This window comes from Humibacter antri (genome assembly GCF_054777235.1).
In genome coordinates this window covers 1-56,946 of sequence record NZ_BAAHAW010000017.1, presented here as the reverse complement: position 1 = coordinate 56,946, position 56,946 = coordinate 1, and the positions used below count along the sequence as shown (strand labels likewise).

Here is a 56,946-nt window from a genome sequence, read left to right as displayed (position 1 = left end):
TCTCGGGTCTCGAGCTGGTGCGCACGCTGCACGCCGTGTGGACCGATGCCGCGTCGCTCCACCCCGCTGCGGCCGATCTGGTCGCCATCGCCCGGCGCCACGCCGCGCCGTAAGCCTCGCCATGAGGCGGGGCGGCACTGGCCGCACGGCGGAGGCGCACGCCCTGGTGTCTCGCGACGCTGGATGCATGACCACAGACACGAAAGAACGAACTGCACCACACATCCCGGGCCTCGGGGGCCCAACCGCGACGTCGGCGGCGATCGAGGCGAACGCGCTGCGCAAGTCGTTCGGCAGGGAGCCGGCCGTGGCCGACGTCACCTTCCGGGTCGAACCAGGACGGATCGTGGGCCTGCTGGGACCCAACGGCGCCGGCAAGACCACGACGATGCGCATGCTCCTCGGGCTCGTGCAACCGGATGCGGGATCTTCGACGATCGCCGGCGTACCGTTCCAGCAGCTCCCGTCTCCGTCGCGAACCGTCGGCGCGATGCTCGACGCGAGCGGACTGCATCCTTCCCGCACGGGGCGTCAGCACCTGCGCATCGCCTCCGCTCTCGCCGGTGTCTCCGCCGACCGGGTCGAGGCCGTGCTGCACGAGACCGGCATGGCTCAGGCCGCCGATCGCCGCATCTCGGGTTACTCGCTCGGCATGCGGCAGCGTCTCGCCCTGGCTTCGGCGCTCGTCGGCGAGCCGGGAGTGCTCGTGCTCGACGAGCCCGCGAACGGGCTGGATCCTGGCGGCGTGCACTGGCTGCGCGAGTGGTTGCGGAAGTTCGCGGACCGCGGAGGCACCGCCCTGGTCTCGTCGCACGGGTTGGCCGAGGTGGCCAAGGTGTGCGACGACGTCATCGTGATCGCGCATGGCCGGGTGCTGGCGAGCGGGACGCTGCAGCATCTGACCTCGCGCCACGACGGCAGCCTCGAATCGTTCTACCTCGACATCACCCGGTCCGCAGAGGAGGTGCGCTGATGCTTCGCGCAGAGATGATCAAGCTCACGACGATCGGCTCGACGAAAGTCGCCTTCGCCGTCGCACTCGGAGGCCTACTGCTCACCCAGCTGATCTTCGTGACCCTGCTCCCGGCGATCGCCCACGGCACGATCTCGCTCGGGGACGGGGGGCAAGCGGCGCGCGAGCTGAGCGCGATGAGCCTTCAGTCCGCATCGTTCCAGTATTCATCCCTGAATGTGCTCGGCGGGAACGGCAGCGGTTCGATCGGTGTCGCCATCATCGGCATCGTGGCGCTCGGGCTGCTCGTGGCCACCACCGACTACCGGTTCGGCGGCATGGTCATGACCATCGCTGCGCGACCGAGGCGGATTCCCGTGCTGCTGGCGAAGACGGCCGCAACGGCGATCGCGGCGGCACTGCTCTCCGTCGGCATGGTCGTGGTCGACTTCGCGATACTCGCCGGCTCTCTCGGAATCAGCCGCTCGCCCTGGCTGGTCTCCCCGCTCGATGCACTGAGCACATCCCTGCGCGGCACGACAGTCGTGGTGCTGCTGGCGCTTCTCGGGCTTGCGATCGGGATGCTCGTGCGCAGTCAGCTCGCTGCCTTCCTGATCGCTATCGCCGCGCTCGTGATCGAGCCCGTGGCATCCGCGACGCTGGGCATTCTCGGCACACCTGCACTCGTGGCGCAGCTGCTGCCGCTGGGCCTCGCCCAGACGGCGCTGGCGCCGCTCGGGGCAGCCGGTCCGCTCGACCCCATCGCCGCCCTGTGCCTGCTCGCAGGCTTGGCTGCCGTGCTGCTCACGTTCGCCGGACTCGCACTGCACCGACGCGACGTGTGAGGCTGAACGCGAGAGGAGGGCGCACCATGGAGCCGACGCCGCCTGCACGGCGCACGGGGTCGAGCGTGTTGCGCTCCGTGCTCGACCCGGGCGCCCTGCTCGTGGCGGTCATCGCGCTCTGCACGTTCGTCATCGAGATCGTCACGGGCGGCCCGGCCGTCGAGCGGTGGGTCCTGCCAACGGCGATCATGGTTCAGGCCGTGCTGCTGACGACGAGGCGCCGCGCTCCGACGATGATTCTGGTGGCGGTCAGCGTGTGCGACGCCGCATTGCTGATTCTGTTCGGCGGGCTGATCGGAACCGGCGCACTGGCCGTGATGATCGCCTCGTACACGGTGGTCGCCGTGCGCCCCCGCCGCCGGGCGTACTCGGCGCTTTCGCTGCTCGGAGCTGGTGCGGCCGTCGTCGCCGCGTGTTCTCTGGCCTTCAGCGCGTCGTCGGAGCGGCTCATCCCCGCCGGATGGATCGTGCCGGTGGCGGTGGCGCGTGTCGTGATCGCGTACGGCGTGCCCGCAGCCGTCGCGGAGATCGTCGCCGCGAGGCGCCGTCTCGTTCGCGCGCTCAGAGAGCGTGCCGAACTGGCCGAGCAGTCGCGCGAGCGCGCCGCCGCCGACGCGGTGCGGCGGCAGCGCGCGTCGATGGCCCGCGAGCTGCACGACATCGCGGCGCATCACCTGACCGGCATCATCGTGAGCACGCAGGCTGCTCGCGCACTGATTCGAGCCGACCCATCAGCAAGCGAGCGCTACCTGCTGACCTCCGAGCGCGAGACCCGCACTGCGCTGGACAGCATTCGCCAGGCGGTCGGACTGCTGCGGCTGGACGACGGCGCCCCCTATTCGCCACAGCCCTCGCTGGACGACATCGGCAGGCTCGTCTCCGACTTTCCGGGCGGCAATGCGCGCCTCAGCATCATCGGCGAGGCGAGCGGGCACCCCGGCCCGCTCGCCGAGCTCGCCGCGTATCGCATGATCCAGGAGTCGCTGACGAACGCGGCACGGCACGCACCTGGCACGGATGTTCGGGTCGAGCTGCACTACTCGGCCGGTTCGCTCCGCATAGCGGTGGCCAACACTGCGCTGCCCGATGCGAAGGAAGTGCCGCACTCATCGCCGGGAAGCATCCGCGCACCGAGGGGCGCAGGTGACAGTGCCGGCGACGATGCAGGTGGCGGCGCCGTCGGTGATCGGCACGGTGGAAACGGGCTTGCCGGCATGCGGGAGCGTGCCGCGCTCCTCGGCGGCACACTGACCACAGGGCCCGGAAGGCGCCGGCGGCTGGCGCAATACGCTCGTGCTGCCCATCGAGCAGCCCGGGAGTGAGGAGAAGTCCCGATGATCCGCGTTCTGATCGCCGATGACCAGGAGATCATGCGTGCGGGACTCGCCGTCGTGCTCGACGCGGGCGAGGAGACCACCATCGTCGGGCAGGCTGCCGACGGGGCCGAAGCCGTCGAACTGGCCGCTCGGCTGCGCCCCGACGTCGTATGCATGGACATCCGGATGCCCGGCCTGAACGGAATCGAGGCGACTCGCGCCATTCTCGCCACACCGGGCAACGTCAGTGCCGTGCTCATCGTGACGACCTTCGACCTCGACGAGTACGTCTTCGGTGCGCTCGAAGCGGGAGCCGCCGGGTTTGTGCTCAAGGGCGCGGAGTCCGACGCGTTGCGCGCCGCCGTGCGATCGGTCGCCGCCGGTGAAGGCACGCTCGATCAGCAGGTCACCCGCCGGGTCATCGCCGAACTCGGTCGCAGGAATCCTCTGCCGGCGGAAGTCGCGACCAGGATGCCGGCGCTCACGGACCGCGAGAACGAGATCGTCGTGCTGCTCGCCGAGGGGCTTTCCAACCAGGAGATCGCTGCGCGGTTGTTCATCGAACCGTCGACCGTGAAGTACCACGTGGCAAGCATCTTGACGAAGACCGGGCTGCGGGACCGGCTGCAAGTCGTGGTCTGGGCCTTCCGGAACGGTCTGGCGCACTGACCGGCGGGCGGTCCGTCGGCCAGACGAGGCGAGGAGGGCCACTAATATGCACACGCGTGTGCAGGATAATGTACTCTTGATCCATGCCGCCGCACCCCGAGCCCTCTCGCAGCGAGGTCGCAATGCGCCCAGCTCCTCGCCGACCCCGGCGTGACGCGGCGACGAACCGTGCCGCGCTCGTGGCGGTCGCCGCCAGGCTGCTCAGCCACGACATCGACACCTCGCTCGAGACCATCGCGGTCGAGGCGGGGCTCAGCCGCCGGGCCGTCTACGGCCACTTCGCCACTCGAGACGACCTCGTTCGCGAGGTTCTCCTGCGTGGGGCCGAGCGGATCGGATCATCCATTCTGAGCATCGAACACCCCGATGCCCGCGTCGAGATCGCGCTCTACGGCGCAACCCTGTGGAGCGAGGTTCAGCACGCGCGGGTCACCGCGGAGTTCGCCGTGCGCGGTCCCTACACCGATCTGGTCGGAAAGGCGCTGGAGCCCGCGCGAGCGAAGCTGCGTGCCACGGTACGACGCGGCGTGCGGGGCGGCGTGCTGCGGCGGGACATCCACCCGGACCCGCTGGCGCGTCTCATCGAAGGAGCCGCGCTCGATGTTCTCACCGAGGCGACGCATGAGGGGCTTGATGCCCGCGCCGGCCACACGCTCGTCATGCGCACCGCCCTCAGCGTGGCCGGCCTGAGCTGGCGCGAGGCGGATGCCCTCGTCGAGGGGACGCAGGAGCTCGCTTACCGCGGGGGCTCGCCCCCTGCACCGGAACCCGCCGTCGCACCGGGAACGGCCACCGCGCCCGAAACGGCGACCGACGAGGCCGTATCGAACACACGCGTCGAAGCAACATATGCCACTGCCGGCATGCGAGGAGCATCCAGAAGGGGCCAGTCATGAGGATCACGTTGAACGCCGTGTCGAAGCGCCCGGCTCTCGACACCGTGACGCTCACGTACGGCACCGGCGAGGCGGTTCTGGCACGCGCCGAGACCGAACAGCGGCCGACGGTGCTCGGACTTCTGGCATCCGGTCGCATGAAGCCCGGCTCGGGCACCGTCACGGTGGACGGCGCAGCAGACACCGCGGCCATCCGCCGAGCCATCGCCCTCGTGGACGCTCCCGACGTGAGCGACCCCGCTCCGAACGTGACCGTCGCCGGCGTCGTCGCCGAGGAGCTGATGTTCGCCGGCCGGCCGTGGGGCAAGCGCGCCGTGAAGCGCACACTGACGTCACTGGGCGCTGCGAACCACGCACGCGACGCGATCGGACAGGTGCCGCCTGCTGTACGCATCCGTCTGCTCGTCGAACTCGCCTTGCTGCGCGACGGCGTGCAAGGCGTCGTACTCACCGCACCCGACCGCCACGGCGGCGACCCGAACGCGTGGTGGCGGACCGCGCTCGACGTGGCATCCCGTGGCTTCGCTGTTCTCGTCATCGCGGGGGATGCCTCTGCCGCCGCCATCGCCGCGAGCTCACTCGTCGAGCGACTCGAGGCGCCGTGGGGCGACGCCGACCCCGACGACGACCCCACCCGCGACGACTCCGACACCTCGATCGCGGGCGAGGGCTCGCTGTTCGACCTTCCCGACGTGATCACCCGCCCCGTTCCGGCGATCGAGAACGACACTCACATCGAAACGAGTGACGAATGAAAGTCCCCCAGATGATCGCGGCCGAGCTGCGCCGCCTCACCGCCAGCCGCATGGCGACGATCGCACTGCTGGCGCTGATGTGCGTTCCGGTGATCTACGGCGCGCTCTACCTGTGGGCGAACCAGAACCCTTATGCGAAGCTCGACCAGATTCCGGCCGCCATCGTCGTGAGCGACACCGGCGCCACGACCGACGGCAAGGCCGTGAACTATGGCGACAAGGTCGCACAGCGGCTCGTCGACGACGGCACGTTCCAGTGGCACGTCGTCTCCGCTGAGACCGCCGCGAAGGGACTGAGCGACCAGCGCTTCGACTTCGCGATCACTCTCCCGGCAGACTTCTCGCGCCAGCTTCTGAGCGCCTCGACAACGGCTCCCGGAATGGCGACCGTGAGGCTCACCACCAACGACACGAACAGCTATCTCGCCTCCACCATCGGCCAGCAGGCGGCGCAGACGATCAAGACATCCATCGTGCAGGAGGTGAACCGCGAGGCAGCGGGCCGGTTCCTGCTGGCGTTGTCGGACATCCGCTCCAACCTCTCCTCTGCTGCGGATGCCGCCGGCCAGCTGCTGGGCGGAACGCAGACAGCGCACAGCGGTGCGGCCACGCTCGCCGACGGCACGTCGCAGCTGGCGACGGGTTCCGCGTCGCTGCGCGACGGGCTGAACACACTCGCGTCGCAGACGGCGGATCTGCCGGCGCAGAGTCAGCGGCTCGCGGACGGCGCGCAGCAGGTCGCGGCGGGCGACACGAAGCTCGCCGGCTACGCGAACCAGGCGGGTTCACTGTCGCAGCAGGCGGCGGATGCCGTTCCCACCGTTCGCGCAGACGTTCAGGGGCAGTTGCAGGCTCTGGTGCAGCAGGGCGCGATCAACCAGAGCCAGGCCGATGCGATCCTGTCCCAACTCGATCGGCTCGGCGGCAAGGTCACGACCGGCAACCAGCAGGTGCAGGCCGCCGTCGGGCAAGTGGACCAGCTGGCGAGCGGTTCGCAGCAGGTCGCGGCGGGAGCGTCTCAGCTGGCGGCATCCGCTCCCGCGTTGAGCGGGGGCATCCAGCAGGCGGCCGGCGGGGCGTCGCAGCTCGCCGACGGTTCGGCGCAGGCTGCCGCAGGCGCGTCGTCGTTGCGCGACGGGCTCGGCACGCTCGCCGACGGAACGGCGAAGCTGAAGTCGGGGCTGGATGCCGGTGTGCAGCAGATTCCGCAGACGACGGCATCCGAACGCGCGGCTCAGGCGAACACGATCGCCGACCCGGTGAAGCTCGCGCAGTCGAAGGAGGCGAGCGCGGGCACCTACGGGGCCGGGCTGGCGCCGTTCTTCATGGCGCTCGCGGCATGGATCGGCATCTACGCTCTGTTCCTGATCGTGAAGCCGGTGTCCCGGCGGGCCATCACGGCCCTGCGTTCGCCGTTCCGCGTGACGCTCGCCGGCTGGCTCACGCCCGCGCTGCTCGGCGTCGTGCAGATGGTGGCGCTCTACGCCGTGGTCGCGGGCGCGCTGCACTTCGGCGTGAGCAACCCGGCAGCGACGTTCGGCATCATGGCGCTGGCATCGGTGACGTTCACCGCGATCATCCTCGCCCTGAACGTCTGGCTGGGCAGCGTCGGCCAGTTCCTCGGCCTGGTGCTCATGGTGCTGCAGCTCGTCTCGGCGGGCGGCACGTTCCCGTGGCAGACCCTGCCTGGGCCGCTCGCGTGGCTGCACCACGTGCTGCCGATGTCATATGCCGTCGATGGCATACGACAGACGATGTACGGCGGCAACGCGTCGCTGGCCGGCGGCGACGCCGTGTTCCTTCTGGTGTGGCTGGCGAGCGCGCTCGTGATCACCGCGCTCGGGGTGGTGCGCATGACGCACCACCGCACCCTGCGTGACCTGCAGCCGAGCCTGATCGGCTGACGCCGCGTCCGCACCGCGGTCGAGTCCGCCCGCCCGCCGAACCCGCCACGCGGATCGAACCCGCCCCGCAGATCGAGTCCGAACTGTGGGTTGAGTCCGAACCGTAGGTTGAGTCCGAACTGTGGGTTGAGTCCGAACTGTGGGTTGAGTCCGAACTGTGGGTTGAGCTTGTCGAAACCCCTGCCCCGCCCGTCGAACCGGCGCCGCCCGTCGAACCGGAACCGCGGATCGAGTCCCAACCGTGGGTTGAGCTTGTCGAAACCCCCACCCCGCCGGTCAAGCCACCCCGCCGGTCAAGCCCGCCCCGCCGGTTGAGCCTGGGCCCCCAGCCGCCGGTTCCGGCGCGTCGCGAAGCGACGTGACGGCCGTGCAGCTAGGGAGCGAAACCCGCGTCCGCAAGTCCAGCCAATCCTTCGGATTGAGCATGTCGAAACGGGATGAACCGCTGCGCGGCCGAGTGACAGCGGGGTCACCGCACCGCCCGTTGACCACTTCGACCCGCCACGAGCCTGTCGAAGAGTCGAATCGAATCCCTGAACAGCACTTCGCGACGGCTCACTCCTCCGCGAGACGCCCGCGCCGAGAGGTCGCGCTCAGGCCAGGAAGCGCCGCATAGTCACCGGTGATGAGGGCTTCACGCTTGCGGCGAGACCAACCCTGAATCTGCTTCTCGCGACGGAACGCCGATCCGATGTCGTCGAACTCCTCCGCGAACACGAGTTCGACCGGCATCCGGCGGCTCGTGTAGGCCGACCCGGCGCCGGAATGATGTTGTTCCATCCGGGTGTCGAGGTCGCGGGTGCTTCCGACGTAATACGAGCCATCGGCGCAACGCAGCATGTATGCGAACGGCATCCGTCCTCCTCTGTTGCAACGATGCTGTCGTAACGCCGCCGTCAGCGCGGGATCTCTCCACAATCACGAGAAGGGCTTCGCCCCTTCGACGGGCCGGGACAGGCCCTGCTCGACCCGCTGGCCGCCAGGGTTTCGACAAGCTCAACCCACGGAGGCAAGCTCAACCCACGGGGGCGAGAACGCGAAACGTCAGGGCACGAGGCCGGCTCGGTAGGCGAAGACGACGAGCTGTGCGCGGTCCCTCGCGCCGAGCTTGAGCATGGCGTGGGACGCGTGCGTCTTCACCGTGGTCGGGCTGATGAACAAGCGCGACGCTATCTCGTCGTTCGTGAGGCCGCCGGCGATCTGCTCGACGATCTCCCGCTCGCGGTCGGTGAGCCGCTCGAGCACGGCTCGCAGTTCCTTCGTCCGCGCGAGCGCATCGCCTGCGCTCCCGCCCTGCCGCGAAGCGGCCGAGCCCTCCGGAGACGCCTCGGCGAACCTGCCGATGAGTCGACGGGTCACGCTCGGCGCGAGCAACGCGTCTCCGGCCGCGAGCACGTGTACAGCGCGCCGCAGCTCGTCCGGCTCGATGTCTTTGAGCAGGAATCCGCCCGCACCCGCCGCGAGCGCGCCGAACACGTTCTCGTCGAGCTCGTATGTCGTGATGACCAGTACGCGCACGTCGGCAAGCGCCTTCTCGTGCGCGATGACGCGCGTTGCTTGAATGCCGTCGATTCCGGGCATCCGGATGTCCATCAGCACGACATCGGGCACGAGTTCGCGAGCCAGACGCACCGCGGTGTCGCCGTCCGCGGCCTCCCCGACGACCTCGATGTCGGGATCGCGCTCCAGGATGGAACGGAATCCCTCCCGGATCAGCGCCTGGTCGTCGGCGAGCAGCACCCGGATCACGCTGGCCCCTTCCGGGCGCCGGGCGCCACCACATCTGCCCTGGTTGCCGGCGCCGCAGCGTCGGCCCCGGCGGCGGGTGCCGCCACGTCGGCGCTCAGCGGCAGTACCGCCCGCACCTCGAAACCGCCCTGGGCACGCCGGCCGGCCTGTACCGTTCCGCCGACTGCGGCGGCGCGCTCGCGCATGCCCCGGATGCCGAATCCGGTCGAAGTCGACGACGCGTCCGCGGAGGGCGCGGTTTCGCTCCCTAGCCGCACGACCGTCACGTCGCTTCGCGACGCGCCGGGACCGCCGGCTGGGGGCCCAGGCTCAACCCGCGGGACCGAGACGGAAGGCTCAACCCGCGGGGGCGGGACCGAGACGGAAGACTCAACCCGCGGGGGCGGGACCGAGACGGAAGACTCAACCCGCGGGGGCGGGACCGAGATGGAAGGCTCAACTCGCAGGGGAGCTGGATCGGCCGCGTTGCCGGCACCGTCGTCCGTCACGCTCACGACGAGCTCGTCGCCCGCAACCTGCAGCGAGACTCGCACGACGGATGCACCCGAGTGACGCACCACGTTGGTCAGCGCCTCCTGCACGATGCGATACGCGCACAGCCCCGTGATCGGGCCGATCCGGTCGAGCCCGTCGCTGTCTGCAGTCACGGTCAATCCGGACTGGCGGGCGACTTCGATCAGGTCGCCGAGGTCGGCGAGCGAGGGTTGCGGTGGCTGCGAGGCATCGGTCTGCGAGTCTCCGCGCAGAGCGGTGACGGTGCGGTGCAGCTCGGGCATGGACTGCTTCGCCAGGGCACGCACCCGCTCCATGGAACGTCGCGCGCCGGCCGGGTCGGAATCGAAGGCGTCGAGAGCGGATGCGGATTGCACCGCGATCGCCGAGATCGAGTGGGCGAGCACATCGTGCACATCGCGGGCGATGGCGAGCCGCTCCTCCGCGATGCGCTCCCGCGCCTGCGCCGTGGCCGTCTCGCGGGCCGCGTGCAGCGCTCGCTCCGCGCTGATCCTGGACTGCCGCGCGATCGCCCCGAACGCGACCATGAAGAGCAGGCCCATCGCGGGACCCGTCGTGGCGTATGAATCCCATGGCGTCGGCGTCGGCGGCAGTGCGGGAATGACCTGCCAGACGAACACGACGAGCACGGCGACGGCGATCCACCAGGCACTGCCCGCATAGGCGGCCAGCGACTCGAGCGCGACGAACATCGCGAGCACGGGCGCGCCGCCCGGGTAGCCGGCGGCATGGTATCCGGCGATGAGAACGAGCACGAGCATCGTGCACACGAACGGATGCCCGCGACGCATCAACAGCACCGCTGCGGCCGCCAGCCCGATCGCGTACGCGCCGGCCGGGAAGGCTACCGGATGCGGCCATCCGACCAGCTCCGCCCATACGCCGACCGTGATCAGTGCCGCCATCACGCACGCCAGCACGATGTCGAAGACGCGCGAGCGTACGCCCGCACCGTCGGCGCGAGCGTACAGGAGCCCCAGACCGCTCACGTGCGTAGCCTACGCAGCCACTTCGGCGCTCGCCGAGCGAGCTGCTCGACGAGTGGTCCTGCGCCCGGCACGGCGCAGCACCGGTCGACGGTACGCGGCGAATGCAAGCGCGCCGAACACCGCGGTCCAGCCGAGCAGGTTGCCGACGCTCAGCAGGGTCGGAAGGTCGCCTGCGGCAATCCGCCAGCCCAGTTCGGCCAGGTTGTACGTGGGCAGCCACACGGCGGCGTCGTGCATGCCGGTGGGCAGGATGTTCGGCGGCACCCACAGCCCGCCGAGCGCGGACAAGGCCATGTAGAGCCCATAGCTGAGCGGATAGGCGATCTCCGCACCGACCGTGAAGCCGATCGCGATGCCGAGCGCGGCGAATGTGACGCTGCCCAGCCACATGCATCCCACCAGCGCGGCCCACTGGCCCACGCTGAGGCTCACACCCTTGACCACGCCTGCGGTCAGGCAGACCAGCACGATCGCCGGCAACGCCGTCGCGACGCTCGCGATCACTTTGGCGCCGATCACCTGCACAGCGCTGATCGGCATAGCACGCACTTGCAGCAGCCAGTCAGTCTGACGCTCCTCGGCGATCCGCGGGCCCGTCGTGGAGAGCACGGCCCACACCGCGCCGTATGCGGCCATCGCGACCATGATCTCCGTGGTGCCGGGCAGCTGGCCCGGCTGAACGGGGCCGCCGCCGAACAGGGTGGCGAACAGCAGGTAGAAGCCAATCGGTGCGCCGACGGCGAGGGCGAGGTATTTCGGGTCGCGCAGCATCCGCACGATCTCGAGGCGAAGGAAGTACGTGTTCATGATCGGCTCCGTTCTGGTTGCACGCCGTCCCGTTGCGTGTCCGGGTTCTGGCGAGAGTGGATGCCCGGGTTCTGGCGAGAGTGGATGCCCGCGGTCGAGCGAGTGAGTTCGAGGAAAGTGGAGTTCAGGTCGGGCGGTGCGACCTGGAGGTCGTGCCAGCCGGGAACGGCCGTGACGAGGGCGCGGACGACACTGTCGGCATCCGCACACGTGATCGTCGCCCGCACTGCGCGGCGGCCGGCGGCACTGCGGCCCGCAGCACTGCGGCCTGCGACACCGCGGTCGCCGAGACCGTGCTCGACGGATCTGACCCCGGGCAGCGATGCCAGCCGATCGACACTCTCGGCAGCCCCGGCCGTCTCGTCGAACCGGAAACGCACGACGCTCGTTCCGGCGGTGCCCCGGATCTCTTCGGGAGTGCCGTCGGCGATCACGCGTCCGCCGGCGATGACGATCACCCGCTGCGCGTTCTCGGCGACCTCATCGAGGTAGTGGGTGGCGAACACCACGGTCTTGCCCGAGCGGGCGAAGTCGCGCATCGCGGTCCAGAACTCGGCGCGCCCCTGCACGTCGAGCGCGCGAGTCGGCTCGTCCAGCAGAAGCACCTCGGGGTTGGCGACGATCGCCATCGCGAACCGAAGCCGCTGCGCCTGACCACCGGAGAGGCGATCGACGCGGCGCTTCGCCTCATCGGCCAGCCCCGCCAGCTCGAGCGCGTGACTCGTGCTCAACGCGTTCGGATAACTGCGCTCGCACAGCCGCACGAGCTCGGCGACGCGCACCCCGGGCATGGGCCCGGCATCCTGCAGCATCCCGGCGATGCTGCCGTCGGCCACTGCGCGGGCCGCGCTGCGCCCGGCGACCCGTGCGGTGCCGGCATCCGGATGCACGATGCCGAGCATCATGCCGATCGTGGTCGATTTGCCGGCACCGTTCGGGCCGAGCAAGGCGACGGCCTCGCCCCTGCGCAGGGTGAGGTCGAGCGGATGCACCGCGACGGTGCCCGCATAACGTTTGGCGACGCCGGTCAGTTCGACCGCCGGCGCCGCCTCGAAGCCTGCGCCGGACGCCTCACGGGCCCGTGCGCGGCTGACAGTGGGAGTGCTCATGACCCGATGGTCGCCCCGGGCGGTTTCCGCCGAATCGTCCACGCGAAGCGGATGTGCGTGGCTGGCTACCGCAGCCGACTACGCCGTCTGGAGTAGTCGGCTCCGCCTCAGCCCGGCCGAGCGAGTCGCGGTCCGCAGCCCGAACGCAGGCGAATCGAGCGGGAACAGGCAGATCTTGCCTGTTATCGCGAAGAAGGCGATTTCCTGCCTGCTCCGGGGCCGAGAGAGCGGGCCGGGCTCGGTTCCGTACTCGAGGAAGGAGCTCCCTACTCGTGGAAGGAGCTCCGTACTCGTGGAAGAAGCTCCGTGCTCGTGGAAGAAGCTCCGTGCTGGTGGAAGGAGGAGAGGGCTAGCGTGTGCGCATGAGATTCGACGACAGGGTGGCCGTCGTGAGCGGTGCGGCGAACGGGATCGGGTGGGCGACCACGGAACGGTTGCTCGACGAGGGCGCACGGGTGGCACTGCTCGACCGCGAACGCGGGGTCGCGGCATCCAGGCTGGCGGAGCGCACCGAGCGGGATCCGTCGACCCCCGAGCGCACGGCCGTGCTCGAATGCGACGTGATGGATGCGGCATCCGTCGACCGGGCCGTGGCATCCGCTCTCGATCGGTTCGGCCGCCTCGACGTGCTCGCCTCGGTGGCCGGCGGCGACCACTTCGTGGCGGACGGCCTCGACGAAGCGCATTGGAACGAGATCGTCAGCCTTAACCTGCACGGTCCGATGCGCCTCGTCCGCGCCTGCCGCGAAGCACTGATCGCGAGCCGCGGCGCCATCGTCATGGTCAGCTCGGTCAACGGAATCGCGGCTTACGGCGAACCCGCGTACAGCGCCGCCAAAGCGGGGCTCACCCTGCTAGCCAAGAACCTCGCCGTCGAACTCGGGCCGTCAGGCGTGCGCATCAACGTCGTCGCTCCCGGCACCGTGCGCACCCGCGTGTGGGACCACCAGGGCGGACCGGATGCCCTCGCGCCGATGTATCCGCTCGGCCGGATCGGCGAGCCCAGCGACATCGCCGCCGCGATCACGTTCCTCGCCTCCGACGACGCCGCCTGGATCACCGGGGTCACCCTGCCGGTAGACGGCGGATCGCTCGCCGGCCCGCTCACCACGATGGGCCACGTGCTGCCGCACTGAAGCGCTTACCGTTGGTCGAGCTCGTCTCCCGTTGGTCCAGCGCGTCGACCGCTGGTCGAGCCCGTCTACCGCTGGTCGAGCCCGTCTACCGCTAACTGAGCTGTCTACCGCTAGCTGAGCTGTCTACCGCTAACTGAGCTGTCTACCGTTGGTTGAGCTTGTCGAAACCAATCGTTCAGGGTTTCGACGAGCTCAACCAACGGGAGGGGCCCAACCAGCGGGAGGGGGCCCAACCAGCGGGAAGCCGCTCACCTCAGTCGTGGGTATCGTGGCCGCGTGAAGGCATCCCACCAGGAACGCGCCGACCTGCGGCTCCTGCACATCAGCGACACCCACCTCTTCGGCGACGGATCGCTGCATTACGGCATCGTGGACACCACGGCCGCACTCGAGCGCGTGCTCGCGAAGGCGTCCGAGCTCGAGGGGATCGACGCCATCGTGCTCTCCGGAGACCTCAGCGACGACGGCAGCGAGGCGTCGTACGTCAAGCTGCGAGACCGCATCGAACCGTGGGCGGCCGCGCGGAGGGCGCAGGTGGTGTACGCGATGGGCAATCACGATCATCCGGATGCCTTCACCGCCGTGCTCGGCGACCGCACCAGGGTGCACACGATCGGCAGGCATCGCATCGTGACGCTCGACTCGTCCGTGCCCGGCGCAGCATACGGATCGCTGGACGCCGACCAGCTCGCCTGGCTGCGCGAGACGTTGTCACAGCCAGCCGACCTCGGCACCGTCGTCGTCGTGCACCACCCGCCGACGAGCGCCGTCACGCCGCTGCTGCGCCGGCTGGAGTTGAACGACCCGCACGCACTGCTCGGTCTGCTCGACGGCAGCGACGTGCGCCTCGTGCTGAGCGGCCATTACCACCACCCGCTGGTGACGTTGGAGCGGGGCATCCCGATCGTGGTGGCTCCCGGAGTGACGAACACATCGGATGTCACGGCCCCGCCCGACACGGAGCGCGCGACGATCGGCGCAGGCTTCGCGCTCGTCGAGCTGCCGGCATCCGGTGCGCCACGCATCTCGATGGTGTCGGCGCCGAGTTCTCGTGACGGAGCGCCGGTGTTCCAGCTGGATGCCGAGGGCATTCGACAGATCGCCGAGTCGTTCGGACGGCCGGAGTGAGGTCGACATCGCGAACGCGGTCGACGGTGATGAGGAGAAGAGGGTGCGCATGAGAATCGCTGTCGCTGGAGGAACGGGTGTGGTCGGAAGCCAGGTGCTGGCGGCATTGACGGAGCGAGGCCACGAAACTGTCACACTCGCGCGCAGTGCCGGTATCGACCTGTTGTCGTCCGACGGCCTCGAGGAGGCGCTCCAGGGCGTGGATGCGGTCGTGGATGTGACCTCGACCGGTGCGCAGTCGAGCAAGGCATCCGTCAGGTTCTTCGGCACGGTGACGCGCAATCTCCTGACTGCGGAGAAGCGCGCGGCGGTGCCTCACCATGTCGCGCTGTCGATCGTGGGCGCGGCGAAGGCCGACAGCGGGTACTACGCGGGCAAGGCTGCGCAGGAGCGCGCCGTCATGGCCCTGGCTGGCGGCTGGACCATTCTGCGCGCCACACAGTTCCACGAGTTCGCCCAGCAGATGGTCGCTCGCGTCGCGTTCGGACCGCTTCAGCTGGCACCCGTGGCCCGGTGCCAGCCGATCGCGGCCGCCGATGTGGGCGACGCGCTTGCAGAGATCTCGGTGGGCGAGCCGCGCGGGCTCGACAGAGACCTGGCCGGCCCGCGCGAGGAGCAGATGACACGGATGATCCGCGCCTACCTCGCCGCTACCGGCACACGCCGGCTGGTCGTGAACGTCACCATGCCCGGCGCGATGGGCAAGAGCATGCGGGATGGCTCGATCCTGCCGGGTCCGGGCGCACGGCTGGGTGAGCAGACGTTCGACGAGTGGCTGGCGCAGACCGCCTCTCGATAGGAGACTGCGGAGTTTCGACACACGAGCTCGGCAGCGTAGCCGCCTCGGCGCCGCCCCCTCATCGCCGGTTTCGGCGCGCCGCCTACGGCGTGACCGCCGCGCGATGGGGAGCGTCGCGGCGATGGCCCGCCGGGCCTGCGCTTTCAGCTCCAGCGCGCGTGCTGCACCACCCAGGTGTGCATCGCGATCGCGGCCGCCGCCGACGCGTTGATCGAACGCGTCGAGCCGAACTGCGCGATCTCGACGATGGCATCCGCCGCGTCCATCGCCTCGGCCGAGAGACCGGGCCCCTCCTGCCCGAACAGCAGCACGCAGCGCTGCGGCAGGTCGAACGACTCCAGCCGCACGCTGCCCGGCACGTTGTCGACGGCGATGACGGGCATCCGCTCGCCCCGCGCCCAGTCCACGAGGTCGGCGATCGTGTCGTGGTGCACGACGTGCTGGTAGCGATCGGTGACCATGGCGCCGCGCTTGTTCCAGCGCCGTCGCCCGACGATGTGCACCGTGTGGGCGAGGAACGCGTTGGCGCTGCGCACGATCGAGCCGATATTCATGTCGTGCTGCCAGTTCTCGATGGCGACGTGGAACGGATGCCTGTGAGCATCCAGCTCCGCCACGATCGCCGCGATACGCCAGTACCGGTATCGGTCGACGACGTTGCGGGTGTCGCCGCCTGCCAGCAGTTCCGGGTCGTACCGGTCATCGTCCGGCCAGGCATCCGGTCCACCCGGCCACGGCCCGACTCCGTGCGTCGACTGCTCCGGGCTGGGAGCGGGAGCGTCGACCCTGCCGCTGGACGCCTGCGAATCAGCCGAACCCGACTCGGTGGAGAAGAGATCGGGCACGCACTCAGCCTAGATCCGAGCCTCGGTCCCCGAAGACCTTGCGGGTGATCGCGGCCACATCGCGGTCCAGTCCGTCTATACGCCGCTCGAGGCCGTCCATACGCCGCTCGAGGCCGTCCATGCGCCGCTCCAACGCCTCGAAACGCAGGCCGACCTCGGTTCGGAACGCGCCCAGCTCCACACGGATGCCCCTCAGTTCGGCTCCGATGGTGCGGTTCAGCAGAGTCATCGTCAACGTGACGAATCCGATCAACGTGGCGGAGAGCACGCCGATGACCGTCCAGGTCTGCGCGTCGCTCAGGGTAACCACCTCCTCAGTCTCCCGTGCGGGTCTTCTCGACGGTAGGCGGCGACCGTGCCGCATCGGCGCGAAGCAGCTGCCCCTGATCACAACCTGGCCGCCGGCGCAGCTGTGGACGCAGAGCCGGCGCCGACAGCCTCCGCCTCGGCCGCGCGCTCGCCCGAGTGCTGGAGTTCATGTGCACGGCATCCGCGCGACACGGGAGATCACGAGCCCCGACTACCCTTGAATCAGGATGACGAGGGAGGCTCATTGAGCGGTCGCGACGAGATCGAGTGCTGGCTCACCGACATGGACGGCGTGCTCGTGCACGAGAACACCGCGCTTCCGGGTGCCGCTGCGCTCATCCAGCAGTGGCGCGACAGCGGCACTCCCTTTCTCGTGCTGACGAACAACTCGATCTTCACGCCGCGCGACCTGGCCGCCCGGCTTCGCACCTCGGGACTGGATGTTCCGGAAGACGCGATCTGGACATCCGCGCTGGCCACCGCCGCGTTCTGCAAGTCGCAGATGCCCGGTGGAAGCGCGTTCGTGATCGGCGAGGCCGGCATCACGACGGCGCTGCACGAGGCGGGATTCATCCTCACCGAGACCAACCCGGACTACGTGATCGTCGGTGAAACGCGCAACTACTCGTTCGAGGCGATCACGAAGGCGATCCGCCTCATCGTGCAGGGGGCGCGGTTCATCGTCACCAACCCGGATGCGACCGGTCCGAGTGCCGACGGGCCCCTCCCGGCGACCGGCGCGATCGCCGCGCTCATCACCAAGGCGACCGGTCGGGAACCGTACGTGGTCGGCAAGCCGAACCCGATGATGTTCCGCTCGGCGATGAACAAGATCGGCGCGCACTCCGAGAACACCGGCATGATCGGCGACCGCATGGACACCGACATCGTCGCCGGCATCGAGGCGGGCCTGCACACCGTGCTCGTACTCACCGGCATCAGTGACCGAGCCGAGATCGAGCGGTATCCGTTCCGCCCGGACGAAGTGCTCGACGGGGTCTTCCAGCTGGTGCCGGATGAGCCGCTGGAGTCCGACGCGATCTGAGGCGTCCACGCACCTGTAGTCTCGGGGCATGGCCGACGATGCACGGAACGTGTTGGATGCCCTCGCTACGATCACCGCACCCTGGCAGCCGCATCGGCTGACGAGCATCAACGACTACGATCTCAAGGTCGTCAAGCTGGAGGGCGAGTTCGTCTGGCACACGCATCCGGATACCGATGAGCTCTTTCTCGTGATCAGCGGAAACCTGACGATTCAGTTGCGCGACCGCGATGTCACGCTCGGACCGAACGACGTGTTCGTCGTGCCCAGGGGCGTCGAGCACTGTCCCCGCGCCGACAGCGAGGTGCAGGCGTTGCTCTTCGAGCCCAAGGGAACCGTCAACACCGGAGACGCCGGCGGCGACCTGACGTCGGAACTCCGCGAGCTCGGCTGACCGCTGCTGCCAGACTGTGCGGGTGACGATCCTGCATCTCGCGTACCGCTCCGACTGGGAGTCCGCGCTCGAGTCGGGCGAGTACCGGATGTCGACGCGCGGCGCAACGCTGGATGACGTCGGGTTCATCCACGCCTCGTATCCCGGGCAGTTGGCGCGAACCGCTGAGCTGTTCTACGCCGACGACGATCGGGAGCTCTGCGTGCTCGTGCTGGACGAGACCCTCATTCGTGCTGACGGTGTTCGGGTGATCGAAGAAGACGGCGGCAGTGGCGAGTTGTTCCCTCATGTCTACGGAGCGATCAAGCCGAGCTGGGTCGTCGAGGTGCGCCCTGCCGGATTCGACGAGCTGAAGAGGTTCCAGTTCTCGTAGTGCGCGGGCGCCGCGATAGCGTCGACCCGTGACATCCTTCGCCGAAACCGTGCCCCTCTTCGGACCCCTCGCCACCCTCGAACCGCTTTCGCTCGACCATGCCGAAGGGCTCGGCCGAGCCGCGGCCGACGGCGAGCTCTGGAAGATCTGGTACACGACCGTGCCGACGCCCGATGGGATGGCCGCCGAGATCGAGCGTCGGCTGGCGCTCCAGCAACAGGGCACGATGGCACCGTGGGCCATCCGCAACACCCGCACCGGCGAACTCGTCGGCATGACGACCTACTGCAACATCTCACAGCCCGATCTGCGCGTCGAGATCGGCTACACGTGGATGGCGGCATCCGCCCACGGGACCGGCGTGAATCCCGACGCCAAGCGCCTGCTGCTGGCGCGCGCGTTCGACACTCTCGGATGCAACGCCGTCTACTTCCACACGCACTGGCACAACCGGCAGTCCCGGGCTGCGATCGAGCGCCTCGGCGCGAAGCAAGACGGCGTGCTCCGCAGCTACCAGGTCTTCAAGGGCGTGGTGCGCGACACCGTGACGTACTCCATCCTGAACATCGAATGGCCAGCCGTGCGGCACGGACTCGACGCCCGCATCGGCCAGCACACCGCCGTCGCCGGCTGAGCCCGCCATACCGCCAGCTGAACCCACCGCCGGTTGAGCCCTCGTATCGCGGGTTGAGCCTGGTCGCGCTGCGACGCGAACATCACGGGGCTCTCAGGTCGCAGTTTCTGTCGGTTCGCAGTCGTCAGAGTGACGAGAACCGCGACCTGGAGCGGCCACACGTGCCCGGCGATCCTCTATTGCGGGCCGGGGCCCGCGAGGCTTCCGGTGATCGGCTGGCCGGATGACCGGCTCACGAAGCAGTAGTAGGAGCGCTGACCGCCTTGCCACTGCTTCTCGGTGACCGGATAGCTGCCCTGAACCTGGGCGTCGTCGTACTGGCCGGCGGCGTCAAGGTTCAGCACCCCGGGACGCGAGCAGAGCACGTTGATCTGCGAGGCGAGCTGAGCGGCGCCCGGAAAGGCGGCCTTCGGATCCGCCGAGAACACCGCGGTGTAGACCATCTGGCCGGCGTGGGGCGAGGCGCAGTCGACGACAGTGAACGTGTTGGCCCAGGGCGTCGTGAACGGCTGCAGGCATTCACCTCCGCGGAGTGTGTTCCACGGATGCTTCCCAGGAGCCTGCGGTCCGGTCGCGACGGGCGTCGCGGTCGGCGTGGGGGTCGGGGCGGCGGTCTTCGTCGGCGTGGGGCTCGGAGTGACCGCGGCCGTCGGCTGCATGGCCGTACGTCCCACGATGAACAGCGCGATGAGCAGCAGCACGAGCAACATGGCGCAGGCGACGATCAGCATGATGCGCTGCGCTCGCGGCGACGGACCGCTGACGTCGTCGTCGGAGTACCCCGAACCGCCTCCGCCGCCCGAGTGAGAACGGCCGGAGCCGCCAGCGGCGCCAGAGCCGCCGGGTGCGCCAGAGCCGGAGGCTCGTCGCGACCGGCGGGGGTGCTGGTCCGCAGCGCCCGTGCCGCTGCTGGATGCTGCGGCGGCTGCGCCCGCACCCGCGGCTTGGGCACCGGCGGCTCCGGCGCCCGTCGCACCCGCTCCGGTGGCGCCTGCTCCGGCCACCGAGGCGGCAGCGCTGTGCAGTGCGGTGTCGTCCGCGGCCTGCGGCGTCGCAACGGCCGAAGCTCCCCACGGCCAGGCGGGCGCGTCGCGATCCTCGCGTAGCGTGCCGAACGCTGCCGCGTCGCTCGCGGAGCCCCCCGGCATCGTCATGGTGGAGGCGGTCGCGTCGCTGTCATCCGTTGTCGACACCGATGCATCGGGAGTCTCGATCTCGGACGTCTCGGGATGCCCGTCGATCAGGTCGCCGAAGAGCGACCACGATGTGCTCGCGACCGGCTCAGTCGGCGGGCTTGGCTCGACCGGCGGGCTCGGATCGACCGGCGATGGGGACGCCGACTCGACGTCTGGCGGTTCGGGATCGGGCTGGATGGCTGGCGGTTCGGGCGCCGGTACCGGGCCGGGCGCGGGCGTCGGGTGCGGAACATCCGACACGGTTTCCGGATCGGCGTGCCGGCGGGAACGCCGCAGCCACGGCAGCGTCACGGTCCCCGGCGCCGACGGGGGCTCCGGTTCCGTGGGCGAGGCATGCGCGGCGGCTGCAAACTCCTCGGGCGTTGCGGGCGGCCCTGATGCTGCGGCAGGCGCTGGCGCCGGCACGACTGACGGCGGTTCGCGTCTGACGGGCAACTCGGCAGGAGGCGGCTCGGCAGGAGGCGCCCAGGCCGGTATCGCGATCGTCGGCGGCGGAACCGTACCGGGCATGACGTCGACGTTCGGCGGCGCGGCAGGAAGCATCGGCGGAATGGCGGGCCCCGTGGGCGGAGCCACGAACGGGCCCGGCTGCTCCGCCGGCACGGCCGGCTCCACGCGCACGGCCGGCTCCGCGGGCACAGGCTGCGCAGGCGGCGCGATCGGCTCGCGGGGAGCGACCGGTTCGGGCACAACAGGTTCCGCGAGCTCGGGCGCTGCCGGTTGCGCAGGCTCATGCGTCGGCGGTCCGCTGGGCGCGGACGCCGCCGGCCACTCGGATGCCGCCGGCCACTCGGACGTCACCGGCCGTTCGGATACCACCGGCCACTCGGACGCCACTGGCGGCTCGGACGTCATCGGCCGCTCGTACTCGGGCGGAACATACGGCGCGAGCGGAACCGTCGGCGGCACGAGGCCGCGGTGGTGCCGCGACGCCTCGTCGCCGCGTTGAGGATCACGAGCATCCGCAGCATCGACGGACGCGTCGGCCTCTGCTTTCGCGCCGTCGCCGTGCACGAGCGGGTCGGGCTCGTCATTCGGAGTCAGGCCCCAGAAGAACGTGTTCTCGCCTTCCGCGGACAAACGTGTCGACGGCGTGCGAGGGTTGGACTCCGGACGCGGCGGAATCGGCATCGACAACTCGGGGATGTCGTATGTCGGCGGTGCGGAGCGCGGATCGGGGAGGTCGGGCGCAGGCGGTGGCGTCGCCGACGGAACCGGCGGGAATGCGGGCTCGTAGGCATCCGGATCGTTGTCGACCTCGATGTCGTACGCAGAATCGTCGTGAGCGGCTTCGCCCTCGGAACCGTCGTCGCCGACGCCGAACAACGACGCGAAGTCGTCGTCGTGGTCGTCGGGCTCCTTCGGCCCTCGCGAGGAGAAGCGTGCCACTAGGCGAGTCCCAGGTCGTCCAGTCCGATGGCGGCGAGATACGGGTACCCGGCCTGCTCGATGACCTCGCGAGCGCCGGTATTGCGGTCGACGACGACAGCGACGGCCGCGATCTCGGCGCCGACCTTCTTCAGCGCCTCGATCGCCTTGAGCGGTGAGCCTCCGGTGGTGGAGGTGTCTTCGAGCACGATGACGCGCTTGCCCGCAAGTTCCGGGCCCTCGACCTGCTTGCCTCGGCCGTGGTCCTTCGGCTCCTTGCGCACGACGAACGCGTCGTAGGCCAGGCCGCGCACGGCGCCCTGGTGCAGTATCGCGGCCGCAATGGGGTCGGCGCCCATGGTCATTCCGCCAACGGCGACCACCCCGGGAACCTCGGCGATGAGGTCGAGCATGACCTGCCCGATCAGAGGTGCGACCCGGTGGTCGAGGCTCACCTTGCGCAGGTCCACGTAGAACGATGCCTTCTTGCCGCTCGTCAGCGTGAAGTCTCCGTGGAAGACGGCGTCGCCGGAGATGTGGTCGATGAGCTGCTGGCGGGTGTCGGTCACGGCAATAGATTAGTCGGGGTGGGGCTGTGAGGGCCCCGGACGCCCGGCACCCACCGCGGGTCGAGCCCGCCGGAACCGCGGCACCCACCCGCCGGTCGAGCCTGTCGAACCCCAGCACCCACCCGCCGGTCGAGCCCGTCGAAACCCCAGCACCCACCCGCCGGTCGAGCCCGTCGAAACCCCAGCACCCACCCGCCGGTCGAGCCCGTCGAAACCCCAGCACCCACCCGCCGGTCGAGCTTGTCGAAACCTCGACACCCACCCCGCGGGTTGAGCTTGTCGAAACCCCAGCACCCACCGCGGGTCGAGCCCGCCGAAACCGCGGCACCACCGCGGGTTGAGCTTGTCGAAACCGCGGCACCACCGCGGGTTGAGCTTGCCGAAGCCCTGCGTCCGGTGGGTCTGGTTTCGCTGCCTAACGCACGGCCGTCACGTCGCTTCACGACGCGCCGGAGCCGGCGTTGGGGCCCCCAGCTCAACCAGCGGTAGCGACGGGATCGGCAGACGGTGGGCGCATACTCTGGTGCGATGCGCATCGCACATGTCGTCAGGGTGGCCGCCGTTGTGCTCGCGCTCGGCACCGTCGGCGCCGCGGGTGCCTTCGTCGCATCGGAGCCCGCCCACGCATCCGTGAGCCACGCATCCGACCTGAGGCCGTCATCCGGCGGCGACATCCGCCCGTTCGCCGCCGATCCCGTGTCATCGCTCACCCTCGACCGGTTCGACGCCGTGTTCGACCTGCATCGGGACGCGGCGAAGAACTCGTCGATGACGATCACCGAGACGATCGGCGTGCGGTTCCCCGAGGCCGACGTGAACCACGGCATCGAGCGGGCGATCCCGACGTTCAACCAGGACATCGCACTGCACCCGCGCATCCTGTCGATCACGGATGCCCCAGGGCACGCCCCAGCCGTACACGACGGTGAACAGCAACGACGCCGGCTACGGCGACGACATGACCGTTCTGCGCATCGGTGACAAGAACACGTATGTGCACGGCGCGATGACGTACATCCTTCGATACACGCTGCAGAACGTCGTGTGGCATTTCGCGGACACGAACGACGCGGAGCTGTACTGGGACGTCAACGGATCAGGGTGGGATTCGCGCATCGGCGAGGCATCGGTGCGCATCAATCTTCACGACGGCACCGCTGCCGGCCTGAACGGGCAGAAGGCGTGTTATCCCTCAGCCAAGGAGTCGGCCGAAGGGGTCTCGGATGCGCCGTGCACGATCGGCACGGACGGCGCTTCGATCGTCTCCAGCGTGCGCGGGCTCAACCACTACAAGTCGCTCACTGTCGCGATCGGCTTCGAGAACGCGGCTTTCGCCGAACCTCCGCACGCCCGTCAAGAGTGGCAGTGGGTGATCGTGCCGTGGCTGTTCCTCATTCCGTTGCTGGGCGGTCTCGCCTGGGTGATCTATCTGCGCACCGGGCCGTTCCGCGATGCCAAGGGACGCGGGATCATCGTGCCGGAATACGACGCGCCGCGCGGCGTCTGGCCCATGCTCGCCGCCGACTTCTTGCGACGGGGCAACGCGGCATTCCCCGCCGAACTCGTCGGCTTGGCCGTCGGCAGATACCTCACCATTTCTGAGAACGCGGATGCCCCGAGCAGCTCCCGCTACACGGTCACGCTCACGAACGCCGACTGGTCAGCACTCGACAGCTCCGAGGTGGCGCTGCTGCAGGTTCTGTTCCCCGGGGCAGTCGCCGGCAACTACCGAGTGCTCGACCAGACGGATCGCACGCTGGGGGATGCGTTGGCGAAGCAACGGGCATCCGCTCCGAAGCGCGTCACCGACCTCGGGCTTCGCGCCAGAGCGAAGCGCCGGGGCAACGGCTGGGTGCGGTTCGGCCTGTTCGTGCTGCTGGTTCTGCCGATCGTGCACCTGGGCTTCGCCGCCGCGAACCACGCGGGCGTGTGGTGGATCGTGCTGCCCGACATCGCCGCCGCGGTCTTCGCGATCGTGCTGCTCGTGCTGACCGCGCCGCGGCTGCGCATCACCGACCAGGGTGCTGACGTGCGCGACCATCTGGCGGGTTTGAAGCAGTACATCGAACTGGCCGAGAAGGACCGGCTGCGGTTCCTGCAGAGCCCGAAGACGGCGGAGCGCGTCGACGTGAGCGACAGTGTTGACGTAGATGACAGGGGCGCGGTGGTGAAGCTGTACGAGAAGGTGCTGCCGTACGCGATGGTGTTGGGCGTCTCCGAGCAGTGGGTGAAGGTGCTGCAGGACCGCTACGCGACCACCGGCGAGAACGCACCCGACTGGTACAGCGGCCCGTCGCCGTTCCTCACGCTCGCCCTGTGGTCGAGCGCGTTCTCCACCGCCAGCTTCGCCACCACGCCGGCCTCGTCGAGCGGAAGCTCGAGCTCGTTCGGCGGCTCAGGGGGCGGCGGCTTCTCCGGCGGCGGTGGTGGAGGAGGCGGTGGCGGCGGCTGGTGACACCTGCGGCCCGGGCCTCGAGCACTCACGCCACCGCGGCGGAGTATAGGTAGCACCCAGCGATTGCGCCACATCGACGTAATCGCGCCAGGAAGTGTGGCGCAACAACGGATATCCGGCGCAAACAGCACGCAGGCATCCGGCGCAAACAGCACGCGGGCGGGCGGCGCAGACCGGGCGCGGCCGCCTGTCGGGCCCAGCCGATAGATTGGGCCGCATGCGTGTGGCCACCTGGAACGTGAACTCCATCCGCGCGCGCGTGCGCCGAACCGTCGACTGGCTCGTGCGCGAAGACGTGGACGTTCTGGCGATGCAGGAGATCAAGTGCAAGCCGGAGCAGTTCCCGATCGAGGCGTTCGAAGAGGCCGGCTACGAGGTGGCGATCCACGGTCTCAACCAGTGGAACGGGGTCGCCATCGCGTCCCGTCTGCCGATCGAGGATGTCGCGACCGAGTTCGACGGCATGCCCGGATTTCTCAAGGGCGAGGAGGGTCCCGACCTACCACGAGAGGCGCGAGCGATCGGCGCGACGATTGCCGGCCTGCGCCTCTGGAGTCTCTACGTTCCGAACGGCCGTTCGCTGCAAGACCCGCACTACGCGTACAAGCTCGACTGGCTGGCCACTTTGGCGGCGGATGCCCGCACCTGGCTGACCGAGAACCCCGACCAGCCGCTCGCGCTGATGGGGGACTGGAACATCGCTCCGACGGATGCCGACAACGGCGACCCCACCGTCGTCCCGGGCGAGTCGACCCACATCTCCGCGCCGGAGCGCGAGGCCTTCGCCGCGTTCGAGGCGATCGGCATGACCGATGTGGTGCGCGCGTATCAGCCGGAGGGCTTCACCTACTGGGACTACAAGCAGCTGCGGTTCCCGCGCAACGAGGGCATGCGCATCGACTTCATCCTGGGCTCGCAGCCGTTCGCCGACCTCGTGACGCACGCGAGCATCCATCGCAATGAGCGCAAGGGTGACGCGCCGAGCGACCACGTGCCCGTGCTGGTCGACCTCGACGTCTCGCTGCACGGCGGGAACGAAGACGAAGACCGCCCGATGATCTTCGGCTGAGCCCGCCCCTTTTGTAGGCATCCACGCACAGAAACCGTATGAGCCTCCGCGCGATACAACGTTGCAACGAAAGTGAGCGATGGGTTGGCGCCCACGGCCCCTGGTTCGCTATGGTGTGGCGGCGGTCGCAACCCGGGCGGCCGCGTCCTCGACGAGGAGGATGAGTGAGCCAGACCTCTGCCGCAACGATCGGCGACCCGACCCGACAACGGCCGCGCACCCTGCTGTTCTCGCTGTTCGTGCTGAACACGGTGCTGATGGCGTCGTACGCGTCGTACATCGTGATCTTCATTCCCAACCAGGTGCAATCGATCGACCCCGCGCAGAAGGTGGGCAACCTCGCGATCGTGATGACGGCATCCTCGATCGTCGCCATCTTCGTGCAGCCGATCGTCGGCGCCTTCTCCGATCGCACCAGAAGCCGGCTGGGCCGTCGCGCCCCGTGGATGCTCATGGGCGCGGGCGGCGGCGCCCTCTTCATGCTCCTCCTCGCCGGCACCCAGTCGCTGCTGTGGATCACCGTGTACTGGGTTCTCATGCAGCTCTCGCTGAACGCGCTGAATGCGCCGATCACCGCCGTCGTGGCCGACCGGGTTCCACGAGAACGCCGGGGCGTCGCCTCCTCCCTGCTCGCCATGGGCGCCCTCGTCGGCATGGGTGCCGGCGTGCTGGGGGCCGGCGTGTTCGCGGAGAGCATCGGGGTCGGTTACAGCGTGTTCGCCGCCGCCGTGCTGATCGCGGCGTTCGGCTTCGTGCTGCTGAACCGCGACTTCTCATCGCGTGACATGTCGCGGCCGCCCTTCTCGTGGCGCCGGTTCGCCGTGGCGTTCTGGGTGAGCCCGCGCAAGCATCCGGACTTCGCCTGGGCGTTCGCGGCGCGGTTCCTGATGATCCTCGCGTACCAGGGCGTTCAGACCTATCTGCTCTACATCCTGCGCGACCTGGTGCATCTGAGCATCGACGAGTCCAATTCGCTGGCCGGGATGCTGACCGTGGCGCAGTTGCTCACCGCACTGCTGAGCACCTACGCATCGGGCAAGCTCTCGGACCGGATCGGTCGGCGGAAGCCGTTCGTCGTCGCGGCATCCATCATCATGGCCGCCGCGCTCGCGATCCCTCTGCTCTTCCCGACGGTTGCCGGGATGTTCGCCCTGGCCGCCTTGTTCGGCCTCGGCTATGGGGTCTACCTCAGCGTCGACCTCGCCCTGATGACCCAGGTGCTGCCGTCGGAAGACACCTCGGCGGGCAAGGACCTGGGCATCCTCAACGTCGCCACCACGCTGCCGCAAGCACTCACCCCCGTGGTGGCGTGGATGCTCATCTCGGTCAGCGGCGGATACGGATCGATCTTCGTCGCGGGCATCGCGTTCGCCGTGCTCGGGGCGCTCGCCGTCCTGCCGATCAGGAGCGTGCGGTGAACCCTCGCGGCACCTCACCGAGAGCGCTTTCGATCCCGCGGAGCCCGGTATGCCCGATGCGCGATGACCCGACCCGCCACCGACGGCCCCGACCCGAAGGACGGCCAGCATGACCGTTCCTCCCGAGCACGAGATCACCACTCCCGTCGACCTGTGCCTACCTAGCGGCCGCCTCAACCGAGCGGCCATCGGCTTCACGCGCCGGCAACTGCACAACACCGACGGCATCGGTCGCGGCGCGTACGCATGGGGGCGCAACAAGCGCTGGGAGTACTGGGCGATCACGACGCCGACGCACATCGTCTCGCTCACGGTGTCGGCGCTCGACTACGCCGCGCTCCATCAGGTGTGGGTGCTCGATCGCGCAACGCTCACCGAGATCGACGCCGTCGCCATCAGCCCGTTCAGCGGCAGCGTGACCCTGCCGGGAACGTTCGCCTCCGGTCCGGCACGCGCTCGAACGAAGAAGGTGTCGATCGACATCGAGGAGGTCGACGGCGGCACGCGCATCCGTGCGACGACGGCCAGAGTGCGGCTCGACGTCGTCGCGACGAGACCGCCCGGGCACGAGGCCATGGGTGCCGCCGTGCCGTGGACGAACCGACTGTTCCAGTACACGGTGAAGGATGTCGACCGCCCGGCTCACGGGTCGCTCACGGTCGACGGTGTCGAATACGCAGTTCCCGAAGGGGAGTGCTGGGCGGTGCTCGACCATGGACGCGGCCGCTGGCCGTACTCGGTGCACTGGCAGTGGGGCGCCGCTGCGGGACTGGCCGGCGGCCACCGCATCGGCGTGCAGCTCGGCGGCGAGTGGACACCGGATGACGGACCCACCGAGAACTCGCTGAACTACGACGGACGGGTCAACAAGATCCCCGGGCAGCTGCGCTGGCAGTTCGACACGTCGGACTGGCTCGCACCGTGGCACATCACCGGCGAACGCGTCGATCTCGTCTTCACGCCGTTCCACGATCACGCGTCCACGACCGACTTCGGAATAATCCGTTCGGTCGGTCATCAGTGCTTCGGCCACTACAGCGGATGGATGGCCGACGACGCCGGTACGCGCGTCGCGATCGACGGCCTGCTCGGCTGGGCGGAAGACGTGCGCAACCGCTGGTGATCCTTCCGGCCGGCTGTGCTTCACCGGCTGGTCGAGCGGCGCTCACCGGCTGGGCCAACCCGCGGTTCAGCTTCACCTTCGGTTCGGCTTCACCCGGGCTTCGGCTTCACCCGCTGATCGAGCTGTGCTCGCTGATCGAGCTGTGCTCGCTGGTCGAGCTTCAGCCCTCGAGGCTCAACCCCCGGCGTGTCATCACGCCAGCAGCCACGCAATGATGATCAGCACGGGAGTCGCTGCGATCGTGGTGACGAGCACGGTGTCGCGGGCGAGCACCTCGCCGCGCTGGTAGCGGCTGGCGAAGTTGTAAACGTTCTGCGCCGTGGGAAGCGCTCCCAGCGCGACGGCCGCGAACAGCGCGTGGCCGTGCAGGCCGAGCAACGATGCCACCACATATGCCACGAGCGGCATGAACACGACCTTGCCGACGGATGCCGCGATGATCGGCATCCGTTCGTGCGCAGCGCGAAGCGGCCGGGCGCCGCGCAGCGACATGCCGAAGGCGAGGAGCACCAGCGGAACCGCAGCTCCGCCGAGCAGCTCGAACGGCTGGAAGACGACATCAGGAACCTTCCAGCCGGTCAGAGCGAGCGCGAGCCCCGCGAGCGACGCGAGAATCATCGGGTTGCGCACCGGCTGCGTGACGATGGAGCGGATCGATGCTCTCCCGTGCGCCGTGATGTCGAGCACGACCAGAGCCGTCGGCGCGAACACGATCAGCTGGAGCAGGAGTACGGGCGCGACGAAGGATGCATTCCCCAACACGTATACGGCGACCGGCAATCCGATGTTGTTGGCGTTGACGTAGCCGGCGCCGAGCGCGCCGATCGTCGTCTCTGCTGCGGATCTGCGGAAGAACAGCCGACTCACCAGCACGAAGACACCGGCAGCGGCAATCGCAGAGGCGGCGGCGATGATCACGCTCGACGAGAACACCTCGTGAAGATCGGCCTTGGCGAGCACTGTGAACAGCAGCGCCGGGTTCGTCACGAAGAACGCGACGCGATTCAGCACGAACCCGGCAGACGGGCCCCCGACGCCGAGTCGTCCCGCGACGTAGCCGACCACGATGACGAACGCGATGATCCCGAACCCGATCAGCACGCCTGTCACCGCTCAAGCCTACGGAGCGCACGGCGCGGGGATGTGCGATGGCAAACTGTTGCCGTCGCGGTCGGCCGCCCAGGTGGCGCGCGGGTCGGTGCAGCCGTGACGGTAACCGGATCGCCGTCGCGGCAGATGGATCGGCGTTGCGGCAAACGGACCGGCCGTGCCTGGCTCGGGCATCCGTGCGGTCGTAGGCTCGGATCATGCCACACCTGAGCGTGCCGGGAGCCGAGCTGTACTACGAGGCGGAGGGGCCGGCATCCGCTCCGGCCGTGCTGCTGATTCACGCGGGGATCGCTTCGTTGCGCATGTGGGATCCGCTCGTGCCGGCTCTCGCCGACGACCACTACGTCGTGCGGTTCGACACCCGAGGCTTCGGTCAGACCCGCACCGACGATGTGAAGTTCAGCGACCGTCCCGACGCGCTCGAGGTGCTGGACCATCTCGGTGTGCAGAACGCGTGCGTCGTCGGCGCTTCACGCGGGGGCCGGATCGCCCTCGACCTCGCGCTCGAGGCCCCCGAGCGCGTCACGGGCGTGGTCACGGTCGGGTCCACCCCGAGCGGCCTGCCGGATGTCGAGCTGACGGATGCCGAAGACGCCGCGTTCGACGCCCTCGACGACGCATACGAGGAGCAGGACTGGCCCCGGCTCGTCGAACTCGAGACGTTGCTGTGGGCCGTCGCTCCGACGAGAGACGCGGCGGATCTCGACCCCGCATTCGTAGACGCCGCGCACGCGTTGAACCGTCCCAACGCCGCACACCGTGCCGAGGCGCCCATCGCCGCGCCCGCGGAGCCCACTGCCTACGAGGCGATCAACGACCTGCAGGTGCCCCTGTTGGCGACGGCCGGCGAGTTCGACCTGTCGTCCGAACTGGCCGCGCAGGCGTTCCTCGTGTCGGCGCTGCCGCGATCCGAGGGGTACATCTTCAGCGACACGGCGCACCTGCCGAGCGTGGAGCATCCGGACGAGTTCAACGGCGTGCTCCGCGCCTGGCTGGCGAAGCACCGCCTCTGAGGGCGGCCCCGCCGCGGCCGGGCATCTTGTCTGCGCCACAACTCCGTGTTTGCGCCACGTCTTGTGGCGCGAACACGGAGACGTGGCGCAATTGCACGCAGCCCAGGGCTTGTGCCTCGGCTTCAGCGACGGCCGACGAAGTCGTCCATCGAGGAGTACACGCCGAAGACCGGGCCGGCCACGGCATCCCACGCCCTCACCGGAAGGATGCCCTTCAGCGCTCTGGCCAGCGCGACCGACTTCGGCAGCGTGAGCAGCGGACGGCCGGCGAGCATGGCATCCCACACCCTGTCGACCACGTACTCAGGTCGCAGGATCGGCGTGAGCAGCGGCCCATGCACACCCTCGAACATGCCGGTGTCGATGTAGCTTGGTGCGACGGTCGTGACCTTTACGTTGCCGTGGTCTTCGCGTTCGAGCTCGAGCCGCAGCGAGTCGCTCCAGCCGATCACCGCCCACTTGGATGCCGCGTAGACGCTCATGCGCGGATTCGACAGCAGCCCCGCGGCCGACGCGACGTTCACGATGCGTTTGGCGCGGTAGGCATCCTTGATCATCGACGGGAGGAACTCGCGCGTCACGTACATCGGCGCCAGCGCGTTGACCTGCATGATCTTGCGGGTGTCGTCGCCGTTGTCGTGCTCCCAGAACAGAGCCCCACGCACGATGCCGGCGTTGTTGATGAGGATGTCCGGATCGCCTGCCGCCTTGCGCACCTTGTGCGCGGTCTGTGCGATGGCGCCTAGCTCGCTGACGTCGACGACATACGGGTGGATGCTCGTGCCCGGCTCCGCGACCGCCCGCAGCACCTCCGCGACCTCGTCGAGCGCTGAGCGGTCGACATCCCACAGCACGACGGAGGCCGCCCCCTCGAGCACGGCGCGCTCTGCGTAGAGCTTGCCCATGCCGCTGGCCGCACCCGTGATGAGGATGCGCGCGCCTCGTACCGTGCGTGTCACGTGTTCTATTGTCGCGGGTCGTGCGCACGGCCGATTTCACTGTGCCGGCATCAGAAGCAGCTATCTGAGAGCTATTCGTCGACAGCTCGCGGTTCGTGGCGTAGGCGAATCTGTCCGAGCCTTCCCGAGTAGACGCCAAGAACCCACGGCCCCGGATCAGTGACCGCTCGCTCGATTCGTGCTTCGTTGGATACCCGGCGCGCGAGCGCCTCCTGCCCGGTGAGGTTTCCACTCGCAATGACGAGCACGCGCGCTTCTGCCGATGCGATCGCCTCCGCTTCAAGTGGCCGCTTCGCTACATTGCGGTCCTTTGTGATGAGGACTTCACCGTGCTCGGATGCATCACGAATCCAGACGGGGTCCTCGATACCCTGCGACTCTGCCGCGCCGTAGCGCTCATCCAAGGAGACGACGATCCACCCGGCGGCACGCAGCCCGGCAGGCGGGATGCGCGAGCCGACTCCACGGTCGATGAAGAACCGCTGGCCGGCGCGCATCGCGAATCAGGCAGTTGCGTAGTTCAGGTACAGCAGGTCGTTGAGGTCGAGTCGGAAGTCCTCCGCGACTTCCGCCGGCGGTTCCCCCGCACGCACTCGGCCGAGTACATCATCGATGGCGATCCCGCGCGATTCGATCGTCGGCCTGCCACCGTTCAGCAACGGCCGCACGATGACCTTCGCATCAGTGAATTGGCGGAGCGCGATCGAGGATGCATAGCCGAGTTCGCTGAAGTCGATTTGCCTCAGGTAGCCCTCTACAACCTCGTTGAAGACAGCCTGCCCGTTGCGCACGACCATGAGTCGTTTGTCTGCCGGGTCGTCCGACTTGATGAGAACCTCGGCGCCATCGGTGACGAGTCGGCGGTTCGCCAGCGCATGATCCAATTGCAAATGCTCTTTGAGCATTAGAACGGCCGGGCGAATGCGCTGAAGTGGAAGGCCGGCCTTCCGAAATGCGTTGAGCACGTATGCCTCAGCCAATCCGGTGAAGGACACCTGTGGGCCCGCCCCTTGCCGACCCCTTCTATGACAGGGGGATAGAAGCGCCTGTCGGCGGCGCGCCCCACGAGCCAGCTGTGGACGGTGGACGCAGGGGCAGCCACGATGCTCGCCACCTCGCCCTTCGTGTACAGCGGCACCATGTACACGCGATCCAGGGTCTGCTTGCTCACGTGGTGAGGATAGCGACGACCTATGACTCGGTCCTGCAGGCACCGCGTTCCTGTGGACTTCTGTTGTTGCGGGCATGCATACGACTCAGCTCGGGCGGTGCGCCTGCCGACTCACCGCGTACGGCCTGCCGCCTCGCCGGAGAGAAGATTGGGCGTAATGCGGAACTAGCCTCCGGCTAGTTCCCCGTCACCCCGCGACCCCCGATTCCCGCCGCACCCCCGCCGCACCCTACCGTTGTACCCATGCCCGACGACGAACGCCGCCCCGACTTCGAGACCCGCCAGATCCACGCCGGAGCGCTGATCGATGCCGAGGCGCATGCCCGCGTCACGCCGATCTACCAGACGGCGGGATACCTGTTCGAGAGCTTCGACGACGGCGAAGACCTCTTCGCCGGGCGCAGCACGCGCCGCGCCTATTCGCGCAACGACAACCCGACGAACGCGGTCGCGGGGCGACGCATTGCGGATCTCGAGGGCGGAGTCGACGGCATCCTCGTCGCCAGCGGGCAAGCCGCGATCGCCGCGGCGCTGTTCGCGCTCGCTGCGGCAGGCGATCACATCCTGGTGACGCAGTCGCTGTACGAGGGGACCCGCGAGATGTTTCGCGGAACGCTGAAGCGCCAGGGGCTCGACGTCGAGTACGTTCCGGATGCCGCCGGCGATGACGAGTGGGCATCCCGCTTCCGTCCCACCACGAAGGCGATCTACACCGAGACGCTGCCCAACCCGCTGAATCAGGTCACCGACATCGAGCGCCTCGCGCGCATCGCCCACGCCGGCGGGGTGCCGCTCGTGGTCGACAACACGGTGCCGACGCCGTACCTTCAACGTCCGATCGAGCACGGAGCGGATGTCGTCATCCACTCCACCTCGAAGTGGCTCTCCGGTCACGGGTCGGTCATCGGCGGCGCGGTCGTCGACGGCGGAAGGTTCGACTGGGCGGCGAACGCCGAGCGGTTCCCGCAGCTGACGCAAGCGCCGCGGGACGGCGTGCCGGCGTTCGTTGACAGGTTCGGGGCATCCGCGTTCGGGGCGTACCTGCGCGGTGTGATCGTGCTGGAGTACGGGCCCACCGTGCCGCCGACCAGCGCGTTCCTGCTGCTGGCTGGCATCGAGACGCTGTCGCTGCGCATGGAACGGCACGTCGCCAATGCCCAGCACGTGGCCGAGTGGCTCGCCGGGCGACCCGAGGTTGCGGCCGTGCACTACCCGGGCCTGGCATCCAGCCCCTATCACGAGCTCGCGCAGCACTACCTGCCGCTCGGGCCGGGCTCGATCGTCAGCATCGACCTCGCCGGCGGAAAGGATGCCGCCCGCCGGTTCATCGACGCCCTGCAGCTCGTCTCGCCCATGACCCACATCGGAGATGTGCGAACGCTGGCGCTCCACCTCGCCTCGACCATCCACGGCAAGCTCACCGAGCAGGAGCGACTGGATGCCGGCATCACGCCGGGACTCATCCGGCTCTCCATCGGGTTGGAGAGCGCTCGCGACATCATCGACGACCTGGAGCGCGCGCTGGCGGCAGCGGCGGCCTGACTCCAGCTCACACAGCGCCGGGGCGGTCGCAGTATCCGCGGTGGTTTGAGCAGACATGCCGCGCCCACGCGCGGCGTGTCTGCGGTTCAGGCCTTGGTGGCGAGCGCGCGGCTCAGCCCTGCGGGTTCGGCGGGCTCAACCAGCGGGACGCGGCACGCGGGCCTGTGCGGCAACGGGAGCGGATGCCCGCACCACGCGCTCGATGCGCCGCACGGCCTCCACGATCGTGGACGGGTCGCACGCCACGTTCACCCGCACGAAGCCGGCGCCGCCCGAACCGAATGTCGGACCGGAGTTGAACGCCACACGTCCCTCCTCGCGGAGCACCAGGGCGGGATCGTCCCCCAGGCCGGCATCGCGCAGGTCCAGCCAGATCAGGTAACCGGCATCCGGAGTTACCAGCCGTGCCTCGGGCACACGCACCGCCAGTTCAGCCTCGAAGAGCTCGAGGTTCGCGACGACCTGGGCGATGGCCGCGTCGCGCCACTCGGTGTCGTCGAACGCCGCGATGCCTGCGTGCAGCCCGAGGATGCTCGTGCGCGCCGCCGTCTCCTCCGGCAGTCGCCGCAGCATTTCGGCGGTGCGATCGTCGGCGGCGACGATCCATGCGCACTTGAGCGCGGCGAGGTTCCACGCCTTGCTGGCGCTCGTGACCGTGGCACTGCGCGCGCCCGCGGCAGCGGCGACGGGCGCGAACGGGGTGAACGAGGCATCCAGGTGCGCGAACGGCGCGTGCACCTCGTCGCTCACCACCGGAACGTCGTAGCGGGCGGCGAGCTCGGCGAGCGCTTGGAGCGCCTGCCTGCTGTGACATCGGCCGGTCGGGTTCTGCGGGTTGCACAGGAGCATCGCGTCGGCGCCGTCGGCGAAGGCGCGCTCCAGGGCGTCGAGGTCGAGCGTCCACCCGGATGCCTCCACCAGCGGCACCTCGACGGCCTTCCCGTTCGCCTCGCCCACCATCTCGTAGAACGGCGCGTACACGGGCGGCGTCAGAACGACGCGCGCACCGACCGGAGGCGCCAGCAGCCGCAGGGTCTCGACGATGCCGACCGTGACATCCGTCGCCAGGTGCACGCGGTCGGGATCGACCGCCCAGCCCCAGGATCGCAGCGCGAACGCGGCGAAGGCCGGCGCAAGCGGACCAGGCCCGTCGAGGTAACCGGTGTCGCCGGCGAGCAGCGCACGGGAGACGGCATCCACGACCGCCTTCGACGGCTCGAAGTCCATCTCGGCCACGAACAGGGGGAGCACATCGGGCTCGTAACGGCGCCACTTGATGCTGCCGCGCTCGGCGCGCAGCCGTTCGATCGGGCGGGTGGCCAGGTGGTTCACGTCGATGGTGCCTTCGGTCAAGGGGTGTGCCCGTCAAATCTATTCGAGCGACGGATGCCCGCGGCAGTCGAGCGACGCCCCGTTACGCCCCCACCACCCGCGGCCTCGCCCGGCCCATGTAGCGGGCTCGACATTGCCGACCTTGGCGCACCGCCCGATCCGTAACGCAATTCCGTGAAACTGCATGCCCGCCCCGAAACAGCGGGTATTACCCACCTTCTCGGGATAGCGGTGCAGTCTCGCACGGGAGGGGCGCGATCTCTGGCACCCTGACCCACGTCGCGTCTAGCGCGGTGTTAGGCGGGTTCTATCTCAGCGCTCAGCGGGCGCGGCCGCGCAACGCCCGGTACGCCGAACGCTCGTCCGGGCCGAGGTGCTCGGTCGCGTACGAGAGCATCACGGCGGGCATGCGTTGAGCGTTCGCGTCGAGAAAGCCGATGAGCAGGTCGCGGTCGACGCGTTTGCCGACCTCGCGGAGCATCCATCCGACCGCCTTCTGCGTCAGGTCACGACGATCACCGGTGTCGAGCACTCGGGATGCCAGTTCGAGCGTGGTAGAGGCGTCCCCGCGCTTGATGAACGCGAACGTCGAGAGCATCGCGACCCGACGCCACCACAGGTCGTCGGAGTCGGCGAGCTCGAACAGGATGAACCGCGGCCGGTCGTACAGGTACTCGCCGAGCACGAACTCGGCGGAGGCGTCGACGAGGTCCCAGTTGTTCACCCGGCCGGCGCGCACGGCGTTCAGATAGAAGGCGGCGAGGCGCTCGCGCTCGTCGTCGTCGCGGCTGCGGGATGCCGATGCCCGCCCGAACAGAGCGTTCAGCGCCACGAGACCCGCGAGTCGGTGCTCGTGCACGTGGCTCCCCAGGAGGTCGTCGACGCTTTCGAGCGAGAGCGGGCCGAGTCGCTTCACGATCGCACGCAGAGCGGGCAGGCGCACTCCGATGAAGACATCGCCCTCGCCGTACTCGCCGGGCCCCGTCTTGAAGTAACGCTGCAGGAGTACCGCGTCGCCGGCATCCGCCACCTCCGCGAGCGCGACAACCACTTCGCCGCAATCACCCATGACTGCAGTCTGCACGCAAAAGTTGCCCTTTCAACTGCAGAAGTGGCTGTCCGGGACCGATCTTGGCGCCACTTCTGCAGTCGAAACGAAGGGGATGCGACGGGTCAGTACCAGCCGGATGACTGCGAGTGGCCCCACGCACCGCACGGCGTGCCGTACGAGCCGGAGATGTAGCTGAGGCCCCAGGCGATCTGCGTGGCGGCGTTGGTCGCCCAGTCGCTGCCGAAGGAGGCCATCTTCGATCCGGGGAGCGCTTGCGGGATTCCCGTGGCGCCGCTGCCGGCGTTGTATGCCTGGTAGTTCCAGCCGGACTCGCGGTTCCACAGGCTGTTCAGGCACTGGAACTGGTCGCTGCCCCAGCCGTACTTGCTGGCCATCATCGACTGCGCGACGGCGCGCGCGCCATCAGGGGTGTCGGCCTGAGCGAGTGCCTGTGCGGCTGCCGCCGCGGCCGCCTGCGCCTTCGCGGCAGCCTCGGCGGCTGCCTTCGCTGCGGCCTCCTGCGCCTGCGCGACGTCGGCATCGTGCGAGATGGCCGCCTTGGCGGCCACGTTCATGGCGACCTGCGTCGCGGCGGTCAGCTTGCGCAACGTGACGGGATCGGACGAGTAGTTGTTCTTCAGCGCGGAGATCGCCGCGTCGAGCGGAGCGAGATCTGCGCGTCCCTGCAGGTTTCCCACCGTGACTTCTGCGACGGCGAGCGCATTGAACGATGCCTGGGCCGCGGTGTGATCGGCCGGCGTTGATCGGCTCGGCGATTCCTTCACGACCTGGAACGACGCGGCCGCCTGACCGGCCGGCTCGGCGTAGGCGTTCTGCACGACGACCGGGGTGATGATGGCACCGACGGCGACCGCGGCCGCGGCGGTGACGAGCAGCGCCCGCTTGTGCTGCGCGATCGTGTTGGCACGACGGTGACGTGCGGACTTGCCCAGAAGCGGGCGGAGGGTGTTCCGGAGGTTTTCAGGGACGATACGCGTGAGGAAGGTCAAAGGGTTCCAATGATCGGGGTTTCCCCGCGTCGTCCACCGGGATGCGCGCGCACGCGACCATCCGGGCAACGGATGCCTGACACGCGCTCACGCGCGCCTCACCATCCGGGCGGGTCGGGTTCACCCCTGAAAGCGCGCCCAGCGGACACACCATTCGCGCCATGCCGGCACACCGCCGTGTGGGGGCACGGCGGTGGCCGCGACGCACGTGACGCGCGCCGGCAAGACGCCCCTCAGACGCGTACAGGCGGCGTCCGTCGGGTTGGGGCGTTCGTCGAAACGGCATCCCGCCCATCGGGTTTGTCGGGGGCGGAGTGCCGAAAATCCGACGACTCCGACACGGTACCCAGTGGCACTGGACAGGCTGTGCACAGAGCATCCGAGAGCCCTGGGAGCGATTCTGAGCCGGAATCACGCGGATCTCGGCCGGCGAATCACGATGTCGCCGAAATCGCAAGTCGACTCATCCGCATACAGTCCGTCGACTGACAGGTTCAGCCCACCCGTTGGTTGAGCTTGTCGAAACCGCCACCGCTCAGCCACCGGGATTCGACCAGCTCAACCCACGGGACCAAGCCCAACCCACCCGTTCGTTGAGCTCGTCGAAACCGCCACCGCCCGGTCACCGGGTTTCGACCAGCTCAACCCACGGGACCAAGCCCAACCCACCCGTTCGTTGAGCTCGTCGAAACCGCCACCGCCCGGTCACCGGGTTTCGACGAGCCCAACCCACGGGACCAAGCCCAACCCACCCGTTCGTTGAGCTCGTCGAAACCGCCACCGCCCGGTCACCGGGTTTCGACCAGCTCAACCCACGGGACCAAGCCCAACCCACCCGTTCGTTGAGCTCGTCGAAACGCACCGCCGCTCGGCCACCGGGTTTCGACCAGCTCAACCCACGGGGTCGGCCCACCCACGGCGCCAGACCAGCCGACGAGGCGCACGCCCGACCAGCGGATCGCCCTACGGCGAGACAGAAAGGAACAGGAACGCCGCGAAGATCACCAGGTGCACGCCGCCCTGCAGCTTCGTCGCGCGACCAGGGACGACGGTGAGGATGCTCACCACGATCGAGAGCAGCAGCAGCACGATCTGCGTGTCGCCGAGTCCGAGCACGAGTTGTCCGGGCATCCAGATGGATGCCACAGCCACCGCCGGGATCGTCAGCCCGATGCTTGCCATGGCCGAGCCGAGTCCCAGGTTGAGGCTGGTCTGGATGTGGTTGCGCCGCGCCGCACGCACCGCCGAGATGCCCTCGGGCAGCAGGATGACCAGCGCGATGATGACGCCGACCACGGACTCCGGAAGCCCGAGCGTCACCACGCCGCCCTCGATCGACGGGGACTCGAGCTTGGCAAGGCCCACCACGGAGACGAGCGCGACGAGCAGCAGCACGAGGCTGATCAGCGTCGCGCCGAGCGTGGGCGGTTCGCCGTGGTCTTCGTCGTCGTCATCCTCGCCGATGACCCCACCGGACTCGGTCACCGGTAGAAAGATGCGGCGATGCGAGATCGTCTGCGTGATGACGAACAGCACATAGAGCGCGAGTGACGCGATCGCGGCGAACGTGAGCTGCGTCGGTGAGAAGCGCGGACCGGATGCCTCGGTGAAGTCCGGAAGCACGAGGCACAGCACCGCGAGCGTCGACACGGTCGCCAGGGCGGCGCCGGATCCCTCGGAGTTGAACCGCACGGTGCCGAACTTGAGCGCACCGACCAGGATCGCGAGGCCCACGATGCCGGTGGTGGTGATCATGAAGGCCGAGAACACGGTGTCGCGGGCAAGCGTGGCGGCGTGCTCGTCGCCACCGGCGGAGAGCGACACGATGAGGCCGACCTCGATGATGGTCACGGCGACGGCGAGGATCAATGACCCGAACGGCTCTCCGACCCGGTGCGCGATCACCTCTGCGTGGTGCACGGCCACGAGGATGGCGCCGATCAGGATGACCGCGAGCAGAATCGCGAGCCCGACTCCCGGCTTCGTCTCCCACGCGAGCACGAGCGCGATCGCGGCGAGCACCGGCACGGCGACGGGCACCCACCTGCGGATCGCACGCATCGCCGTCATCCCCCCATCTTGTCAGCCGGCGAGTCGCGAGTACCGTTGGTTGAGCTTGTCGTGCCGCCCACCCGCCCGCTGGTTGAGCTTGTCCTGCCGCCCACCACCCGCTGGTTGAGCTTGTCGAAACCAGGTCGGTCGGGTTTCGACAAGCTCAACCCGCGGGACAGTCCAAACGGTCCAACCCGCGGGACAGTCCAAACGGTCCAACCCGCGGGACGGCCCAACCAGAGGGACGGCCCGACCAGCGGGACGGCCCGACCAACGAGACGGCCCGACCAGCGGGACGATCCGACCAGCGGGACGGCCCGACCAACGAGACGGCCCGACCAGCGGGACGATCCGAACAGAAGCGAGACGAGATGGCAGCGCGCGCGTGGCGCATCCTGGAGCCCGGTCAGATCTCGAGGCTTGTCGTCGTCGACATCGCGACCGGCGCACGCCGCACGGTGCACGAGAGCGCCGACGCCGTCTTCGAGGCGCCGAACTGGACGTTCTCGCCGCACTGGGGTGACGAGGAGTGGCTGGTGTTCAACCAGGACGGGCTGATCCACCGCATTCCGGTGGCGGGCGGTGCCGTCGAACTCGTGCCCACCGGCGACATCGACAGCTCGAACAACGACCACGTGGTGTCTCCAGACGGCCGATGCCTCTACGTCTCGGCAGAGGACAAGCACATCCACCAGGTGTCGCTCGCCGACGGCACGACCCGCCGCGTGACGCACGACCACGACCGGCCGTTCAACCACTACTTGCACGGCATCTCACCCGACGGAAGCACACTGTCGTACATCGGACTCGAGCCGCTCGGCCCGAACCCCGGCCCTGGCATCCCGGCACGCACGAACGTCTTCACGATCGGCATCGACGGATCGGATGACACGCAACTCACCGACTCCGACAGCCCGCACGACGGCGCCGAGTTCGACCCGACCGGCGAGTGGATCTACTTCAACTCGGAGCGCGAGTCGGGCCATCCGGGGCACGCGCAACTGTTCCGCTGCCGGCCGGACGGCTCGGACGTCGCGCAGCTCACGTTCGACGCACGCGTGAACTGGTTCCCGCACGTGGCGCCCGGCGCACGCGATCTCGTGTACGTGAGCTACCCGCCCGGGGTGGTCGGGCATCCGGAGAACGAGCGTGTGCGCATCCGTCGCATCGACCCCGACGGCGGGCAGCCGGTCGACATCGTCGACCTCTTCGGCGGGCAGGGCACCATGAACGTGGCGAGCTGGTCGCCCGACGGCACGCGGTTCGCATACGTGGAGTACCCGGTGGCCTGAGCTCTCGGGGAGCCGGCGACTGAATAGCGCAGAGCGGGTGAGCCGGGGCCGTCGGATGCTCGATACCCTCCTGCCATGACACTGCGCGAGCGCGTCGAACGCGTGGCCGCCGACCGGGAGACTCTCGCCCTCGCCGTGGGCGCGGCCTGCTTCGTGATCGTGGCGCTCGCCGCCATGATCGCCTTCGGAACGAGAAGCCAACCGATCAGCGGGCCGAATTCACTCGGACAATTCGCCGCGATCGCCGGTGCCGCCGCCGCACTCGTCGTGTGCGTCGTCACCTGGTGCGTTCCGCCGGGCGCTCGCCTCCGCGAGCGTTCGCTGGCGGGGTCCCTGCTCGACATGTCGGCGATCTGCGTCGCGCATGCAGTGATCGCGTTACTGCTCTGGCTCGTGCTTGCGGCCGTGGCCGAGCAGAGTTTCAAAGGGGCGGTCGTCTATCCACTGCCGGCGGTCGCGCTGGCGGCGTCTGCCGCTGCGATCACCGGGTATTTCGTCTTCCTCTCCACCCGTGGCCTGGACGGCATGCACCTTGCAGCGGTGCTCGCCGTGTTCCTCGTGCTCGGGGCGGTGACCAGCATGCTGACAGCAACCGACCCGCACTGGTGGCAGAAGAATCTGAGCGCTTTGGGCATGACGAACGACCTCTCCTCGTTCGCCTTCAACCTCACGTTGATCGTGGCGGGGTTCCTCGTCACCACCATCGCCCGCTACGCGACGGCCGCACTCTTCGACGGCCGTCGACGAACCGGCGTGCTGATCGTGCGCTGGGCACTGGTAGCGCTCGGGGTTCTGTTGGGATGCGTCGGCGTTTTCCCCGTCGACCGCTTCTTCATCGTGCACAACTCGGTCGCGTGCGGAATGGTGGTCGCCTACCTGATCATCACCATCGGCTTGCGCTGGTTCATTCCCGAGTTGCCGCGCGCGTTCATCGCGCTCGGGCTGCTGTTCCTGGCGGTCATCGTGGTCGCCGCCGTGTTCTTCGCGATCGGCTATTACAACCTGACAGCGGTGGAGCTGGTCGCAGCGGTGCTCATCTTCAGTTGGCTGATCGTCTTCCTGCGTGTGGTCTCTGCCACGTTGAGCGACCGGTCGCCCGTCGGCGTCGAGACAGGGCGGACCGAGGTCGCGCGACCCGGCCGTCATGCTCGCCCCGACATAGACCTGAGCGATCTGGACGACCCGGGTGCCGCAATGCTGGTCTCCGGGTCGACAGACCCGGAGCGCGACGCCGATTCCTCCGATCGGTGAACCCCGTGCTCGAGCAACGCACGTTCGTTGCGCGCATTCGTTCGCAAACGCAACACTGAACGCCAACTCGGCAAACTCATCCTCGAACCTCGTCGTTACCCTCGAAGTAGACGCAAAGAGTTCACCACGAGGAGGTCTCGTCATGTCCATCGTTCTTCCCACGAGTGCGCCCGAGGCCCTCGACGCGGATGCTGCGGCACGCCTGGCGAACATCACCGCCGACCCTGCGTGGCTCGCGCTGAAGCTGGCGGCCACGAGAATCCAGGGCGACCAGGTCAAAGACGGCTCGATTCCGGATGCCGACCGGCACGCGGATGCCCGCACCCACGTCGCCACGATCGTGCACGCGATCGGCGACCTGGCTCCGCTGTTCCCGCACGACGCCGGCTACCTCGCCGCCCTGGAGGCAGACTTCGAGCGCTGGGTCGACGGCGGGTTCGGAGTGCCGGACTTCTACGACGCGCTCGTCGCGTTCCAGCCGCAGCAGCACCGCGTGGATGGCCTGCGCCACCTCGTGGTGTTCCCGATGTACACGCAGAACGGGTCCACCGACCGGCACGTCGAGGCCCTGATCGTCGAGACGATCTGGCCCGAGTTCGTGGGAGAGCTCGAGCGCACCGATTACGGCAACAAGCTGTTCGTCTCGCTTCGGCTCATCGACTTCACCCCCGGCTACGACACCAACTCCGCCGTGCTGTTCCCGGAGACGGTCGCTATGCGGGAACTGCCGGCCTTCACGTGGGGTGCGATCTTCCAGGACCGCGAGGCCGCCCGTTACCGTGTGGTCGTGCGGGCGGCATCCGACATCACGAAGCTCGACCTGCCCGACGACGCCGCGCGGCTGCTCGAGAACCAGGCGCTCATCGAGGAGACGTTCGTGATGTGGGACATCATCCACGACCGCACCCACATGCGCGGCGACCTGCCGTTCGACCCGTTCATGATCAAGCAACGCATGCCGTACTTTCTGTACTCGCTCGAGGAGCTCCGCTGCGACCTCACCGCGTATCGCGAGGCGTACCGGCTCGAGAAGGTCCTCGGCGCCATGCCTGCCGAGGAACTGACGGATGATCAGCGCAGCATCCTGGAGCACGCCTCCCTCGTGCGCTACGCGATTCTGTTCGACCGCATCTTCCGCTTCCCGGTCACAGGCAGCCGGGTGCGCAACTACGACGGGCTCGGCGGGCAGCTGCTGTTCGCCTGGCTGCACCAGCACCACGTGCTCGACTGGACCGACACGCAGCTGTCGATCGACTGGGATGCCGTCGGCGACGCGGTCGTCTCGCTCAGCGACACGATCAACGAGCTGTACTGGCGCTCGATCGACCGACCCAAGACCGCGCACTGGCTGGCCGCCTACGGCCTGGTCAGCAGTGTGCTCACGCCGAACCCGGCATCCGCCTGGGCGAAGGGCCTGCCCGAGGAGGTTCTCGCCGGCGCGCCGAAGGGGTACACGGATGCCGTGCTCGACGACGAGTTCCCGCTCTCGATGTTCTACGAGGCGCTGAACAAGAAGATGGGCGGCACCATCGAGTCGACGAAGGGCATCACGGGCGCGTCGCTCGCCTGAGCGCTCGACACCGCCCGCGAGAGCGCTCGACGCCGCCCGGGTGAACCCTCGACGCGGCCCGCGAGACTGCACGTGCACCCCGAGACCGCGGGTATCTCCCGCTGTCTCGGGAGCGGCGTGCGGTCTCCCGAACGGTGTGCGGTCCCGGGGGCGGTGCGCTGTCTCGGGGGTGGTGCGCAGTCTCGCGAACGGTGTGGGGGCTCGGGAGCGGCGTGCGGTCCCGGGAGCGGCATCCAGGCTCGGGGTGGTGTGCGGTCGCACGGGCGGTGTGCGGTCCCGGGCATCACAGGCGAGCGGGCGGCGTGTGGTCAGCGGCTCTCCCAGCGGAACCAGCGGATGCCGATGAACGCGAACACCACGATGTAGCCTCCGCACGCCAGCAGCGCGTTCGTGTCTTGGCCGCTCCACGGGGCGCCGGCGATCACATCGCCGAACAGGGGCATCAGGGCTCCGACGGGCGTCCACTGCGAGATCGACTTGATCGCGTCGCCCAGCACACCGGTGCCGCCGAGAATGCCGACCAGAACGAGCAGGATGAACAGGATGCGGCCGGCCGCGAGCACCGCGCCCTGACTCGGAATCAGCCCCACCAGCGCCTGGCCGATCGACAGGAACACCGCCGCCCCGAGGATCGCCACCACCAGCACCATCACGTACTGACCGAAGCTGAGCGCGAGTCCGTGCAAGATCACCCCGACGACCACGACGATGATCGAGCCGACCAGATTCATCACGACCTGCACGACGAGCCGGCTGGTCATGATGGTCCAGGTCGGCGCCGGAGTGACGCGGAGCCGCTGCAACACCCCGATCTCGCGCTCGCGCGCCAGGTTGAGGCTGTAGCCGAGAAGGCACGAGGTGAGCAGGCCGAGGGTGAGTGCGAGACCGATGACGAGGTCGGATCCGCCGAACCGCTGCGATCCTTTGCCGAGACTGGTGATCACGAGAATGGCCACGGGAAGGATGATGCTCAGCACCGTCGCCACCCGGCTGTGCAGCAGCACGATGGTGTCGGCGCGAAGCAGTGAGCCCAACACAAGGCCGAGCGGCGGGCGACGGAAAGCTGTGTCAGTCACGGATCTCACTTCCCGTCAGGCCGATGAAGACATCCTCGAGCGTGACGTCGCCGTGCGCGACGGCCTGCACCCGCGGATCGTCCCGGTTCTTCGCGATCAGGTCGGCGGGCGTGCCCTCCGTGAGCAGGGCGCCGTGGTCGATGATCGCGACGCGGTCGCACACGGACTGCGCCTCCTCCATGGAGTGGGTGGTCAGCAGGATGCTGCTGCCCCGCTTCCGCAGCTGCTCGATGCGCGACCAGAGCGCGCGGCGCGACTGCGGGTCGAGGCCTGCGGTGGGCTCGTCGAGCAGCAGAAGGAGCGGATCGTGAATGGTGGCGATGTACAGCGCCAACCGCTGCTGCTGGCCGCCGGAGAGCTGCTTGAACCGCTTTCCCCGCTCCTGATCGAGCCCGATCTCGTTCAGGCTCTGCCTGATGCGTTCCCGTGTCAGTCGCACGCCGTACAGTCCGCCGTATAGGGTCGCGATCTGCTCGATGCTGAGTTCCGCCTGGAAGCTGGATGTCTGCAGCTGCACCCCGAGACGCGCCTTCGTCTCGGTGGGGTGCTGGCGGGCATCCATTCCATCGACGGTCACGGTGCCGGATCGCGGATGCACCAGGCCCTCTATCGCTCCGAGGGTGCTCGTCTTGCCTGCACCGTTCGGACCGAGCAGGCCGAAGATCTCGCCGCGCTCGATCTGCAGACTCACACCGGCGACCGCGATCTGCTGTCCGTAGGCGACGGTCAATTCGCTCACCTGCAAGGCGGGCAGAGTTGATTGTTCTGGCGTCATCGGCACCGGCGAGGGCTCATTCCCTGTCACATGAAAAACGATATCACTTTAGCTGCCGTGGGTCGAGTTCGGCACCCGTGGAGGTTGAGCTTGCCGCCCCGTGGGTTGAGCTTGCCCCCGTGGGTTGAGCTTGCCCCCGTGGGTTGAGCTTGCCCCCGTGGGTTGAGCTTGCCCCCGTGGGTTGAGCTTGTCGAAACCCGACGCGCGCTGAAGCGGTTTCGACAAGCTCAACCCGCGGGCCCGGCCCGACTCCGTGCTGAAGCGGGTTTCGACAAGCTCAACCCACGGGCCCGACCCGACACCGTGCTGAAGCGGGTTTCGACACGTTCAACCCACGGGCCCGACCCGACTCCGTGCTGAAGCGGGCTTCGACACGTTCAACCCACGGGCCCGACCCGACTCCGTGCTGAAGCGGGCTTCGACACGTTCAACCCACGGGCCCTGCCCGACTCCGTGCCGGGACAGGTTTCGACACGCTCGACCGCGGACGGGGAACGGACCCGTCATCCTCTCAAACGCGCGGCGGCCGGCCGCGCTTGGGCAGGGGAGCGACCTCTTTCGGCAGTCTGTCCGCTTGTTTGAGGGCATCCCGCAGCAAGATCTCGATCTGCGCGTTCACGCTGCGCAACTCTCCGGATGCCCACCGCGCGATCGCGTCGTGCACCGCCGGATCGAGCCGCAACAGCACGTTCTTGCGCTCGGCGCTCATCGTGATCTTCCGTGTGTCATGGCCGTCACGAGTACAGCGTTCCCGCGTTGACGATGGGCGCGGCCGGCTGGTCGCTGCACAGCACGACCATCAGGTTGCTGACCATCGCAGCCCTGCGCTCGTCGTCGAGCGTCACGTAGTCGCTCTCGTTGAGGCGGTCGAGCGCCATCTCGACCATGCCGACTGCGCCTTCCACGATGCGCGAACGGGCCTGCACGACGGCCGCGGCCTGCTGACGGCGCAGCATGGCCTGGGCGATCTCCGGCGCGTACGCGAGGTGGCTGATGCGCACCTCCACGATCTCGACTCCGGCGAGCGCGACCCTCATCGTGACCTCATGAGAGAGTTCGCTGGCCACGACATCGGTGGAGTCGCGGAGTGAGATGCGGTCTTCACCGGCGGAATCGTATGGATAGGCGTTCGCGATCTGCCGCACCGCCGACTCGGCCTGCACGGCGACGAAGTCGAGGTAGTCATCCACGGCGTAGACGGCCTTCGCGGTATCGGTCACCTGCCACACGACGATGGCCGCGATCTCCACCGGATTGCCCTCAGCGTCGTTCACCCGCAGTCGCTTCGTCTCGAAGTTGCGGATGCGCACGCTCATCTTGCGCCGGGTCGTGAACGGCAGCACCCACGAGAGGCCGGAGCGGCGAACCGTTCCGACGTAGTGACCGAACCGCTGGATCACCCGCGTCTCACCCGGCTGAAGAACGACCAGCGAGCCGAGCACGACCGCGATGGCGAGGATCGGCAGGATGGCGAATCGCGTCTGGCCCTGCGCGATCACAACGATCGCGATCACGACGAACGCCGCGATCGCCGCGATGCCGTACCCGCCGCTGATCACCTGCGCCGGCCGCTCCTCGATGTCTACTCGCGCGCCCGAGTAGGCGAACGGTGGCGCGTCCGGCCGCTGCGGAACTGTTCCCATGCGCTCATCCTAAAGTGATATCGCGATTTCGGTGCCTGCCCGTGTCACCGGTGCGCCTGCCACCCCGATGATGACGGCTCGGCGGAGGGCGGCGGGGCATCTGCGGCCGTGCCCGGCGTTCGTGCCAGACGCGCATCCGCGAAGATGGATGCATCATGACACTTCGCCTGCACGACCCGGACTCCCGCGCATTCGCCTCCGACAACTACGCGGGAGCGCATCAAGAGGTCATCGACGCCATCGTCGCCGCGAACAGCGGGCACCAGATCTCCTACGGCGAGGATGCCTACACCGAGCGCCTCCACGAGGTGTTCGCCGGGCAGTTCGGCGAGGGCGTTCAGGTGTATCCGGTGTTCAACGGCACCGGGGCGAACGTGACCGCGTTGCAGTCGATGCTGCCGCGCTGGGGCGCGGTGGTGGCATCCGCCACGGCACACATCAACACCGACGAGAACGGCGCCCCCGAGCGGGTCGGTGGACTCAAGCTGCTCACGGTCGAGACCCAAGACGGCAAGCTCACGCCCGAGCTGATCGACAAGCAGGCCTGGGGCTGGGGCGACGAGCATCGGGCACAGCCGCTGGCGGTCTCGATCACGCAGACCACCGAGCTCGGCACCTGCTACAGCCTCGAGGAGGTGCGTGCCATCTGCGAACACGCGCACTCGCTCGGGATGCGCGTGCACATGGACGGCGCCCGCGTCGCCAACGCCGCCGCCCACCTCGGTGCCCCACTGCGCACCTTCACGAGCGATGCCGGCGTCGACGTGCTCAGCTTCGGCGGCACGAAGAACGGGCTCCTGTTCGGCGAGGCCGTCGTGGTGCTGAACCCGGATGCCTCGGAGGGCATGACCTACCTGCGCAAGCTCGACATGCAGCTGGCCTCGAAGATGCGGTTCATCTCGGCGCAGCTCATCGCGCTGCTGACCGACGAGCTCTGGCTGCGCAGCGCGCGGCACTCGAACGCGATGGCCGGCCGGCTGCGGTCCGAGCTGGAGGATGCCGTTGCATCCGGCCGCGCTCCCGGGCTGGGCTTCACGCAGGCGACGGAGTCGAACGGCGTGTTCGCGACGCTGCCGAAGGAGGCCGCCGAGCGGGTTCGCGAGCAGTACCGGTTCTACGACTGGGCGCCCGACCGCGGCGAGGTGCGCTGGATGTGCTCGTGGGACACCACAGAAGACGACATCGACGGCTTCGTCGCGGCGATCGTGGAGGCGCTGGGCGCCGTGTGAGCGGTACATCGCCGGCCGAGCCGCGTCCCGCCCGTCGAGCCGCATCCCGCCGGCCGAGCCGCATCTCCCGCCGGTTGAGCTTGTCGAAACCGGGCCGCCTCGCGCCACCGCCGGTCGAGCCGCACACCACCGGTCGAGCCGCACACCACCGGTCGAGCCCCATCCCGCCGGTCGAGCTGCATATACCGCCGGTTGAGCTTGTCGAAACCGAGCGACCCCGCACCACCGCCTTCTTGAGCCGCATCCCGCCGGTTGAGCTTGTCGAAACCGAGTCGCCCCGCGCCACCGCCAGTCGAGTTCGCCGAGACCGAGCAACTGCCAGCGCCGTTCCATGCCGCACCGTTATCTAGCCGATGTTCCTGATTCCTTCTCACATCGAACATCCGCTGACGACACGCGGCCGGCGTTCGACGCTGCCGGCCTCGCCGATCGCGCTCCGTCTGCTCCGATCGTGAGCTCCGTGAACCGGACCACGGCGTCGGTGACCGCATGGAACCGCAACGACTGGAAGAAGTCGAAGTTGTGCTGAGCTCCTGGGAGCTCTGCATACACGACGGGGCGGCGCGAAACGGCCCGGAGTCGGCTGGCGAAATCACGGGCGTCTCGGCGCAGCACGAGGGTGTCGACGGTGCCGTGCACGATGAGGAACGGCGGTGCGTCAGGGTTGATGCAGTCCTGCGGTGAGGTCGGCCCGGTCCTGGAACGGCCGACGCTGCCGTAGTAACCGTAGAAGGCGATGACGCCGCGAACCTCGGTGCCGGACAGAGTCGCCGTCGCGGCCAGGTGTGCACCCGAAGAGCCGCCGGCCACGAAGACCGCCTCGGGGCTGCCGCCGTAGGAGCGGGCGTTGGCGCGGACCCAAGTCAGGGCGGCGCGTACATCGGCGAGCTGATCCGCATACTGCACCCGGAACAGCCGGTGGTCGATGCTGATGCACACCCACCCCTGTGCGGCCAGCCGATAGAGCAGCGCACGGGAGCCGAGCATCTTGCTGCCCAGGACGAACGCCCCGCCGTGCACGTAGACCAGCACAGGTGCACCGTCCGTACGGCGTCGACGGGACACGTAGACATCCAGCCGATTCCCACGACGCGACGGCCCGTAGCGACGATTGCGGATGCGGCGCACGTCAGGCCGCCACGAGAGGACCGGCAGCACGAGGCGCCACCAGGCCGGCTGCGTGTAGCGCGGAACCCCGTCGGGGCCGTAGGCGTCCTGGAATGCCGCCGAAAGCGCCGTGCGGGTGGATCGGGCGCGCACAGCGATCAGCACCAGCAGGAGCCCGTCCACGACCATGAGCCCGGCGACCGACCACCACCAGAATGCCGACGGTGCAGCGAGCAGCGCGCCGGTCGAGCCTGCCACCAGCCACCACAGGCCGAGAAGCGGCGCCTCGTTGACCCACCAGCCGAGGCCGAACTGCAGATTGAACGGCGACGAGAAGCGAGGCATCGGCGGATGAATGGCCATCACGGCACACAGCGCCAGGAGCAACGTGGTCGTCAGCGCGCCGATCATGCTCTGATCGCCTGAGCGGAGCCTGGCCGAGGCGCGTACAGCTCGGCGGAGGTTGTTCTGGATGACGACCACGTCGCCGAGCCCGAGGCAACCGCAAGATCGACAGTCGTCGGTTGATCGAGCGACACGGAACACCCCCGATGTGTGTGCATTTCACGTGAAACCCACAGTACTACGATCGTAGTGAATTTCGAGGAGGTCCGGGATGACCCGACGAGACGACATCGCACAGGCTGCGATGGAACTGGTCGCAGAAGGCGGCAGCCACGCGCTCACCCATCGCCGAATCGATCGACGGCTGGGCCTGCCGGAGGGCACCGCGTCGAACTACGCGCGTACTCGACGTGACCTCGTGCTGATGGTGGTGCAGCGCATTGCCGGCACTGCGCATCTGCGCGCGCCTGACGCGCCCCCTCCACGCACGATTCAGGAGGCCGTCGTGCAGCTCATCGCCGCGTTCGAGGATGTCGTCGCCCGCGGCGTGGACATCCGTGCCCGGATGGCTCTGACGATCGATTGCCTGAGCGATCCCGAACTGCACGCCTTGCTCACGACGAAGTCACCGGTGCGCACCGCGGTGCTCGAGCAGGCCGAGCGACTACTCCGCGAGCTCGGCATCGCCGACATCGAGCAACGCGCGGTCGATCTCATCGGCGTCATGAACGGACTCTTCTACGACCGGTTGATCGGCAACGGCCTGCACGGAACATCCGTCGACGCGGCGGCTGTGCTGACGGCCTGGCTCACGGGAAGTCAGCCTGTTTCCACCGGGGCGCCGGTACGGACCGGCGAGGGCCCGGGCGCCGAGAACGAGGGAGGCGATGCGGCGCGGTGAGCGGACATTCCTGCGAAGGCTGACAGGTTCAGGGTGCATGTCTGGCACAAGCCTGAGTCGCGGTTCTAGCATCCGTGTCTTGTGGCGTGCGCACCGACGCGCACGCACGTGACCCGAAAGCCGCTCGATGTCCCGTACCCAATCCGCCCCTGAAACCACCACCCGCCGCACCGGACTCGAGGTGCGCTCGATCGACTATGTGCCGCAGGCGGAGCGGCATGGCAAGGTCTCGCACATCGGACCTCTGTGGTTCATGTGCAACGCCCAGATCGCCACGCTCGCCACCGGCCTGATCAGCATCACCTCGGGCGGCAACCTGATCTGGTCGTTGATCGCGATCGCGGTCGGCATCTGCATCGGCACGTTCTTCATGGCTGCGCACTCCTCGCAGGGTCCGCAACTCGGGCTGCCGCAGATGATCCAGTCCCGCCCGCAGTTCGGCTACATCGGGGCCCTGCTCGTGTGGCTGTTCGCCTACATCCAGTACGCGGGCTTCAACATCTTCAACTCGGTGCTGGGCGGTGAGGCGATCGGCGGTGCGATCAGTTCGAAGCAGGCATCCAACCCGCTCTGGATCTGGGTGGTCACCATCGTCGCCGTCGTGATCGCACTGGTCGGCTACGACTTCATCCACTCGTTCGAGCGCTACCTCACCTACCTCACGGTCATCGTGCTCGCGCTCGTGTCGATCTCGGCGATCATCCATCTGCACATTCCGGCATCCGAGTTCAACCTCGGCGACTTCAGCCCTGTGGCGTTCTTCGGCCAGCTCGGTGTCGCGGCGGGCTACCAGATCTCGTGGGCCATCTACGTCTCGGACTACTCGCGGTACCTGCCTGCCGGCACGAAGCCGAGCAGCACGTTCAACGTCACGTTCTGGGGCAGCGCGCTCGGTGGCATGTGGATGATGTTCCTCGGCTCGTACATCGCCGTCTCGGCCAAGGACATCGGCTCGAACACGGTGGTCGATCTGAAGAAGGTGGCGGATGCCCTGTTCCCCGGCTTCGGCGTCATCGCGCTGATCGTGTTCGGCCTCGGGCTCATCTCGGTGACGGCGCTGAACATGTACGGCGGGTCGCTCACGCTCATCTCGTCGATCGACAGCTTCAAGAAGGTGAGGCCGACGCTGGCCATCCGGATGATCACCCTCGGCATCACCGCGGCACTCTCGCTCGGGTTCGCGCTGTTCGCGACGGCCGACTTCCTGGGGTCGTTCAACGACTTCCTGCTGGTGATCCTGTACCTGTTCATCCCGTGGACGGCCGTGAACCTGACCGACTTCTTCATCGTGCGGCGCGGACACTACGCGATCGCGGAGATCTTCAAGCCGAACGGCATCTACAAGCGCTGGGGCTGGGCCGGCATCGGCGCCTACGTGCTCGGGTTCGCCGCGATGGTTCCGTTCTTCGACATCGCCGGCGTGTACACGGGACCGGTGTCGCACGCGCTCGGCGGCGTGGACATCTCGCTGTTCATCGGCCTGCCCGTCGCCGCCGTCGCGTACTGGCTGTTCACGCGGCGCGTCGACGTGGCAGGCGAGCGCGAGCTGGCGCGGCAGCAGGCCATCGAGATCGAGGACGCCGTGCCGGTGCACCAGCTGCCGTAGCGTCGCTGCCCCGCCGGGCCAGACTCGACCGCCGGCTCGGGCTCGACCGCCGGCTCGGGCTCTGCCGCAGGCCCGGTCCCTGCCGCAGGCCCGGTCCCTGCCGCCGGCCCGGTCCCTGCCGCCGGCGGAGCAGCCCTCGCCGCTGACACCCGTGCTGCGGGTGGAGCAGCCCGCGAAGCGGGCGTGCGGAAACCCCCGACCACCGCGCCCACCATGCAATCGACGAGAGGGCACGGTACCGACGACGCACCACGCGATGGGCGTCTGTACCGTGCCCTCTCGTCGACACCGTGCTCGCTCGTCGGTACCGTGCTCGTTCGTCGAGTCCGTGCGGGATCGTCGAGTCCGTGCGGGATCGTCGACACCGTGCGGGACTGTCCGTACCGTGCGGGATCGTCGGTACCGTGAGCACTCGTCCGGCATTCCGGACGGCGGCGACGGATGCGACGTGGCACAGCATGCACACTGGCGGTATGTCCGTGTACGTGTCGGCGCTCGACCTGTTCTCGATCGGAATCGGGCCGTCCAGCTCGCACACGGTGGGTCCGATGCGCGCGGCCGGGCGGTTCGTGGCGGAGCTGGCCGAGGCGGGCATCCTTCCCCACGTGACGCGGGTGGAGTGCACGCTGTACGGGTCGCTCGCGGCGACCGGCGTCGGCCACGGAACGCCCGATGCTGTGGTGGCCGGCCTCGCGGGCGAGCGATCCGAGACGTGCGATCCGGCCGCGGTGCACGGCGCGTGGGCGCGAGCGACGGAGGCCGGCATGCTCACGCTCGGCACAGGAAGCGCCCCCGACGCGTCGAGCACCGGGTACGACACGAAGTTCGGCAGCAACGGCAGCGCCGCAACCGCAACCGCCGACACTGCCTCCGACGCGAGAGCCGGTGACGAGGTCTCCACCCTTCGACAGGCTCTGGGCCGGTCGAACTCGGCGGGCCGGGTCGAGGTGCCGTTCCAGGCATCCGATCTCACGTTCGAGCCGCGCACGCGGATGCCCGAGCATCCGAATGCGCTCACCCTGCGCGCGTACGCCGCAGGCTCGCGTGGCCCGATCGTGGAGCGCACGTTCTTCTCCATCGGCGGCGGGTTCATCGCCGAACGCGGGGTGGAGGCCGAGCCGGACGAATCCGGATCAACCGGCTCCGAGTCGGCCGAATCCGGATCAGTCGGACCCCGCTCGGCCGGACCCGGCTCGGCAGGAATCGGGTCGTCCGGACCCCGCTCGGCCGGTCCCGGGGCGGCAGGACCCGGGTACTCGACGCAGTGGCCGTTCTCGACGGCAGCCGAACTGCTCGCGTTGTGTGCAGAGCACCGGCTGGGCGTCTGCGACGTCGCGTACCGCATCGAGCTGGAGCGGCACGGCGAGGCGGAGCTGCTTGCAGGACTCGACGCCATCCGGAACGCGATGCACGATTGCGTCGAGCGCGGACTGCACGCCCACGGCGAGCTGCCCGGCGGGCTGCACGTGCCACGGCGCGCCGAGGCGATGCGTGAACAGCTCGACGTCATGCCCGCCGACGCGCCGGACTTCGCCGCAGAATGGATGCGCGCCTACGCCCTCGCCGTGAACGAGGAGAACGCCGCCGGAGGCCGCGTCGTCACCGCGCCGACGAACGGTGCTGCAGGCATCGTGCCCGCCGTTCTCGAATACCACCTGCGCTTCAACCCACGGGCGACGGATGCCGACGCACACCGCTACCTGCTCACCGCCGCCGCGATCGGGTCGATTCTGAAGGCGAACGCATCCATCTCCGGCGCTGAGGGCGGATGCCAGGCGGAGGTCGGATCCGCGTGCGCGATGGCGGCTGCCGGGCTCTGCGCCGTGCTGGGCGGCACGCCCGACCAGGTGGAGAACGCGGCGGAGATCGCGGTCGAGCACCACCTCGGGCTCACCTGCGACCCGGTCGGCGGGCTCGTGCAGATACCGTGCATCGAGCGCAACGCGATCGCGGCCTCCACCGCGGTGTCGGCGGCGCGCCTTGCCCTGCACGGCGACGGCCGGCACCTCGTGCCGCTCGACGTCGCGGTCGAGACGATGCGCCAGACCGGTGCCGACATGAGCGACCGCTACAAGGAGACCAGCGCTGCGGGCCTCGCGGTGAACGTCATCGAGTGCTGAGGCGCCGCCGCCTACCGCCCGCCTCACGTCCCGCTGTCGCCCACGTCCCAGCCCCCTCGTTCTGCTCTCGCCCGCGTTCCCCGGCGCGCGTTCCGCCCTCGTCTGCGTCCCGCTCGCGCGTTCGGTTGCCGTCCGTGCTTCCGCCTGCGTTCCGCGATCATCCGCTCCCGCTGGCCGCATTCAGCTGTCCCGGATTGCGGGTGCGGGCGAGGCGGACCTGCATCGTGCGACACCGGAATGCGCCGCAGCGCAGCGGGGCCGCGCTGCCACGGCACCATCACACCATCAAACAACTGTTTGACAGTCGCGCGCCCGGGCGGCAGACTGTTCTCTCGTGACCGAGACCGACAATGAGCGCGCGGCGGCCGCACAGCGACTCGAGCAGTTGCGCGCCACGGCGCATCCGCTCCGACTGCGGATGCTGTCGCTGCTGACCGGCGCGTCGATGAGCGCCGCGGAGATCGCACGCGAACTGGACGTGACGCAGGCGAACGCGAGCTACCACCTGCGGCTGTTGGAACGTGCGGGCCTCGTCCGCCTGGTCGAGGAGGTCAAACTGCGGGGCGGGGTCGCGCGGCGATTCCGACACGAGAGCTCGTCCGAGCCGTTCGCCGTCGCCGAGCCGACGACCACCGACGAGTTCACGGATGCCCACACTCACTTCATCGCGCTGCTCGCAGACGCGATGCGCGAGCGCGGCACGCGGCGTGCGCCAGGCCCCTCGGTGAACACCGACGCGGAGCTCTGGGTCGCACCCGAGGTGTGGCGCAAGGTCGTCGAGATGGTGGGCGAGGCATCCGCCCTGCTGCACTCTTCCGCAGCTCCTCCGCGCAGCAAGGGAGCCGTCCCGGTGTCGATGACGACCGCGCTGTTCCGAGTCGCCCGGGCAGACGGGTCCGGGGCTGACAAGGCCGAGCCCGACGGACGCGGAGTTGCCGAGGCCGAGCCAGACGGACGCGGGGCTGACGACGCCATGGCAGATGGATGCGGAGCAGACGGGTCCGGGGCCGACGAGCCCGAGCCCGACCGGTCCGCGGCTGATGCGGCCATAGCAGACGAGCCCGCAGGCGACGGTGCCGGGAGCGAGCGATGACGACGGCTGCCGTGCCGGTGCGACGAACGAGCCCGTTCCGCCACCGGCCGTTCCGCTATCTCTTCGCGGCGCGATTCATCAACGTTCTGGGCAACGGCGTCGCGCCGATCGCCCTGGCGTTCGCCGTGCTCGACCTCGGCGGATCGGCGGCCCAGCTCGGAATCGTGGTTGCGGCGCGATCCATCGCCAACGTCGCCGTGCTGCTCGTCGGCGGCGTCATCGCGGATCGCCTGCCGCGCAACGTCGTACTGCTCGGCACCTCGACGCTCGCCGCGCTGACCCAGGGCGCCGTCGCCTGGCTCGTGCTGAGTGGATCGGCATCCATCCTCGTGCTCGCGTGCCTGGGCGTGGTCAACGGCGCGGCTGCGGCCGTGGCTCTGCCCGCGTCGTCCGCGCTCATTCCGCAGACCGTGCCGGAGGACGCGTTGCGACCGGCCAACGCATTGCTGCGCCTCGGTCTGAATGGCGGGACGGTGCTCGGCGCCGTGAGCGGGGCCGGCCTCGTCGCGATGATCGGTCCCGGCTGGGGCCTGGCCGTGGACGCGCTCAGTTTCGCGGTCGCCGGCCCGCTCTTCCTCCTCGTGCGGGGCAGACCGACGGCGAAGCGAACCGAATCGACGAGTGCGCTGCACGACCTGCGCGTCGGCTGGCGCGAGTTCACCAGTCGGCCCTGGGTCTGGGTCGTGGTGCTGCAATTCGCTCTCGTCAACGCTGCCTTCACCGGCGCCATCGCCGTACTCGGCCCCGTGGTGGCGGATGCCTCGTTCGGCCGCGCAAGCTGGGGACTCATCACGGCAGCAGAGACGGTGGGCCTGGTCGCGGGCGGCTTCGTCGCACTGCGCTGGCAACCTCGACAGGCCCTACTCGTCGGAGTGCTCCTCACGGCAGTGTGTGCGCTTCCGGTCGCATTGCTCGCGGCCGCCCCGGCCGTGCCCGTGCTGGCCGCCGCGTTCTTCGCGGGCGGTGTCGCGCTCGAGCAATTCGGAGTTGCGTGGGACCAGTCACTGCAGTCGCATGTTCCACCGGACAGACTGGCTCGCGTCTACTCCTATGACGCGGTCGGATCGTTCGCCGCGATTCCACTCGGCGAGCTACTCGTCGGGCCGCTGGCCGATCAGGTCGGGGTGCAGACCGTACTCTTCGGGGCGGCGGCGATCATCGCGTGCGCCTGCGCAGCGGCCGCGCTCACGCCCGCCGTGCAACGGCTGACGACGGATCGTGTCGACCTGGCCCCCGTGTCGGCCGTTGCGGAGGCCGCCGACCCAACCCTGGCCGACAACTGATATGTAGCGTGTTTTGTCAAGTGGGCAGGGGTGAAGCGCTGCCGGGCTGG

At 68.8% G+C, this 56,946-nt stretch carries 54 protein-coding genes (1 of these 54 only partly in view); 31 read left to right on the top strand and 23 right to left on the bottom strand.

The features are described 5' to 3' along the window. The 8 genes from ACYVDK_RS06355 to ACYVDK_RS06320 all read left to right on the top strand — a co-directional run. Positions 1–113, top strand: partial view of a LysR family transcriptional regulator gene (locus ACYVDK_RS06355; RefSeq protein ID WP_460519581.1) — the 3' end only. 826 nt of this gene lie to the left of the window's left edge; 113 of the gene's 939 nt are visible here — the last part of the coding sequence; the start codon falls outside the window, past its left edge; its stop codon occupies positions 111–113. Positions 114–187: 74 nt separating this feature from the next. After that, positions 188–973: an ABC transporter ATP-binding protein gene (locus ACYVDK_RS06350; protein WP_460519578.1), complete on the top strand. Its 786-nt coding sequence runs from the start codon at positions 188–190 to the stop codon at positions 971–973. Beyond that, the gene (locus tag ACYVDK_RS06345) at positions 973–1,797 is read left to right on the top strand and encodes a hypothetical protein (RefSeq protein WP_460519575.1); all 825 of its coding nucleotides are present in this window, start codon (positions 973–975) and stop codon (positions 1,795–1,797) included. Before ACYVDK_RS06350 ends, ACYVDK_RS06345 begins: the two co-directional genes overlap by 1 nt. Positions 1,798–1,823: 26 nt before the next feature. Then, the gene (locus ACYVDK_RS06340; RefSeq protein WP_460519573.1) at positions 1,824–3,119 is read left to right on the top strand and encodes a sensor histidine kinase; all 1,296 of its coding nucleotides are present in this window, start codon (positions 1,824–1,826) and stop codon (positions 3,117–3,119) included. Positions 3,120–3,131: 12 nt separating this feature from the next. Then, positions 3,132–3,782, top strand: coding sequence for a transcriptional regulator (locus ACYVDK_RS06335; protein WP_460519570.1), 651 nt, complete (start codon positions 3,132–3,134; stop codon positions 3,780–3,782). Positions 3,783–3,865: 83 nt separating this feature from the next. Beyond that, positions 3,866–4,678: a TetR/AcrR family transcriptional regulator gene (locus ACYVDK_RS06330; protein ID WP_460519567.1), complete on the top strand. Its 813-nt coding sequence runs from the start codon at positions 3,866–3,868 to the stop codon at positions 4,676–4,678. After that, the gene (locus ACYVDK_RS06325) at positions 4,675–5,433 is read left to right on the top strand and encodes a hypothetical protein (RefSeq protein WP_460519564.1); all 759 of its coding nucleotides are present in this window, start codon (positions 4,675–4,677) and stop codon (positions 5,431–5,433) included. Before ACYVDK_RS06330 ends, ACYVDK_RS06325 begins: the two co-directional genes overlap by 4 nt. Next, positions 5,430–7,337 carry a YhgE/Pip family protein gene (locus ACYVDK_RS06320; RefSeq protein ID WP_460519561.1) on the top strand — a complete coding sequence of 636 codons (1,908 nt, stop codon included), beginning with the start codon at positions 5,430–5,432 and terminating at the stop codon, positions 7,335–7,337. The genes ACYVDK_RS06325 and ACYVDK_RS06320 overlap by 4 nt, the downstream gene beginning before the upstream one ends. A 555-nt stretch (positions 7,338–7,892) precedes the next feature. Here ACYVDK_RS06320 and ACYVDK_RS06315 read toward each other — a convergent pair. The 5 genes from ACYVDK_RS06315 to ACYVDK_RS06295 all read right to left on the bottom strand — a co-directional run bounded on the left by ACYVDK_RS06315 (position 7,893) and on the right by ACYVDK_RS06295 (position 12,504). Continuing rightward, entirely contained in the window at positions 7,893–8,192 is a 300-nt protein-coding gene (locus ACYVDK_RS06315; protein ID WP_460519558.1) for a GIY-YIG nuclease family protein, read from the bottom strand. Between the two features lie 189 nt (positions 8,193–8,381). Continuing rightward, positions 8,382–9,086 (bottom strand): response regulator, encoded by a 705-nt coding sequence (locus ACYVDK_RS06310; RefSeq protein WP_460519555.1) that lies wholly within the window; start codon positions 9,084–9,086, stop codon positions 8,382–8,384. Then, positions 9,083–10,588, bottom strand: a complete 1,506-nt coding sequence (locus ACYVDK_RS06305) for a sensor histidine kinase (RefSeq protein ID WP_460519552.1) — start codon at positions 10,586–10,588, stop codon at positions 9,083–9,085. The genes ACYVDK_RS06310 and ACYVDK_RS06305 overlap by 4 nt, the downstream gene beginning before the upstream one ends. A gap of 9 nt (positions 10,589–10,597) precedes the next feature. Further along, the gene (locus ACYVDK_RS06300) at positions 10,598–11,395 is read right to left on the bottom strand and encodes an ABC transporter permease (RefSeq protein ID WP_460519549.1); all 798 of its coding nucleotides are present in this window, start codon (positions 11,393–11,395) and stop codon (positions 10,598–10,600) included. Continuing rightward, complete coding sequence (locus tag ACYVDK_RS06295; protein WP_460519546.1) at positions 11,392–12,504, bottom strand: ABC transporter ATP-binding protein; 1,113 nt, start codon at positions 12,502–12,504, stop codon at positions 11,392–11,394. The genes ACYVDK_RS06300 and ACYVDK_RS06295 overlap by 4 nt, the downstream gene beginning before the upstream one ends. Before the next feature lie 362 nt (positions 12,505–12,866). Here ACYVDK_RS06295 and ACYVDK_RS06290 point away from each other — a divergent pair, with 362 nt between their 5' ends. The 3 genes from ACYVDK_RS06290 (at position 12,867) to ACYVDK_RS06280 (ending at position 15,567) form a co-directional block, all read left to right on the top strand. Beyond that, on the top strand, positions 12,867–13,640 hold the full coding sequence (locus ACYVDK_RS06290) for an SDR family NAD(P)-dependent oxidoreductase (protein ID WP_460519543.1): 774 nt from the start codon (positions 12,867–12,869) through the stop codon (positions 13,638–13,640). Between the two features lie 276 nt (positions 13,641–13,916). Continuing rightward, positions 13,917–14,768 (top strand): metallophosphoesterase family protein, encoded by an 852-nt coding sequence (locus tag ACYVDK_RS06285; RefSeq protein WP_460519540.1) that lies wholly within the window; start codon positions 13,917–13,919, stop codon positions 14,766–14,768. Between the two features lie 49 nt (positions 14,769–14,817). Next, positions 14,818–15,567, top strand: a complete 750-nt coding sequence (locus ACYVDK_RS06280) for an SDR family oxidoreductase (protein ID WP_460519537.1) — start codon at positions 14,818–14,820, stop codon at positions 15,565–15,567. Positions 15,568–15,710: 143 nt separating this feature from the next. Here ACYVDK_RS06280 and ACYVDK_RS06275 read toward each other — a convergent pair whose 3' ends face one another. Further along, on the bottom strand, positions 15,711–16,412 hold the full coding sequence (locus ACYVDK_RS06275) for an RNA methyltransferase (RefSeq protein ID WP_460519534.1): 702 nt from the start codon (positions 16,410–16,412) through the stop codon (positions 15,711–15,713). Positions 16,413–16,416: 4 nt separating this feature from the next. Then, complete coding sequence (locus ACYVDK_RS06270; protein WP_460519531.1) at positions 16,417–16,722, bottom strand: hypothetical protein; 306 nt, start codon at positions 16,720–16,722, stop codon at positions 16,417–16,419. A 243-nt stretch (positions 16,723–16,965) separates the two neighbouring features. Between ACYVDK_RS06270 and ACYVDK_RS06265 the strand changes: the two genes are divergently transcribed. The 4 genes from ACYVDK_RS06265 to ACYVDK_RS06250 are packed head-to-tail and all read left to right on the top strand — an operon-like array spanning position 16,966 to position 19,167. Further along, positions 16,966–17,766: an HAD-IIA family hydrolase gene (locus tag ACYVDK_RS06265; RefSeq protein ID WP_460519528.1), complete on the top strand. Its 801-nt coding sequence runs from the start codon at positions 16,966–16,968 to the stop codon at positions 17,764–17,766. Positions 17,767–17,794: 28 nt separating this feature from the next. Beyond that, positions 17,795–18,160: a cupin domain-containing protein gene (locus ACYVDK_RS06260; RefSeq protein WP_460519525.1), complete on the top strand. Its 366-nt coding sequence runs from the start codon at positions 17,795–17,797 to the stop codon at positions 18,158–18,160. A gap of 22 nt (positions 18,161–18,182) precedes the next feature. Continuing rightward, entirely contained in the window at positions 18,183–18,533 is a 351-nt protein-coding gene (locus ACYVDK_RS06255; protein ID WP_460519523.1) for a DUF952 domain-containing protein, read from the top strand. A 28-nt stretch (positions 18,534–18,561) separates the two neighbouring features. Next, a complete protein-coding gene (locus ACYVDK_RS06250) occupies positions 18,562–19,167 on the top strand; it encodes a GNAT family N-acetyltransferase (RefSeq protein ID WP_460519520.1) in 606 nt (201 codons plus the stop codon). Positions 19,168–19,343: 176 nt separating this feature from the next. On the opposite strand, the gene ACYVDK_RS06245 is transcribed toward ACYVDK_RS06250, so the two are convergent. Next, complete coding sequence (locus ACYVDK_RS06245) at positions 19,344–21,752, bottom strand: septum formation family protein (protein ID WP_460519517.1); 2,409 nt, start codon at positions 21,750–21,752, stop codon at positions 19,344–19,346. Continuing rightward, positions 21,752–22,300: an orotate phosphoribosyltransferase gene (pyrE, locus tag ACYVDK_RS06240; RefSeq protein ID WP_460519514.1), complete on the bottom strand. Its 549-nt coding sequence runs from the start codon at positions 22,298–22,300 to the stop codon at positions 21,752–21,754. Before pyrE ends, ACYVDK_RS06245 begins: the two co-directional genes overlap by 1 nt. Before the next feature lie 528 nt (positions 22,301–22,828). Between pyrE and ACYVDK_RS06235 the strand changes: the two genes are divergently transcribed. The 5 genes from ACYVDK_RS06235 to ACYVDK_RS06215 all read left to right on the top strand — a co-directional run bounded on the left by ACYVDK_RS06235 (position 22,829) and on the right by ACYVDK_RS06215 (position 28,365). Next, positions 22,829–23,281 (top strand): hypothetical protein, encoded by a 453-nt coding sequence (locus ACYVDK_RS06235; protein ID WP_460519511.1) that lies wholly within the window; start codon positions 22,829–22,831, stop codon positions 23,279–23,281. Next, positions 23,193–24,755, top strand: a complete 1,563-nt coding sequence (locus ACYVDK_RS06230; protein ID WP_460519508.1) for a DUF2207 domain-containing protein — start codon at positions 23,193–23,195, stop codon at positions 24,753–24,755. The genes ACYVDK_RS06235 and ACYVDK_RS06230 overlap by 89 nt, the downstream gene beginning before the upstream one ends. A gap of 217 nt (positions 24,756–24,972) precedes the next feature. Beyond that, on the top strand, positions 24,973–25,824 hold the full coding sequence (locus ACYVDK_RS06225; protein WP_460519505.1) for an exodeoxyribonuclease III: 852 nt from the start codon (positions 24,973–24,975) through the stop codon (positions 25,822–25,824). A 164-nt stretch (positions 25,825–25,988) separates the two neighbouring features. Next, positions 25,989–27,242, top strand: a complete 1,254-nt coding sequence (locus ACYVDK_RS06220) for an MFS transporter (RefSeq protein ID WP_460519503.1) — start codon at positions 25,989–25,991, stop codon at positions 27,240–27,242. Positions 27,243–27,351: 109 nt separating this feature from the next. Further along, positions 27,352–28,365, top strand: coding sequence for a DUF2804 domain-containing protein (locus ACYVDK_RS06215; RefSeq protein WP_460519501.1), 1,014 nt, complete (start codon positions 27,352–27,354; stop codon positions 28,363–28,365). A 192-nt stretch (positions 28,366–28,557) separates the two neighbouring features. Here ACYVDK_RS06215 and ACYVDK_RS06210 read toward each other — a convergent pair whose 3' ends face one another. Continuing rightward, positions 28,558–29,475, bottom strand: a complete 918-nt coding sequence (locus tag ACYVDK_RS06210; RefSeq protein ID WP_460519498.1) for an AEC family transporter — start codon at positions 29,473–29,475, stop codon at positions 28,558–28,560. A 197-nt stretch (positions 29,476–29,672) separates the two neighbouring features. Between ACYVDK_RS06210 and ACYVDK_RS06205 the strand changes: the two genes are divergently transcribed. Beyond that, a complete protein-coding gene (locus ACYVDK_RS06205) occupies positions 29,673–30,488 on the top strand; it encodes an alpha/beta fold hydrolase (protein ID WP_460519495.1) in 816 nt (271 codons plus the stop codon). A gap of 122 nt (positions 30,489–30,610) precedes the next feature. On the opposite strand, the gene ACYVDK_RS06200 is transcribed toward ACYVDK_RS06205, so the two are convergent. The 4 genes from ACYVDK_RS06200 to ACYVDK_RS06185 all read right to left on the bottom strand — a co-directional run bounded on the left by ACYVDK_RS06200 (position 30,611) and on the right by ACYVDK_RS06185 (position 32,618). Continuing rightward, positions 30,611–31,447, bottom strand: a complete 837-nt coding sequence (locus tag ACYVDK_RS06200) for an SDR family oxidoreductase (protein ID WP_460519492.1) — start codon at positions 31,445–31,447, stop codon at positions 30,611–30,613. A gap of 71 nt (positions 31,448–31,518) precedes the next feature. Next, positions 31,519–31,944: a PIN-like domain-containing protein gene (locus ACYVDK_RS06195; protein WP_460519490.1), complete on the bottom strand. Its 426-nt coding sequence runs from the start codon at positions 31,942–31,944 to the stop codon at positions 31,519–31,521. 6 nt (positions 31,945–31,950) lie between these two features. Beyond that, positions 31,951–32,412 carry a DUF433 domain-containing protein gene (locus tag ACYVDK_RS06190; RefSeq protein WP_460519610.1) on the bottom strand — a complete coding sequence of 154 codons (462 nt, stop codon included), beginning with the start codon at positions 32,410–32,412 and terminating at the stop codon, positions 31,951–31,953. After that, a complete protein-coding gene (locus ACYVDK_RS06185) occupies positions 32,352–32,618 on the bottom strand; it encodes a hypothetical protein (protein WP_460519613.1) in 267 nt (88 codons plus the stop codon). Before ACYVDK_RS06185 ends, ACYVDK_RS06190 begins: the two co-directional genes overlap by 61 nt. A 243-nt stretch (positions 32,619–32,861) precedes the next feature. Between ACYVDK_RS06185 and ACYVDK_RS06180 the strand changes: the two genes are divergently transcribed. Then, positions 32,862–34,160, top strand: a complete 1,299-nt coding sequence (locus ACYVDK_RS06180) for an O-acetylhomoserine aminocarboxypropyltransferase/cysteine synthase family protein (protein ID WP_460519487.1) — start codon at positions 32,862–32,864, stop codon at positions 34,158–34,160. A 135-nt stretch (positions 34,161–34,295) separates the two neighbouring features. Here ACYVDK_RS06180 and ACYVDK_RS06175 read toward each other — a convergent pair whose 3' ends face one another. The 4 genes from ACYVDK_RS06175 to ACYVDK_RS06160 form a co-directional block, all read right to left on the bottom strand. Beyond that, positions 34,296–35,513, bottom strand: a complete 1,218-nt coding sequence (locus tag ACYVDK_RS06175; RefSeq protein WP_460519484.1) for a MalY/PatB family protein — start codon at positions 35,511–35,513, stop codon at positions 34,296–34,298. Positions 35,514–35,811: 298 nt separating this feature from the next. Further along, positions 35,812–36,561, bottom strand: a complete 750-nt coding sequence (locus ACYVDK_RS06170; protein ID WP_460519481.1) for a DNA alkylation repair protein — start codon at positions 36,559–36,561, stop codon at positions 35,812–35,814. 104 nt (positions 36,562–36,665) lie between these two features. Beyond that, entirely contained in the window at positions 36,666–37,553 is an 888-nt protein-coding gene (locus tag ACYVDK_RS06165; RefSeq protein WP_460519478.1) for an aggregation-promoting factor C-terminal-like domain-containing protein, read from the bottom strand. Positions 37,554–38,516: 963 nt separating this feature from the next. Further along, positions 38,517–39,623 carry a calcium:cation antiporter gene (locus ACYVDK_RS06160; protein WP_460519475.1) on the bottom strand — a complete coding sequence of 369 codons (1,107 nt, stop codon included), beginning with the start codon at positions 39,621–39,623 and terminating at the stop codon, positions 38,517–38,519. Between the two features lie 353 nt (positions 39,624–39,976). Here ACYVDK_RS06160 and ACYVDK_RS06155 point away from each other — a divergent pair, with 353 nt between their 5' ends. The 3 genes from ACYVDK_RS06155 (at position 39,977) to ACYVDK_RS06145 (ending at position 43,718) form a co-directional block, all read left to right on the top strand. After that, positions 39,977–40,897: a TolB family protein gene (locus ACYVDK_RS06155; protein ID WP_460519472.1), complete on the top strand. Its 921-nt coding sequence runs from the start codon at positions 39,977–39,979 to the stop codon at positions 40,895–40,897. Positions 40,898–40,972: 75 nt separating this feature from the next. Continuing rightward, complete coding sequence (locus tag ACYVDK_RS06150) at positions 40,973–42,148, top strand: hypothetical protein (RefSeq protein ID WP_460519470.1); 1,176 nt, start codon at positions 40,973–40,975, stop codon at positions 42,146–42,148. A gap of 142 nt (positions 42,149–42,290) precedes the next feature. Next, entirely contained in the window at positions 42,291–43,718 is a 1,428-nt protein-coding gene (locus ACYVDK_RS06145) for a DUF6421 family protein (protein ID WP_460519468.1), read from the top strand. A gap of 308 nt (positions 43,719–44,026) precedes the next feature. Here ACYVDK_RS06145 and ACYVDK_RS06140 read toward each other — a convergent pair whose 3' ends face one another. The 4 genes from ACYVDK_RS06140 to ACYVDK_RS06125 all read right to left on the bottom strand — a co-directional run bounded on the left by ACYVDK_RS06140 (position 44,027) and on the right by ACYVDK_RS06125 (position 47,212). Further along, positions 44,027–44,794: an ABC transporter permease gene (locus tag ACYVDK_RS06140; RefSeq protein WP_460519466.1), complete on the bottom strand. Its 768-nt coding sequence runs from the start codon at positions 44,792–44,794 to the stop codon at positions 44,027–44,029. Beyond that, positions 44,787–45,533, bottom strand: a complete 747-nt coding sequence (locus ACYVDK_RS06135; RefSeq protein ID WP_460519463.1) for an ABC transporter ATP-binding protein — start codon at positions 45,531–45,533, stop codon at positions 44,787–44,789. The genes ACYVDK_RS06140 and ACYVDK_RS06135 overlap by 8 nt, the downstream gene beginning before the upstream one ends. A 547-nt stretch (positions 45,534–46,080) precedes the next feature. After that, positions 46,081–46,278, bottom strand: a complete 198-nt coding sequence (locus ACYVDK_RS06130) for a type II toxin-antitoxin system antitoxin (protein WP_460519460.1) — start codon at positions 46,276–46,278, stop codon at positions 46,081–46,083. Between the two features lie 25 nt (positions 46,279–46,303). Continuing rightward, positions 46,304–47,212 carry an SPFH domain-containing protein gene (locus ACYVDK_RS06125; RefSeq protein WP_460519458.1) on the bottom strand — a complete coding sequence of 303 codons (909 nt, stop codon included), beginning with the start codon at positions 47,210–47,212 and terminating at the stop codon, positions 46,304–46,306. Between the two features lie 155 nt (positions 47,213–47,367). Between ACYVDK_RS06125 and ACYVDK_RS06120 the strand changes: the two genes are divergently transcribed. Next, positions 47,368–48,441, top strand: a complete 1,074-nt coding sequence (locus tag ACYVDK_RS06120; RefSeq protein WP_460519455.1) for a threonine aldolase family protein — start codon at positions 47,368–47,370, stop codon at positions 48,439–48,441. Positions 48,442–48,783: 342 nt separating this feature from the next. On the opposite strand, the gene ACYVDK_RS06115 is transcribed toward ACYVDK_RS06120, so the two are convergent. Continuing rightward, positions 48,784–49,959 (bottom strand): alpha/beta hydrolase, encoded by a 1,176-nt coding sequence (locus ACYVDK_RS06115; RefSeq protein ID WP_460519452.1) that lies wholly within the window; start codon positions 49,957–49,959, stop codon positions 48,784–48,786. Positions 49,960–50,164: 205 nt separating this feature from the next. On the opposite strand from ACYVDK_RS06115, the gene ACYVDK_RS06110 reads away from it, so the two are divergent. The 5 genes from ACYVDK_RS06110 to ACYVDK_RS06090 all read left to right on the top strand — a co-directional run bounded on the left by ACYVDK_RS06110 (position 50,165) and on the right by ACYVDK_RS06090 (position 56,896). Further along, positions 50,165–50,794, top strand: a complete 630-nt coding sequence (locus ACYVDK_RS06110; RefSeq protein ID WP_460519450.1) for a TetR/AcrR family transcriptional regulator — start codon at positions 50,165–50,167, stop codon at positions 50,792–50,794. 127 nt (positions 50,795–50,921) lie between these two features. Continuing rightward, the gene (locus tag ACYVDK_RS06105; RefSeq protein WP_460519447.1) at positions 50,922–52,400 is read left to right on the top strand and encodes a purine-cytosine permease family protein; all 1,479 of its coding nucleotides are present in this window, start codon (positions 50,922–50,924) and stop codon (positions 52,398–52,400) included. 473 nt (positions 52,401–52,873) lie between these two features. Further along, the gene (locus tag ACYVDK_RS06100) at positions 52,874–54,520 is read left to right on the top strand and encodes an L-serine ammonia-lyase (RefSeq protein ID WP_460519445.1); all 1,647 of its coding nucleotides are present in this window, start codon (positions 52,874–52,876) and stop codon (positions 54,518–54,520) included. Positions 54,521–54,854: 334 nt separating this feature from the next. Next, entirely contained in the window at positions 54,855–55,613 is a 759-nt protein-coding gene (locus ACYVDK_RS06095; RefSeq protein WP_460519443.1) for an ArsR/SmtB family transcription factor, read from the top strand. Further along, entirely contained in the window at positions 55,610–56,896 is a 1,287-nt protein-coding gene (locus ACYVDK_RS06090; RefSeq protein WP_460519441.1) for an MFS transporter, read from the top strand. Before ACYVDK_RS06095 ends, ACYVDK_RS06090 begins: the two co-directional genes overlap by 4 nt. Positions 56,897–56,946 lie beyond the last annotated feature (50 nt).

What these genes read in the sequence shown, in the direction of transcription:
- ACYVDK_RS06350 (WP_460519578.1), top strand. Translation starts at nt 188, where the DNA reads ATGACCACAGACACGAAAGAACGAACTGCACCACACATCCCGGGCCTC.
- ACYVDK_RS06345 (WP_460519575.1), top strand. Translation starts at nt 973, where the DNA reads ATGCTTCGCGCAGAGATGATCAAGCTCACGACGATCGGCTCGACGAAA.
- ACYVDK_RS06340 (WP_460519573.1), top strand. Translation starts at nt 1,824, where the DNA reads ATGGAGCCGACGCCGCCTGCACGGCGCACGGGGTCGAGCGTGTTGCGC.
- ACYVDK_RS06335 (WP_460519570.1), top strand. Translation starts at nt 3,132, where the DNA reads ATGATCCGCGTTCTGATCGCCGATGACCAGGAGATCATGCGTGCGGGA.
- ACYVDK_RS06330 (WP_460519567.1), top strand. Translation starts at nt 3,866, where the DNA reads ATGCCGCCGCACCCCGAGCCCTCTCGCAGCGAGGTCGCAATGCGCCCA.
- ACYVDK_RS06325 (WP_460519564.1), top strand. Translation starts at nt 4,675, where the DNA reads ATGAGGATCACGTTGAACGCCGTGTCGAAGCGCCCGGCTCTCGACACC.
- ACYVDK_RS06320 (WP_460519561.1), top strand. Translation starts at nt 5,430, where the DNA reads ATGAAAGTCCCCCAGATGATCGCGGCCGAGCTGCGCCGCCTCACCGCC.
- ACYVDK_RS06315 (WP_460519558.1), bottom strand. Translation starts at nt 8,192, where the DNA reads ATGCCGTTCGCATACATGCTGCGTTGCGCCGATGGCTCGTATTACGTC.
- ACYVDK_RS06300 (WP_460519549.1), bottom strand. Translation starts at nt 11,395, where the DNA reads ATGAACACGTACTTCCTTCGCCTCGAGATCGTGCGGATGCTGCGCGAC.
- ACYVDK_RS06295 (WP_460519546.1), bottom strand. Translation starts at nt 12,504, where the DNA reads ATGAGCACTCCCACTGTCAGCCGCGCACGGGCCCGTGAGGCGTCCGGC.
- ACYVDK_RS06290 (WP_460519543.1), top strand. Translation starts at nt 12,867, where the DNA reads ATGAGATTCGACGACAGGGTGGCCGTCGTGAGCGGTGCGGCGAACGGG.
- ACYVDK_RS06280 (WP_460519537.1), top strand. Translation starts at nt 14,818, where the DNA reads ATGAGAATCGCTGTCGCTGGAGGAACGGGTGTGGTCGGAAGCCAGGTG.
- ACYVDK_RS06260 (WP_460519525.1), top strand. Translation starts at nt 17,795, where the DNA reads ATGGCCGACGATGCACGGAACGTGTTGGATGCCCTCGCTACGATCACC.
- ACYVDK_RS06235 (WP_460519511.1), top strand. Translation starts at nt 22,829, where the DNA reads ATGCGCATCGCACATGTCGTCAGGGTGGCCGCCGTTGTGCTCGCGCTC.
- ACYVDK_RS06230 (WP_460519508.1), top strand. Translation starts at nt 23,193, where the DNA reads ATGCCCCAGGGCACGCCCCAGCCGTACACGACGGTGAACAGCAACGAC.
- ACYVDK_RS06225 (WP_460519505.1), top strand. Translation starts at nt 24,973, where the DNA reads ATGCGTGTGGCCACCTGGAACGTGAACTCCATCCGCGCGCGCGTGCGC.
- ACYVDK_RS06215 (WP_460519501.1), top strand. Translation starts at nt 27,352, where the DNA reads ATGACCGTTCCTCCCGAGCACGAGATCACCACTCCCGTCGACCTGTGC.
- ACYVDK_RS06205 (WP_460519495.1), top strand. Translation starts at nt 29,673, where the DNA reads ATGCCACACCTGAGCGTGCCGGGAGCCGAGCTGTACTACGAGGCGGAG.
- ACYVDK_RS06195 (WP_460519490.1), bottom strand. Translation starts at nt 31,944, where the DNA reads ATGCGCGCCGGCCAGCGGTTCTTCATCGACCGTGGAGTCGGCTCGCGC.
- ACYVDK_RS06180 (WP_460519487.1), top strand. Translation starts at nt 32,862, where the DNA reads ATGCCCGACGACGAACGCCGCCCCGACTTCGAGACCCGCCAGATCCAC.
- ACYVDK_RS06170 (WP_460519481.1), bottom strand. Translation starts at nt 36,561, where the DNA reads ATGGGTGATTGCGGCGAAGTGGTTGTCGCGCTCGCGGAGGTGGCGGAT.
- ACYVDK_RS06160 (WP_460519475.1), bottom strand. Translation starts at nt 39,623, where the DNA reads ATGACGGCGATGCGTGCGATCCGCAGGTGGGTGCCCGTCGCCGTGCCG.
- ACYVDK_RS06155 (WP_460519472.1), top strand. Translation starts at nt 39,977, where the DNA reads ATGGCAGCGCGCGCGTGGCGCATCCTGGAGCCCGGTCAGATCTCGAGG.
- ACYVDK_RS06150 (WP_460519470.1), top strand. Translation starts at nt 40,973, where the DNA reads ATGACACTGCGCGAGCGCGTCGAACGCGTGGCCGCCGACCGGGAGACT.
- ACYVDK_RS06145 (WP_460519468.1), top strand. Translation starts at nt 42,291, where the DNA reads ATGTCCATCGTTCTTCCCACGAGTGCGCCCGAGGCCCTCGACGCGGAT.
- ACYVDK_RS06130 (WP_460519460.1), bottom strand. Translation starts at nt 46,278, where the DNA reads ATGAGCGCCGAGCGCAAGAACGTGCTGTTGCGGCTCGATCCGGCGGTG.
- ACYVDK_RS06125 (WP_460519458.1), bottom strand. Translation starts at nt 47,212, where the DNA reads ATGGGAACAGTTCCGCAGCGGCCGGACGCGCCACCGTTCGCCTACTCG.
- ACYVDK_RS06120 (WP_460519455.1), top strand. Translation starts at nt 47,368, where the DNA reads ATGACACTTCGCCTGCACGACCCGGACTCCCGCGCATTCGCCTCCGAC.
- ACYVDK_RS06115 (WP_460519452.1), bottom strand. Translation starts at nt 49,959, where the DNA reads ATGATCGGCGCGCTGACGACCACGTTGCTCCTGGCGCTGTGTGCCGTG.
- ACYVDK_RS06110 (WP_460519450.1), top strand. Translation starts at nt 50,165, where the DNA reads ATGACCCGACGAGACGACATCGCACAGGCTGCGATGGAACTGGTCGCA.
- ACYVDK_RS06105 (WP_460519447.1), top strand. Translation starts at nt 50,922, where the DNA reads ATGTCCCGTACCCAATCCGCCCCTGAAACCACCACCCGCCGCACCGGA.
- ACYVDK_RS06100 (WP_460519445.1), top strand. Translation starts at nt 52,874, where the DNA reads ATGTCCGTGTACGTGTCGGCGCTCGACCTGTTCTCGATCGGAATCGGG.
- ACYVDK_RS06090 (WP_460519441.1), top strand. Translation starts at nt 55,610, where the DNA reads ATGACGACGGCTGCCGTGCCGGTGCGACGAACGAGCCCGTTCCGCCAC.